The 57,671-nt window shown below is 43.9% G+C and carries 46 protein-coding genes, 1 tRNA gene and 1 pseudogene; 16 read left to right on the top strand and 32 right to left on the bottom strand.

Going from position 1 to position 57,671, the window contains the following annotated elements; all coding sequences use genetic code 11:
* Positions 1–10 precede the first annotated feature (10 nt).
* Positions 11–988, bottom strand: a complete 978-nt coding sequence (locus tag ACH0AB_RS07645; protein ID WP_406877798.1) for a DUF1852 domain-containing protein — start codon at positions 986–988, stop codon at positions 11–13.
* A gap of 511 nt (positions 989–1,499) precedes the next feature.
* On the opposite strand from ACH0AB_RS07645, the gene ACH0AB_RS07640 reads away from it, so the two are divergent.
* Entirely contained in the window at positions 1,500–3,989 is a 2,490-nt protein-coding gene (locus ACH0AB_RS07640; RefSeq protein WP_406877797.1) for a glucose/quinate/shikimate family membrane-bound PQQ-dependent dehydrogenase, read from the top strand.
* Positions 3,990–4,179: 190 nt separating this feature from the next.
* Here the strand turns inward: ACH0AB_RS07640 and ACH0AB_RS07635 are convergent, their stop codons facing one another.
* Entirely contained in the window at positions 4,180–5,730 is a 1,551-nt protein-coding gene (locus ACH0AB_RS07635) for a cryptochrome/photolyase family protein (RefSeq protein ID WP_406877796.1), read from the bottom strand.
* A 287-nt stretch (positions 5,731–6,017) separates the two neighbouring features.
* On the opposite strand from ACH0AB_RS07635, the gene ACH0AB_RS07630 reads away from it, so the two are divergent.
* Positions 6,018–7,136 (top strand): energy transducer TonB, encoded by a 1,119-nt coding sequence (locus tag ACH0AB_RS07630; RefSeq protein ID WP_406877795.1) that lies wholly within the window; start codon positions 6,018–6,020, stop codon positions 7,134–7,136.
* 134 nt (positions 7,137–7,270) lie between these two features.
* On the opposite strand, the gene ACH0AB_RS07625 is transcribed toward ACH0AB_RS07630, so the two are convergent.
* The 6 genes from ACH0AB_RS07625 to ACH0AB_RS07600 form a co-directional block, all read right to left on the bottom strand.
* Positions 7,271–8,785, bottom strand: coding sequence for an outer membrane protein transport protein (locus ACH0AB_RS07625; RefSeq protein ID WP_406877794.1), 1,515 nt, complete (start codon positions 8,783–8,785; stop codon positions 7,271–7,273).
* Between the two features lie 245 nt (positions 8,786–9,030).
* Positions 9,031–9,252: a translation initiation factor IF-1 gene (gene infA, locus ACH0AB_RS07620; protein WP_007116282.1), complete on the bottom strand. Its 222-nt coding sequence runs from the start codon at positions 9,250–9,252 to the stop codon at positions 9,031–9,033.
* A 127-nt stretch (positions 9,253–9,379) separates the two neighbouring features.
* Positions 9,380–10,186 (bottom strand): tRNA pseudouridine(38-40) synthase TruA, encoded by an 807-nt coding sequence (gene truA / locus ACH0AB_RS07615; protein WP_406877793.1) that lies wholly within the window; start codon positions 10,184–10,186, stop codon positions 9,380–9,382.
* Between the two features lie 60 nt (positions 10,187–10,246).
* Complete coding sequence (locus tag ACH0AB_RS07610; protein ID WP_406877792.1) at positions 10,247–11,341, bottom strand: asparaginase; 1,095 nt, start codon at positions 11,339–11,341, stop codon at positions 10,247–10,249.
* Between the two features lie 8 nt (positions 11,342–11,349).
* Positions 11,350–11,976: an rRNA maturation RNase YbeY gene (ybeY, locus tag ACH0AB_RS07605; RefSeq protein ID WP_406877791.1), complete on the bottom strand. Its 627-nt coding sequence runs from the start codon at positions 11,974–11,976 to the stop codon at positions 11,350–11,352.
* Positions 11,977–11,979: 3 nt separating this feature from the next.
* Complete coding sequence (locus ACH0AB_RS07600) at positions 11,980–13,164, bottom strand: PhoH family protein (RefSeq protein WP_406877790.1); 1,185 nt, start codon at positions 13,162–13,164, stop codon at positions 11,980–11,982.
* Positions 13,165–13,510: 346 nt separating this feature from the next.
* Between ACH0AB_RS07600 and ACH0AB_RS07595 the strand changes: the two genes are divergently transcribed.
* Positions 13,511–13,587: transfer RNA gene (locus ACH0AB_RS07595), tRNA-Met, on the top strand.
* Between the two features lie 203 nt (positions 13,588–13,790).
* Here ACH0AB_RS07595 and putP read toward each other — a convergent pair.
* Together putP and trmB are read right to left on the bottom strand one after the other, a co-directional pair.
* A complete protein-coding gene (gene putP / locus ACH0AB_RS07590) occupies positions 13,791–15,278 on the bottom strand; it encodes a sodium/proline symporter PutP (protein ID WP_406877789.1) in 1,488 nt (495 codons plus the stop codon).
* Between the two features lie 209 nt (positions 15,279–15,487).
* Positions 15,488–16,327, bottom strand: coding sequence for a tRNA (guanosine(46)-N7)-methyltransferase TrmB (gene trmB / locus ACH0AB_RS07585; RefSeq protein WP_406877788.1), 840 nt, complete (start codon positions 16,325–16,327; stop codon positions 15,488–15,490).
* 124 nt (positions 16,328–16,451) lie between these two features.
* On the opposite strand from trmB, the gene ACH0AB_RS07580 reads away from it, so the two are divergent.
* Positions 16,452–17,399, top strand: a complete 948-nt coding sequence (locus ACH0AB_RS07580) for a pilin (RefSeq protein ID WP_406877787.1) — start codon at positions 16,452–16,454, stop codon at positions 17,397–17,399.
* A gap of 33 nt (positions 17,400–17,432) precedes the next feature.
* Here the strand turns inward: ACH0AB_RS07580 and ACH0AB_RS07575 are convergent, their stop codons facing one another.
* From ACH0AB_RS07575 to ispH, 4 genes are all read right to left on the bottom strand, one after another.
* A complete protein-coding gene (locus ACH0AB_RS07575; RefSeq protein WP_406877786.1) occupies positions 17,433–18,014 on the bottom strand; it encodes a TetR/AcrR family transcriptional regulator in 582 nt (193 codons plus the stop codon).
* 25 nt (positions 18,015–18,039) lie between these two features.
* On the bottom strand, positions 18,040–18,441 hold the full coding sequence (locus tag ACH0AB_RS07570) for a VOC family protein (RefSeq protein WP_248145284.1): 402 nt from the start codon (positions 18,439–18,441) through the stop codon (positions 18,040–18,042).
* A gap of 132 nt (positions 18,442–18,573) precedes the next feature.
* The gene (gene htpG / locus ACH0AB_RS07565; protein WP_406877785.1) at positions 18,574–20,544 is read right to left on the bottom strand and encodes a molecular chaperone HtpG; all 1,971 of its coding nucleotides are present in this window, start codon (positions 20,542–20,544) and stop codon (positions 18,574–18,576) included.
* 237 nt (positions 20,545–20,781) lie between these two features.
* On the bottom strand, positions 20,782–21,750 hold the full coding sequence (gene ispH, locus ACH0AB_RS07560; protein WP_406877784.1) for a 4-hydroxy-3-methylbut-2-enyl diphosphate reductase: 969 nt from the start codon (positions 21,748–21,750) through the stop codon (positions 20,782–20,784).
* 196 nt (positions 21,751–21,946) lie between these two features.
* On the opposite strand from ispH, the gene gmk reads away from it, so the two are divergent.
* On the top strand, positions 21,947–22,564 hold the full coding sequence (gene gmk / locus ACH0AB_RS07555; RefSeq protein ID WP_060994683.1) for a guanylate kinase: 618 nt from the start codon (positions 21,947–21,949) through the stop codon (positions 22,562–22,564).
* A gap of 39 nt (positions 22,565–22,603) precedes the next feature.
* Here gmk and ACH0AB_RS07550 read toward each other — a convergent pair whose 3' ends face one another.
* On the bottom strand, positions 22,604–23,551 hold the full coding sequence (locus ACH0AB_RS07550) for a LysR family transcriptional regulator (RefSeq protein ID WP_406877783.1): 948 nt from the start codon (positions 23,549–23,551) through the stop codon (positions 22,604–22,606).
* A gap of 173 nt (positions 23,552–23,724) precedes the next feature.
* On the opposite strand from ACH0AB_RS07550, the gene ACH0AB_RS07545 reads away from it, so the two are divergent.
* The 7 genes from ACH0AB_RS07545 to ACH0AB_RS07515 all read left to right on the top strand — a co-directional run bounded on the left by ACH0AB_RS07545 (position 23,725) and on the right by ACH0AB_RS07515 (position 31,095).
* Positions 23,725–24,963, top strand: coding sequence for an acyl-CoA dehydrogenase family protein (locus ACH0AB_RS07545; protein WP_188875331.1), 1,239 nt, complete (start codon positions 23,725–23,727; stop codon positions 24,961–24,963).
* Positions 24,964–25,093: 130 nt separating this feature from the next.
* Positions 25,094–26,161, top strand: coding sequence for a phosphotransferase family protein (locus tag ACH0AB_RS07540; protein WP_406877782.1), 1,068 nt, complete (start codon positions 25,094–25,096; stop codon positions 26,159–26,161).
* 8 nt (positions 26,162–26,169) lie between these two features.
* Positions 26,170–26,934 (top strand): histidine phosphatase family protein, encoded by a 765-nt coding sequence (locus ACH0AB_RS07535; RefSeq protein ID WP_406877781.1) that lies wholly within the window; start codon positions 26,170–26,172, stop codon positions 26,932–26,934.
* A gap of 100 nt (positions 26,935–27,034) precedes the next feature.
* Positions 27,035–27,838, top strand: a complete 804-nt coding sequence (locus ACH0AB_RS07530) for an SDR family oxidoreductase (protein WP_406877807.1) — start codon at positions 27,035–27,037, stop codon at positions 27,836–27,838.
* 457 nt (positions 27,839–28,295) lie between these two features.
* On the top strand, positions 28,296–29,108 hold the full coding sequence (locus tag ACH0AB_RS07525) for an SDR family oxidoreductase (protein ID WP_227715632.1): 813 nt from the start codon (positions 28,296–28,298) through the stop codon (positions 29,106–29,108).
* A gap of 109 nt (positions 29,109–29,217) precedes the next feature.
* Positions 29,218–30,525 (top strand): sensor histidine kinase, encoded by a 1,308-nt coding sequence (locus tag ACH0AB_RS07520; RefSeq protein ID WP_406877780.1) that lies wholly within the window; start codon positions 29,218–29,220, stop codon positions 30,523–30,525.
* A gap of 9 nt (positions 30,526–30,534) precedes the next feature.
* The gene (locus ACH0AB_RS07515; protein WP_406877779.1) at positions 30,535–31,095 is read left to right on the top strand and encodes a response regulator transcription factor; all 561 of its coding nucleotides are present in this window, start codon (positions 30,535–30,537) and stop codon (positions 31,093–31,095) included.
* Positions 31,096–31,305: 210 nt separating this feature from the next.
* On the opposite strand, the gene ACH0AB_RS07510 is transcribed toward ACH0AB_RS07515, so the two are convergent.
* The 8 genes and pseudogenes from ACH0AB_RS07510 to ACH0AB_RS07475 form a co-directional block, all read right to left on the bottom strand.
* Positions 31,306–31,518 carry a cold-shock protein gene (locus tag ACH0AB_RS07510; protein ID WP_007116258.1) on the bottom strand — a complete coding sequence of 71 codons (213 nt, stop codon included), beginning with the start codon at positions 31,516–31,518 and terminating at the stop codon, positions 31,306–31,308.
* A 344-nt stretch (positions 31,519–31,862) separates the two neighbouring features.
* On the bottom strand, positions 31,863–32,594 hold the full coding sequence (locus ACH0AB_RS07505; RefSeq protein WP_406877778.1) for a glycosyltransferase family 2 protein: 732 nt from the start codon (positions 32,592–32,594) through the stop codon (positions 31,863–31,865).
* 14 nt (positions 32,595–32,608) lie between these two features.
* Positions 32,609–33,211: a class I SAM-dependent DNA methyltransferase gene (locus ACH0AB_RS07500; protein WP_406877776.1), complete on the bottom strand. Its 603-nt coding sequence runs from the start codon at positions 33,209–33,211 to the stop codon at positions 32,609–32,611.
* Complete coding sequence (locus tag ACH0AB_RS07495) at positions 33,204–34,025, bottom strand: PIG-L deacetylase family protein (RefSeq protein WP_406877775.1); 822 nt, start codon at positions 34,023–34,025, stop codon at positions 33,204–33,206. Before ACH0AB_RS07495 ends, ACH0AB_RS07500 begins: the two co-directional genes overlap by 8 nt.
* Positions 34,013–35,110 (bottom strand): acyl-CoA dehydrogenase, encoded by a 1,098-nt coding sequence (locus tag ACH0AB_RS07490; RefSeq protein ID WP_406877773.1) that lies wholly within the window; start codon positions 35,108–35,110, stop codon positions 34,013–34,015. Before ACH0AB_RS07490 ends, ACH0AB_RS07495 begins: the two co-directional genes overlap by 13 nt.
* A 54-nt stretch (positions 35,111–35,164) precedes the next feature.
* A complete protein-coding gene (locus ACH0AB_RS07485) occupies positions 35,165–36,580 on the bottom strand; it encodes an alpha,alpha-trehalose-phosphate synthase (UDP-forming) (protein WP_406877771.1) in 1,416 nt (471 codons plus the stop codon).
* A complete protein-coding gene (gene otsB / locus ACH0AB_RS07480; RefSeq protein ID WP_406877770.1) occupies positions 36,568–37,401 on the bottom strand; it encodes a trehalose-phosphatase in 834 nt (277 codons plus the stop codon). The genes ACH0AB_RS07485 and otsB overlap by 13 nt, the downstream gene beginning before the upstream one ends.
* A gap of 88 nt (positions 37,402–37,489) precedes the next feature.
* Positions 37,490–37,773, bottom strand: a pseudogene (locus ACH0AB_RS07475) (transposase); the annotation flags it as partial.
* A gap of 264 nt (positions 37,774–38,037) precedes the next feature.
* Between ACH0AB_RS07475 and clpB the strand changes: the two are divergent.
* The 3 genes from clpB to ACH0AB_RS07460 all read left to right on the top strand — a co-directional run bounded on the left by clpB (position 38,038) and on the right by ACH0AB_RS07460 (position 41,753).
* Positions 38,038–40,635, top strand: coding sequence for an ATP-dependent chaperone ClpB (gene clpB / locus ACH0AB_RS07470; protein ID WP_406877768.1), 2,598 nt, complete (start codon positions 38,038–38,040; stop codon positions 40,633–40,635).
* Positions 40,636–40,741: 106 nt separating this feature from the next.
* Positions 40,742–41,317, top strand: a complete 576-nt coding sequence (gene dcd / locus ACH0AB_RS07465) for a dCTP deaminase (RefSeq protein ID WP_007116249.1) — start codon at positions 40,742–40,744, stop codon at positions 41,315–41,317.
* 193 nt (positions 41,318–41,510) lie between these two features.
* On the top strand, positions 41,511–41,753 hold the full coding sequence (locus ACH0AB_RS07460) for a hypothetical protein (protein ID WP_138019079.1): 243 nt from the start codon (positions 41,511–41,513) through the stop codon (positions 41,751–41,753).
* Between the two features lie 59 nt (positions 41,754–41,812).
* Here ACH0AB_RS07460 and ACH0AB_RS07455 read toward each other — a convergent pair whose 3' ends face one another.
* From ACH0AB_RS07455 to ACH0AB_RS07430, 6 genes are all read right to left on the bottom strand, one after another.
* Positions 41,813–43,597, bottom strand: coding sequence for an acyl-CoA dehydrogenase C-terminal domain-containing protein (locus ACH0AB_RS07455; RefSeq protein ID WP_406877767.1), 1,785 nt, complete (start codon positions 43,595–43,597; stop codon positions 41,813–41,815).
* A gap of 157 nt (positions 43,598–43,754) precedes the next feature.
* A complete protein-coding gene (locus tag ACH0AB_RS07450; protein ID WP_406877766.1) occupies positions 43,755–45,548 on the bottom strand; it encodes an acyl-CoA dehydrogenase C-terminal domain-containing protein in 1,794 nt (597 codons plus the stop codon).
* Between the two features lie 150 nt (positions 45,549–45,698).
* Complete coding sequence (locus tag ACH0AB_RS07445; protein ID WP_406877765.1) at positions 45,699–47,543, bottom strand: putative bifunctional diguanylate cyclase/phosphodiesterase; 1,845 nt, start codon at positions 47,541–47,543, stop codon at positions 45,699–45,701.
* Between the two features lie 2 nt (positions 47,544–47,545).
* Positions 47,546–48,406, bottom strand: a complete 861-nt coding sequence (locus tag ACH0AB_RS07440) for a 16S rRNA (uracil(1498)-N(3))-methyltransferase (protein WP_406877763.1) — start codon at positions 48,404–48,406, stop codon at positions 47,546–47,548.
* 268 nt (positions 48,407–48,674) lie between these two features.
* Positions 48,675–50,066, bottom strand: a complete 1,392-nt coding sequence (gene bioA / locus ACH0AB_RS07435) for an adenosylmethionine--8-amino-7-oxononanoate transaminase (RefSeq protein WP_406877762.1) — start codon at positions 50,064–50,066, stop codon at positions 48,675–48,677.
* 300 nt (positions 50,067–50,366) lie between these two features.
* On the bottom strand, positions 50,367–51,542 hold the full coding sequence (locus ACH0AB_RS07430) for a helix-turn-helix domain-containing protein (protein ID WP_406877760.1): 1,176 nt from the start codon (positions 51,540–51,542) through the stop codon (positions 50,367–50,369).
* Between the two features lie 196 nt (positions 51,543–51,738).
* Here ACH0AB_RS07430 and exaC point away from each other — a divergent pair, with 196 nt between their 5' ends.
* Positions 51,739–53,250 carry an acetaldehyde dehydrogenase ExaC gene (gene exaC / locus ACH0AB_RS07425; RefSeq protein ID WP_282840895.1) on the top strand — a complete coding sequence of 504 codons (1,512 nt, stop codon included), beginning with the start codon at positions 51,739–51,741 and terminating at the stop codon, positions 53,248–53,250.
* Positions 53,251–53,486: 236 nt separating this feature from the next.
* Here the strand turns inward: exaC and lldD are convergent, their stop codons facing one another.
* The 3 genes from lldD to lldP all read right to left on the bottom strand — a co-directional run bounded on the left by lldD (position 53,487) and on the right by lldP (position 57,206).
* Positions 53,487–54,635 carry an FMN-dependent L-lactate dehydrogenase LldD gene (lldD, locus tag ACH0AB_RS07420; RefSeq protein WP_060994706.1) on the bottom strand — a complete coding sequence of 383 codons (1,149 nt, stop codon included), beginning with the start codon at positions 54,633–54,635 and terminating at the stop codon, positions 53,487–53,489.
* 110 nt (positions 54,636–54,745) lie between these two features.
* Positions 54,746–55,519 (bottom strand): FCD domain-containing protein, encoded by a 774-nt coding sequence (locus tag ACH0AB_RS07415; protein WP_406877759.1) that lies wholly within the window; start codon positions 55,517–55,519, stop codon positions 54,746–54,748.
* Between the two features lie 13 nt (positions 55,520–55,532).
* The gene (lldP, locus tag ACH0AB_RS07410) at positions 55,533–57,206 is read right to left on the bottom strand and encodes an L-lactate permease (RefSeq protein ID WP_406877806.1); all 1,674 of its coding nucleotides are present in this window, start codon (positions 57,204–57,206) and stop codon (positions 55,533–55,535) included.
* Positions 57,207–57,671: the final 465 nt, after the last annotated feature.

Raw genomic sequence — 57,671 nt, 5'->3', positions numbered from 1 at the left:
GCTACTTGGGTTAAGCGACTTGGGAATTTAACCATTCTTGTAACAAAGTTTGATAGGGTTTGATAAAGTGGGTTTCTGTGTATTGACCTTGTTGAATCGCTAGCTGGCTACGTTCTTCACGGTCATACTCGATTTTGGTCAGTGAATAATCCTCATGATTTAAACTGGGCTGATAGCTTTGACCTGCCACGCTATTGGCGTTATAAATCTCAGGACGATAAATTTTTTGGAACGTTTCCATCGTGCTAATCGCGCTGATAAGCTCAAGGTTGGTGTAGTCGTTGAGCAAATCACCTTTAAAATAAAATGCAAAAGGTGCCACTGATTTTGGCGGCATAAAATAACGCACCGATAACCCCATTTTGCTAAAGTACTCATCTGTCAGCGAATATGCGTCTTGTACATATTCAGTGCCCAAAATCGGATGACAATTGGCGGTTTGGGTATAAGTCTTGGTGGTCGACACACTGAGACAGATCACCGGGGGTTTGTTAAATTGCTCACGATAGGCAGGCGAGTTCAGCACATACTCAAACAACTTACCATGCAAATCCCCAAACCGCTCGGGCACGCTAAACGATGGCTGGTTTTTGTTATGCGCCAATAGCCATACACTAAAGTCATAATCGCGCACATAGGAAGAAAAACTGTTCCCCACAATGCCATCGATTCGCTGCTGGGTCTGGGTGTCAAAGATAACGGTTTTTAAAATCTCAATAGCCGGAAAGCTGTCTTTCGTACCCGCTATCTCAAGATTGGCAGAGACAATCTCAAGCTCGACCTGATAGCGGTCGCCCGTCACATTGTCCCAATGTGCCAAGTCATTAAATCGACGGTTAATCATTTGCAGGGTATTGCGTAAGTTTTGCTCGCGGTGTTCCCCCCGTGCCAGATTGGCAAAGTTGGTAGTCAGCCTAGTATCTTTGGCAGGTTGGTAGTTTTCATCAAATGCAATGGTTTTGATATGACAATCAATCGGTAAAGTCATGTCTATAATCTCCGTAACAGTCACGCAAAAAATTTTCTTTTAGCACCCTACGATTACTAAAAATCGTCACTGCTAAAAGTACAAAGACAGTTATACGCTAAAATGCAGATGAATAAAAACGAATTAAAATTTAAAAATGATGAATTTTATTCATTTTAGGTTTTTCCTTGAATAAAAAATGGCTAGAGAGTGTCTAACAGTTTTTTATTGGCAGCACTGAGATTTGGTATTAGCGATGTCAAAATTTCCTAACATAGATTCAGCGAAGCTAGTGATGCTGTGTATTTTTTGAGGTTGAAGAAGATTAATTTTGTTAGAAGTTTTGCACATTCAATAAAAGTTGATAGTTAAAAAATAATTTATGCAACAAAGTAATAAATTTTGTACGTATAAAACAAGTAATTCGCCATCAGAAAGGTTAACTTACCAATTACCAACATTAAGCTACAAGTCTGTAGCATTAAAGGGTGAATAGCCCGCTCTATAATCACGGGAAAATAAGGAGGGTGATATGACAATAAGCAATCATCAAAATATACCCTCGTCAGCAATCAATGCGGTAAAACCACCCTATATCACGATGGCGATTTTTGCCATCATAGGCTTTGTATTATTGTTTGGCGGGATTTATCTCATTAGTTTGGGCGGCTCGTGGTACTACTTGGTAGCCGGTATTTGGATATTAGCTACGGCGGTATTACTTAAAAAACGCGCTGCATTGGCGCTCTGGCTGTTTGCTGCCTTATTGGTTGTGACAGCGGTATGGTCGCTATGGGAAGTGGGCAGCGATTTTTGGGCACTCGCACCTAGACTTGATATTTTAACCTTTATGGGGATCTGGTTATGGTTGCCACATATCACCCGCTATGTTAAATCTCATCAGTCAATTAACCCTGCAGATCCATCATCAACGCCTAAACCAACGTTATTTGATCATACTTGGCTCACCCCGGTTCGACATGGCTTAGGCTTAGTCATTCTATCAATTTTTGCGTTGATGGGTTATGCCGCTTTTCATGACCCCCAAGAAATCAACGGAACCATCACCCGTGCGCAGCCTACGCCAAAACCATTGGCAGGCATTGCTCCTGGCGATTGGACCGATTATGGACGTACGCCTGAAGGTACACGCTATTCGCCTTTGACCCAAATCAATGATAGCAATGTCAAAAATCTTAAAGAAGCGTGGACGTTTCGTACTGGCGACTTTAAAACCGCCAATGATTCTGGGGAAACCACCAACCAAGTCACCCCGCTTAAAGTCAACAATACCTTATATTTTTGTACCGCGCATCAGTTTTTGATTGCGCTTGACCCTGCCACAGGTAAACAAAAATGGCGGTTTGATCCGAAACTTAAATCAGATAAAACCTTCCAACATTTGACCTGCCGTGGGGTATCGTATCACGATGACGCCAATGTCAGTAAAAATGCTGCCAGTTTACAAGCGCGCCAAACTAAATCGGCGCTTTGCCCGCGCAAAATTATTTTGCCGGTCAATGATGGTCGCTTAGTCGCCGTCAATGCCGATACGGGTCAACGTTGTAGCGATTTTGGTACCAATGGTGAAGTCAATCTGCAACAAGATATGCCATACCCCTATCCCGGTGGCTATAACCCAACGTCACCACCTGTAGTGACAGGGACGACGATTGTTATCGGTGGGTCTGTGACTGACAACCTCTCTACTAAAGAGCCTTCGGGCGTTATCCGTGGCTATGATGTTAATACCGGTAAATTAATGTGGGTGTTTGACACAGGCGCAGAAGACCCCAACGCCATCCCAGCACCTGGGCAAAAATTTGTACACAACTCGCCAAATGCATGGGCGCCGCTTGCATATGATAGCCAAGCCGATGTCGTATATGTGCCTGTCGGTGTTGGTACGCCAGATATTTGGGGTGGTAATCGTGACCGACTACAAGAGCGTTTTGCCAATTCGGTTGTTGCGCTCAATGGCACCACAGGTAAAGTGCTGTGGAGTTTCCAGACTACGCATCATGACTTGTGGGATATGGACGTACCCTCGCAGCCAACCATTGCAGAATTGACCGACCAAACGGGTAAAACAACGCCTGTGGTCTATGTCACCACCAAAACGGGCAATGTGTTTGTCCTTGACCGGCGTACTGGTAAACCTGTGGTACCGGTGACAGAACGCGCCGTGCCGCAAACGGTCAAACGCGGTAACCAAACCAAAGGTGAAAAATACGCTGCCACTCAGCCATTTTCTGAGTTAAACCTTGCGCCACCGAATCCGCTGCAGGATAAAGATATGTGGGGCGCGACCATGTTTGACCAACTATATTGCCGTGCGTATTTTAAATCACTCAATTATGAGGGTATCTATACGCCACCATCAGAAAACGGTACTTTGGTTTTCCCAGGCAACTTAGGGGTATTTGAATGGGGCGGTATTTCAGTCAATCCTGATCGCCAAGTCGCGGTGATGAATCCTTTAGCGTTACCTTTCGTCAGTACTTTGATTCCACAAGATCCTAACCGTCCACAAAAAGAAAAAGGCGCAGGCACTGAGCAAGGCGTCCAGCCTATGTATGGTGCGCCTTATGGTGTTGAAATCAAACCTTTCTTATCACCTGTCGGATTACCTTGTAAACAACCTGGCTGGGGCTATGTGGCAGGGGTGGACTTGACCACGCATCAAATCGTGTGGAAAAAACGTATCGGTACTATCCGTGATAGCTTGCCAAAACTGATGCAGTTACCGCCATTAAAAATCGGTGTACCCGGACTGGGTGGTTCGATTTCGACAGCGGGAAATGTGATGTTTGTCGCGGCGACCCAAGATAATTATATCCGTGCCTTTAATGTCAGCAACGGCGATAAACTCTGGGAAGCACGTTTGCCGGCTGGTGGACAAGCCACGCCAATGACCTATGAGATTAATGGCAAACAGTATGTGGTCATTATGGCAGGTGGGCATGGCTCGTTTGGCACCAAGATGGGTGACTACATGGTTGCCTATGCGTTACCCGATTAGTAATAAATGTTCTAAAAAAACCACGTTAACACTTTAACGTGGTTTTTTTTATGACCCTAGATTAAGTGGGTAGTATATTTATCATAATTTATATCAGTAATTACACAACACGGTTTTTAGCAAGCGTTTAAATAGTGTGCTTTTAACACCTTGATGTGAGCAATTGATTAATACTAACGCTATCGTTTACTCAACTGGTTTTTTTAAATGCCTCAATCGCCATCGCCCGTGAGATTTTTGTTGGGGTGTCAAGCTTTGGATAGGCGATGTGAGGATTTTGTGTTAGGTAGGTTTGCAGTTTTTGCTCATCGTTGATGATGTTAGCTGGCACTGTTGCAAGCTCGGGCACCCAGTGTTGGATATAGCTGGCGTCAGGGTCATGCGTTGCCGCCTGACTAAATGGATTCATCACCCGAAAATAAGGCTGGGCATCGGTACCAACGGAAGCTGACCATTGCCATCCACCATTATTACTGGCAAAATCACCATCTACCAAATGCTGCATAAAATACGCCTCACCCCAACGCCAATCGATTAATAGGTTTTTGCTCAGATACATCGCCACCACCATACGCAGCCGATTGTGCATAAAACCTGTGCTGTTGAGACAGCGCATCGCTGCATCCACCAGCGGCACGCCGGTCTTACCTTGATACCAGCGTTCAAAGTCGGCTAGGTCATAACGCCAAGCCACAGATTCATCGAGTGGGGTCAAAAACGCCTTGCCTTTAACGATATCGGGACGGTTAACCATAACGTCATAATAAAAATCGCGCCAAGCCAGCTCGCTAATCCAGCGCATGATGTCTTTCTCACTTCCCAGTCCTTGCTGACTGTTCAGCTTTTGTCTGGCTTCGAGATAGCATAATCTGGGCGATAGCATACCGATTGCCAAATAGGGTGATAAACGACTGGTCGCACCCAAGTGATTATTCAAAGCGGGCACGTCTCTGGCGGTATTGTAATCAGCGATATGTTTTTTTAAAAAGTCATCCAGTCGTGATTGGGCAGCCACTTCACCGGTAGGGTATAACAATTGTGCTAACTCACTCACGTGAGTGAGCTGTTTATCAAGCGCAGCGGTGGGGGTAAGATAAGCGCGATAAAATGCACCAATCGTTATATGGTCATTGGTATTAGTGTTGGTATTGGTATTGCGGCTGTCTTTGGCAAGTTGTGTGGTATTTATAGCCATGGCAGCAGGGGTGGGCGATAGGGTTAAGCCGCCAGTTTCAATCATCGCAAGCCAACGCTTGTAAAAAGGGGTAAAGACTTTGTACGGCATACCTTTGTCGGTGACGATACGCTGAGGGGCAACCACTTGACTATCATCAAACCATTGGGTAATTATGCCTAATGACTGAGCCTGCTGGGCGATATACTGGTCGCGGGCAACTTCATTAACTGGGTATTCCAGATTGGCAAATAAATGGCTTATAGAAAGCTGCTGGCAAAGCTCAAGTACATCCGTCGCCTGCAAGGCAAAATCATCCACCACTCTGATGATGATACCAATATTCAACTGAGATAAACTCTGCTCAAGTGCGCGGATTTGCCGCAGTATCAAGTCAATTTGCCACAGCGATTTGCGGTGAGATTGCCATTGCTTGGGTGTCAAATAAACCACGGCGATGACGCCAGCATGGTTTTGCTGTGCATGCTCACAGCAAGCCGCAAAAGCGGTATTGTCAAAGGTGCGCAAATCTTGGCGAAACCACATCAAGTTCATTGTACTGCTCATTATCTTTACCCCAATACAATAGTTTATCGTTAGGGTATTATGTCAACAAAGGCTTGGCTTCCCAAGACATTTTTTTAGGTTTATTGTGCTATCATGACGGTAAAACACCATTCATGCCGTTGCAAAAATGTGCAATCACCTGCATCAAAAGTCGGGTAAACGTTGTGTTGGCTTTGCGATATACGCGCCTTAAATAGCAAACTAACTATTTGATTTATGGCACAATTATATTAAGATGGTAATATCATATCCAATCATTGAAGCGTGCATCAAGCGATTTCCCTGTTATGCTATCTACCCCATCATTCGATAACAAATCGTCAAAACTATATATTAGGGTAGTGGTAGTTGGCATCGTTACCGCGTTGCATGGGCTGCTGCTATATCTATTTTTTCAGTACCAAACGCCATTAAAAATCAAACCGCAAACCACACAGCCGCTCGAAATTAGCTTTATCCAGCGGCAGCCTCACCCCTCGCAGACCTACCATTCACAACCGCCTGTAGTTATCCGTCATGTAGACCCTGCCAAACAACCTTATCCTAGCACTAACACACAAGCGGCTGATATTAAAGAAAAAACGTTCCCAAAACCAAACCCTACACCCGCTAAACCGGTGAATCACCCAGCAAAAGATAATAACCACAAGCCAATCGAACTCAGACCAACGATAGGTAATTCGACTAACCAAAAAAAAGCCAGTCAACCTAAAACTGCGTTATCTAAAACAAGTCAAAGTCAAAGTAGAAGCCAAACTCAACCCCAAAAAAAATCACAAGATATTCCTAGCGAGCCATTAATGAACGCGCGTGAAAATAACGCTCACTATAAACAACAGCAAGCGGCACAAATAGAACGCAACATAAATTTAAATAATAGCCAATCTCTTACTCAGTCCAAATCAGCGACCATCAACCAAAGCCATACCAATGCCGATAATGCTTTAAAACCTATAACTCACGATGAGCGTGCTAAATCATCTGCTAAATCATCTAAAGACTCGATGCGCCCTCAAATACAAAAAACGCCAAATCAGCCCGTTAGCCCAGTTATTTCAGCTATCCCCGATGTCCCAGCTATTAATTCGTCAGCAAAACCAGCAACACCCATCACCTTTGGCAATGCGGATGCAAGTTGGCAGAAAAAACCGAACACGCAGTTACCACCCAATTTATCGCGTATTGTGACACTAAAGCAGCTATCAAGCCTGCAAGTAAAACTTAATGTCAATGCCAAAGGTGACGTGGAAAAATGCAGGATTACGCAAACATCGGGTGATCAAGAGGTGGATAAATTTATTTGCCAACAAGTGCAAAAAGCCAAACTTTATCCAAAAAAAACCAATGGCGTCACGGTACCAAGCATTGGTAATCTCACGATAGCGCTGACCAATCTTGCAAATTAAACCATACGATATGTTGTTGAAGTGGCACCTATGTAATAATCATGAAAGGCTTACTGTGTCAACATTGATTAACTAGACACATAAAAAAAGCCAACCTGATGAACAGATTAGCTTTCATGTTATTGAAAGTTAGCTTATTTCTTTTGGTAAGATAAACGTAGACCGTATACCCAGCCATCATTGTCTTGGAAATCACCAACAATGCTACCATCGGGTAGTTTTGCTTTGGCATCACCAAACATCAAGTATTTAACGCCGCCTGAGATAGCCCATTCAGGCGTCAAATTGTATTTTGCTCCTAAGCCCACATTCCAGTTGCCCTCCACAGGTCCTAGAGAAGTGATGGGATTGCCTGCACCTGAGTCATAACCCACAGCGCCTGAAATAGCTAATTGTGGCGATAGTTTCTTACCTAGACCGACTTCAGCAGTCCAAGCGTCATCGTCATAAGAAACTAAATTTAGACCGCTTGCGCTACCATAGATTTTTGGTTTAATCGCAAAATCGCTCCAAGGTACCCAACGTGCTTTTGCGGTTAAAAGGGTTGTTGGATTGATACCTGTTTGGAAATCTAAGTTAACAGATTTCGGCGTGGTGATAGTAATTTCATTGGTGCCGACACCCGCTGCACCAAGTGCAGGAAGATTTTCCGTCATATTGACGTCATGGTCGATTTCAGAGCGATAGGTTAACGCGGCTTTGAGGGCAATTTCAGGTTTTAAATAAGCAATCCCAGCCATCCAGCCATAAGCCGTATCACGCGTAATATTTGCATCATAGCCAGAGGCGGTTTTATAAGCGTTACCACGTAAATGGACATCACCTTCTAAACGCTGAATCGTAGGACCACCATAGATTTGAATATTTTTCTTTTCACCCAGTTTTACCCCCAACAGTCCTGTGAAATTTTGGCTGCTGATAGAAACGTTGGTTGCACCTGTGACTTTAGATAAGTTTTGTGAAGCCGCTTGTGCGGTAGATAAAGTCTTAACTGCTTGTGTACCAGCCGCAACTTGGGTAGTACCTGCAGCAATCCCTTGTTGAAGTGCAGTAATTTGTGGCGTTAAAACAGGCGCTAAATCAGGGTTAGCAGCCAAAGCGGCTTGAGCTCTCGCTAATTGAGTATTTGCTGCATCTAATCGCGCTTGCCCTGCAGTAACTTGATTTTGGATGGTTGAGATAGCGGTTTGCAGTTCTGTCGCATTGGTAACAGGCAGTGCAATACCTGCATTTTGCAATCCCGCTGCTGCCTGAGCATAGATACCATTCACTATAGAAGTTGGTGCACCAACAAAGTTGTTATCGCCAGAAAAATCAACATCTGCGCCCCAAGGCTGATCAAAAAATGCCCCTACGCTGATGGTATCATTAACATCGGCTTTTGCGCCAAAGTTTAAAAACTGGTAATCATCGGCCATATCAGGGACATTGCGACCAGCGGTAAAGTTTGCGTCAGTTGTCGCAACCTTTGCGTTATCTTTACCCTCGATTTTTGGATCAATGGTAACGTGCTCAACATAGGCAAAAGTACCTTGCTCGGTAAAAGCCCAGCTTGGTTGGGTAGAGCGGTCTAGACCGGCGGCGTTTGCGATAGAGACAGTAGAAAGCGTAGCAACGGCTAGCGCAAGAGAAGAAATTTTAAATGACATGTGAAGCTCCCTGTTTGATTTTAATCATCACGTCTAATAGCTAATTTAACAAAAACTTATCAATAAATTAGAATTGACGTAATACCTTCCTTTGGTTAGGTAAAGAATAATCAAAATTTTAACAATTGACAACCGTAGAATCACATTTTTGTAAGAATTTATTGACCTGAGCAGTCACGAAAAAAAGAGGGTTTTAACTCATTGAGTTAAAACCCTCTTCTTACTAACTATATCTAGCTAAACAACTATCGACCGCGGTAAGTAATACGTCCTTTCGATAAGTCGTAAGGTGTCATTTCAACTTTAACTTTATCGCCTGTTAAGATACGAATATAGTTTTTACGCATTTTTCCAGAAATATGCGCAATAATTTCATGCCCATTTTCTAAACGCACTTTAAATAAAGTGTTAGGTAAAGTATCGACCACTTCGCCTTCAAATTCAATTACATCGTCTTTTTTTGCCATAATACCTATATCTATGAGTCAAATGTATAAATGCAGATTATACGCTGATGCGTGTGTTATCGCAACTTTTAAGCCCTAAATCAATCAATTGAAAAAAACAGCTAAAAGATTTGCACGCATCGCGACCTTATTCAGGCAAATTTAGCCAAATAGGGGATAGCCTTGTTGCAGGTAACAGTGATTGAAATTGGGGTGGATACAGCGCATTGATAAAGTACAGCCCATCGGCAGAGGCAGTTGCTGCCGCAAGTGACCGATTTTTGCTAAGTAGCAGTGCTTCAATCCATGCGACTGGCTTTTCACCGCGCCCAATTTCAAACAACGTACCCATAATATTTCGCACCATGTGATGCAAAAAACCATCGGCTTGGATATCCAGCACTAACAGCTCACCATGCTGAATCAATTTGGCAAAATGGACATGGCGGACAGGCTGATTAGATTGGCAGGAAGCGGCACGAAAACTGGTAAAATCATGAGTGCCTTCCAGATAGGTCGCTGCCTGCTGCATCAGTTCGACATTAAGCGGGGCATATTCATGGGTAATTTGCTGATTGAGTATCGCAGGTCGAAAGGGGTGGTTGAGGGTAATATAGCGGTAGCGTCGAGCAATGGCAGAAAAGCGCGCATGAAACTCAGCAGGCATCACTTGTATCCAGCGCACTGCGATATCATCGGGTAGCAGAGAATTTGCGGCACGCAGCCAATTATAAGGCTGACGCGTGGCACTGGTTTGAAAATGGGCAATCATATTTGACGCATGGACGCCGGCATCGGTACGACCTGCAGCGATGACTTCTATGGGTTCATTAGCTATCTTTGATAACGCTGCTTCAACATGCTGCTGAATACTATCAACTTCTTGTTGTCGTTGCCAGCCGCGATAGCGAGTACCAATAAATTCAATGCTGATCGCATAAGTATTTACAGTCATAAAAAAGCCAATTTTGCCAAAACATACGATAAAAAGCCTAGTATAACAACTAATCAGTTATTAGGCGACGGTGTGGGTATCTTTTAGACAATGCACCCAGCGCTGACGGCGGCGAGCAGGGGTGTCATAACTGCCAATCAACCAAAGCAAACGCGCAAATATCGCAGGTAAGGTCAATCGTCCCGTCATCAAAACCTCACACTGAGCCAGCCATGCCCCCGCCTCATACGCTTGGCTGACGCCGCCATACGCGCATTGGGTCGTCACTGCAACTAGACAGCCTTGTTTTTTCGCCTGTAATAATTGGTTTTTGATAGATTTGGCATACGGCACATTACCTGCACCAAATGCCAAAATAATGATGGCATCAGGTTTTTCAGACAATAAATTATCCAAGCGAGTGGCGAGCAAATGCGTATCTAAGGGTGTCAAATAAAGTGTGGCAATATTGGCATGGGACAAGCTGTCAAAGACTTGCGGCAATTGACTCAACCGATCTTCTAGCCAAAGTTGATGCTGAGCCTGGGTGATTTTTGAGGTATAGCTATTGGCGGGATAACCAGCACGGTGGTGCCCCACAAACGCCATTAAATCATGGCTATGAATTTTTTGCACAGTTTGCGCAGGCCAATCTTCACCAGAAAAACACACCCGCACCCCAGGCTCACCATGACGGGCTAATTTGCAAGCATCAAATAAATTCTGCGTGGCATCGCTCTGCGGGTCGATGCGGTAATCAGTTAACACATTGCTATCAAGCAAAGGTCTCATCGCCCCTGTCACCACAATACTGATATGACTACCAGCAAAACACTCTGCCAAAAAAGCCGCAAGGTAGCTGAGCGTATCCGTGCCTGTTAGCACCACAAATTGGCGAAGCCCTTGCCCAATGGCTTGTACAATCAATTGATAAAAATGCGCGAAATCAGCAGGCGTTAACTGGCTACTGTCTTTAATGACCTCATTATCTAATATCCGCCAATTCACAGGGTCGTGTGCATGGTTTGGGTAGGTGGCAAAATGGGTCTGTAAAATCTGTGATAACACAGGTAAAAAAATATCAGCATCTAAGCTAGCAAGCGGTTTGCCATAACTGCCAAAAGTGCCGCCCGCGTAGATGATGCCAATACTTGATTTGGTGATAGATTTACTCAATTGAAATTTTACTCATAAGGGTTGGCAACGGATAACTTATCAAGGACAGCGATTTCAATCGCTTCCATTTCATCTTGCTCAGCTTGCCCAAGTTCATGGTCAAAACCCAGCAAATGCAGCATCCCATGCACCAGCAAATGGGTCAGATGCTGCTCTACTGTTTTGCCTTGCTCAGCAGCTTGACTAACCACCACCGCATGGCAAATCACTAGTTCACCTAGCGGCAATGCGGGCAGTAATTCTAGCACAGCTTCAGGCAATTCACTGGCATAGGATAAAATATTGGTGGCGTAGTCTTTGCCACGCGCATCCAAATTGATGGCGCGAGCTTCCACAGGCTCCGTGACATAAATTTCTAATTCAACGGTTTTTTGAAAGATAACTTCACCCAGTTGACTAGGTATCTCAGTGGTGTCTTGATGGGTTTGAAAATACTGCAGAACTTGCTGCAAAATAGCGACAATCTTGTCTTGTTGGTACAAGGCTTCAAGTTCGCCAAAATTTGGCAGCGCAATTAAGTCTTCAGCAAAACTAATTATCACTTGACTCATCGGCACTTGACTAAGCGGCGCTTGCGGCAAAGCGCCAGCTAAATCACCTGTTAAATCAATTTGGGTTGGCAAAGCTGATGACATAAGCTACTCCGCGATACCTATATCAATGGGTGCGTTATCAATCGGAGCTTTATCATTCGATGCTTTATCAATCGGAGCGTTGTTATCCGTTACCCCGATAGCCGAACTTGCTGCTTGAGACTGTGCTTGGCTTTGTTCAAGTAGGCGCGATTGCTTTTTGGCTTCTTTAATCGCTTCTTGCGCTTCATCGTATTTATCATAGGCTTGCACAATTTTTTGAACCAATTGATGGCGTACCACATCTTTGCTATCAAACCGCGTCACATGAATTTCTTCAATATCCGCCAAGATTTCTAGCGAATGCCGCAAGCCTGACTTGGTGCCGCGAGGTAAGTCCACCTGTGACATATCGCCCGTGATGACCGCACGTGAGCCAAAACCCAAACGGGTCAAAAACATTTTCATCTGCTCAGGGGTGGTATTTTGTGCTTCATCCAAAATCACAAACGAATTGTTTAAGGTACGACCGCGCATGTAGGCGAGGGGGGCTACTTCAATGACTTGTTTTTCAATCAGTTTTGCCACTTTTTCAAACCCTAGCATTTCATATAAAGCGTCATAAAGTGGGCGTAAATAAGGGTCAATTTTTTGGGTCAAATCGCCTGGTAAAAAGCCCAATTTTTCCCCTGCTTCCACCGCAGGGCGCACCAGCAAAATACGCTCAATCTCATTACGCTCTAGCATATCCACCGCACAAGCCACCGCCAAGTAAGTCTTACCCGTCCCTGCAGGACCTACGCCAAACGAGACATCAGAGAGTAAGATTTTTTTGACATATTGCTGTTGGTTGTAACCGCGGGGAATGATTTTTCCTTTACGGGTTCTCAAACTAATCGGGGTGAATTCAGTGCTATCGGCGCGCTCGCTGCCATTTGCGCTAGCGGCATTATTCTCTAGCGCTAAATCTTGCTCACGGCTAAAACTCGTTTGCACGAGCAGGTGCAAATCTTCTGGCGAGATGACGTCGTTGCTTTGTGCTTCATCGGCAAGCTGTACCAAAATACGCTCAGCACGCGCGACTGAATCAAGCTCACCTGAAATCACAAAATCGGTTTTGCGTTGGTGAATGTGCACTGACAGGCGATGTTCAAGGTACTTAATGTGGTTATTGTATTCGCCCAATAGGGTTTTGAGTTGGTGGGCTTTTAGAGATGATAAATCGACCGTTCTGCTGATGGTATCGCTCAAGAGTGCTTCCTTTTATGGGTTTTTATAGTTGTGATAAATCATAAGGTTGAGAGATTAGGGGAGTATGACAGTAACCAATATAATATTTTGGCACGTTGATACTATTATGGTAAATATATGCAAAAATTCAAGTGACGTTCACGGGTTTTTGTCATTTCAAGTGATTTTGAAGCCAACAGTCAGGCAATGCTCAGTCATAACGGGCAAAAAATTAAATTTTGAGAAAATGAAAAAAAATGTGACAAAATGCTTGACGACATAGGGTTAAATACGCATAATATGCACCCCATGACAGGCAAGAAATAGTTTCAAAATTCTGCCTAAATCCTGCAAATTTGCCAAACATGGCGATGTAGCTCAGCTGGTTAGAGCGCACGACTCATAATCGTGAGGTCAAGAGTTCAAGTCTCTTCATCGCCACCATTTGCAAATAACTTAACGCCCAGGATTTTGAAAAGTCCCGTATTTTGCTAAGCCAAGCATTTTGATGTTTGGCTTTTTTGTTGTTTGTCATTTGGTTGTTTTTCATTTGACAATAAAAAAATAACGAAAAGGAAAAACAAAAAAGGGCGATAGCTGTATCACCCTTTTGTCATTTAAATTACTATTTAAATTGTCATTCAATATTAACGGGCTGCGTTAAAGGCTTTATTGGCATCATCAAAACGTGCCATAACTTTGTTAGATGCGGGCGTTAACAGCGACACCACATAGATGGCAATCATGCCTAAAATGAAGCCTGGTACGATTTCATAAAGACTACTACCGGTTAATGGTTTCCAAGCAATGACCGTCAACGCGCCTACAAGCATACCCGCCAATGCACCTGTGCCAGTCATACGTCGCCAAAATAACGACATCAATACCACAGGACCAAACGCCGCGCCAAATCCTGCCCAAGCATAAGAGACCAATCCCAACACTTTGCTGTCTGGGTTTTGGGCAATGACAATGGCAATCGCTGAGACCAAAAGCACCATGAATCGACCAATCCAAACCAGCTCTTGTTGCGTGGCAGTAGGGCGAATAAACCCTTTATAAAAATCTTCTGTAATCGCGCTTGAGCATACCAATAATTGACAGCTGAGGGTACTCATGACCGCCGCCAAAATAGCAGACAATACCACACCGACAATCCAAGGGTTAAATAACAATTGTGCCAAACCGATAAAGATACGCTCGTTGTTATCTTTTAAGATGGCAGTTTGCTCAGGATGCACCGTCATATAGGCAAGCCCAAAATAACCGACCGCCACCGCGCCTGCTAGGCATAAAATCATCCAAGTCATACCGATACGACGGGCATTATTTAGTGATTTGACCGAATTTGCCGCCATAAAACGCGCCAAAATATGCGGCTGACCGAAATAACCCAAGCCCCACGCAGCCGCACTGATGATACCGACGAATGACGTACCAAACAGCAAGTTACCGTAGTTTTTGTTATTTGCCTGTGCCGCCATACTGACCGCCGCATGAATCTCATCCATACCGCCTAAGTTTAAATAAACCATGATGGGCGCAAATACCAGCGCAAAAATCATCAAACTTGCCTGAATAGTATCCGTCCAGCTTACCGCCAAAAATCCTCCAATAAAGGTATAGATAATGGTGGCAAATGCCCCTAGCCACATAGCCGTGGTATAATCAATTTCAAACAAGCTTTCAAATAGTCGCGCACCTGCGACAATGCCTGAGGCGCAATAAATGGTAAAGAAAAATAAAATAATCGCCGCCGAAGCAATTTTAATCAATTTATTGTTGGCGCCAAAGCGGTGGTGAAAGTATTCAGGCAAAGTTAGCGCATTGTTATTAAACTCAGTATGCACCCGCAGTCGACCCGCCACCAAAAGCCAGTTAAAATACGCCCCAATCACCAAACCAATCGCAATCCAAGATTCACTCAGCCCCGATACATAAATCGCCCCAGGTAACCCCATCAGCAGCCATCCTGACATATCTGACGCACCCGCCGACATCGCGGTCACAAAACTGCCCAGACTACGGCCACCCAAAATATAGTCATCAAAGTTACGCGTGGCAAAATATGCCGCAAACCCGATGCCTAATACCAAAATCAAATACAACGTAAATGTAATATAAACGGGTGTCATCCCATCACTCCTAAGGTCATCCCGATTCAAGGTAATAAAACCACTAAAAATTGATAGCAGTCATAGAGATTTTACGTGGCATCACACGCTAATCGACATCCTGATAGATACCATCTAATAACGAAAAGTCACATTGTAGAAAAATTTTAGGCATAAAAAAAGGATAATCGCTGTGATTATCCTGTTTATGACATAAAATTGTCAACGCGCTAGACTTTGCGATACATAATATCGTAAATAGCGCGACCTTCCTCCATACCGCGTTTTTCAAATTTAGTCAGGGGACGAAAATCGGGACGCGGCAAAAAGTTACCTATACCTTCGCTGTTTTTGCCTTCGACATTTGCAAACGCGGTTAAACCATCCATGACTTCAATCATCCAATGGGCATAATGTTCCCAATCGGTGGCAGCATGAAATATGCCGCCTTTTTTAAGCACCCGTTCCACCACCCTCATGCGATCAGCACTGACAAAACGGCGTTTGTAATGGCGCTTTTTTTGCCAAGGGTCAGGAAAATACAACTGCAGCGTGTCAATATGCGCCGCCGGTAATTGCTGCATCAAAGCAATGGCATCGCCGCTGATGAGTTTGAGGTTATTTAGACCGATTTCCCCTGCCAAAAATGCACAATTACCCAGTCCTGCCTCATGCACTTCAATGCCGACAAAGTTTCGTGTTGGGTCATTTTTTGCCATTTCCACCAAACTTGTGCCCATACCAAAGCCGATTTCAAATGTCAAAGGCGCGGCTGGATTGGTAAACAGGGTTCGCAAATCGCTGATGTCAGTGATGTCCATCGCTTGAATTGCGTCCAAGTTGGGCTGGACAAAAAAATGGGCAAAGTCTGACTGTAACCCAGCTTCTGCCTTTTTGCCCACATGGGTTTTGCGCTTCATAAAAGTTTGAATGGCGCGATAGTGCAGGGATGAATCAGGGTTTTCATCATTCGGTTGTGGGGTAGTGGAGAGATTGGGAGAACGGCGGTGAGTATCGGGTTTAGCCACATCGACTGTCTCAGAAGTTTGGGTGTGTTGGGGTGTCATCATTTGCAAAAATCGTAGTTGGTGTGATAAAGGGTGGTTGTGATAAAATTCGGCTATTATAAGTGAAAACCTCAACAAGTGAAAACCTCAACAAGTGAAAACAACCAATGGATAATCCCTAATCGCCATGTTATTTCTTGAAAAAACATCACCGCCGCCATTTTGGCAGCCCCAGCTAACCGATAAACAGCGTCTAATGTATGACAAAGCCTTTATCGGCAATCGCTCGCAGGCGTATTATCTCAAGCGTTTTGCCCAGTTTGATGAGGCAGGGCGATTGACGGCAAAGTGGCATTGGGCAGGGTTTTTGATGACGTTTCCTTGGCTGTTATACCGTAAGCGATTCTTAGATAGCATTGTCTATTCGGTGGCGGGATGGTCATTTATTCAGCTTAATGTCACTATCATTTTGGTGGCGATAGAGTATTTATTGATACGCAATCTTGATGAAGCGATTCGTATGCCGCTACGTATTGGCATTGGGCTTGCGATTTGGCTGTTTTGGTCGGTAATGGTAGCACGTTGGAGCGATGCTTATTATTATCGGATGGCACGCCGTGAAATCGCCGATGCGATTGAAATGTATCCGCGGGATGAGGAAAAACAGCTGGCTCATATCCGCAGGCATGGCGGTGTAAGTTTGGTGGGTTTGGCGCTGGCGTTTGGCTTTTATGCGTTTTCTTTGTTTGTAATACAAGTGCAGTTTTTGCCGATTTATGCCAAACAAAAAGCCAATGCCACGCTGTTTGAGGTGCTTGATATCGTAGAAAGCGCACAGGGGCGAGTCGATGCCATCTATAAAGCCACCGGTCAATGTCCTGTCAATACACCGCTAAGCACAGATAACCAAAAAGTGGTGCTAAAAGTGCTGACCCAAGCAGAAAGCATTCCAACTGACAGTCATTGTATGATTCAAGCGACAGTACGAGGCGTGCCGTTTCCCAATCGCTGGCTCAATGGTCAGACGCTAACCATGTACCGCATTGGCGATAGTAAAGTCGATGGTAGTTGGGGCTGTATCACCTCACTCAATCGCAAGCAAACGCCAAAACAATGTATGGTGGCAGAGAGATAACGATTTGAAGTTATCTGCAGTAATTTAGACCTATTACTTTTTAAAACCTTTAACGAGTGTAGAAATTATTTCATAAAGCTTTTCAACATCTAACATTAGATTTGATTCAGCAATATTCAGTGCAAGTTCGTCTAAAGCACCAGAAATCATACTTGAGATTAAGGATACTTCAATTTCCACCAAAAAACCTTTTTTAGACAGACTCTGTAAATGTTCCAGTAATAAGTTTGAGGAATTTTCATTATCAATCGTTTTCCATTCACGCCATTCAATGACGTTTGGAGCGTCGATTAACAATATTCGTTTATTTTTTTCGGTGATTGCTGTTTGAATAAAAGCAATACAGCCTACAATTAGTTGCTCCCAAAGGTCGTTAACTAATTGCGACTGTGTGGCAATTGAATCAGCTATTTCAAGCTGTACTTCCGTGACAACCGCTATAAATAAATGTTTTTTATTCTTAAAATGATGATATAGAGCACCTCTTGTTAAACCTGCTTCAGAAGCAATTGATTCTAAAGAAGCATCTGCATACCCAAATCTTGAAAAATGTTCTCTAGCAATATTCACCAATAATTTAATCGTTTGCTGAGAAGCAAGCTCGTTTTTATTCATACAACTTTACACTTTTTTTATACTTTTAAAGATAGTTTTTGGCAAATTCTTCACTAGGTGGAATAATTTGTATCACATCAACAAGAAGCGATTGGGAAGTTTCTATAATGAAATGTTTTTGACCAAAATCTTCAATCGTTAAGTCAAGCAAAAAGCGAATTTCATCACAGGTTTTCAATCTATTATAATAGCCATCCACGTTATCCACTTCAAGGTTTAGAATGATACCAGAAGAAACTTTTCTAAAATCTATAGGTATCGTATCGTGTTGATAGTCTATAAAAGCTAATTCAAAACCAGTATTATTTTTTAAACTAATATACCAGTCGCTGGCAAAAGTTTCATCAAACGAAAAATTTTTGATAAAAAAATCTGCCGATTTTTTAATATCGTCTGTCATAATGACTGAATAAACACTGTTAATCATAACTTATCTCCTGTTAAATTATTGTTTTAATCTAACATACATACTGAATGTATGCAAATTTGATTTAAAAAAAGCCGAGCAAATGCCCGACTTTATTTATAAAGGGCGTAAGCATTACGCCCCTAGCCAACATCACTTCATCAACAACGCATTGACGCGTTTTAAATAAGCGGCTGGGTCGTCTAATTGACCGCCTTCGGCAAGTAATGCCTGGTCAAAAATCACTTGCGCGAGGTCGTCGAACTGCTCTGCGCTTTCCAATTTTTGAATGAGCGGATGGTTTGGGTTGACTTCCAAAATTGGTTTGCTCTCTGGCACAGGCTGACCCATTTGTTTGAGCATTTGCATCATCTGTGGCGATAGTTCACCATCAGCGGTAACGAGCAGAGCAGGGCTATCAACAAGGCGGTTGGATACTCGTACATCTTTAGCACGGCTACCTAACACGCCTTTGAGTTTTTCTACCACAGGCTTGAAGGTTTCTTCCGCTTTTTTGGCTTCTTCCTTTTCGGCTTCATCGGTCAAATCGCCCAAGTCTACCGCGCCTTTGGCGATGTTTTGTAGCGGTGTGCCATCGTACTCAAACATAAAGTTCATTGCCCATTCATCAACCGGGTTGGTCATCAAGATGACTTCAATGCCTTTTTTCTTGAACACTTCAAGTTGCGGACTAGTTTTGGCGGCGGCGAGGTTCTCAGCTGTTAGATAATAAATCGCCTTTTGACCGTCTTTCATACGACCTTTATAGTCGTCAAAGCTGGTGACCACATTGTCATCAGTGGTAGTGGCATAGCGCAATAATTTGGCAATTTTATCCATATTGCTTTGGTCTTCACCCAAGCCTTCTTTCAAGACGTTGCCAAATTCAGCATAAAACTGTTTATATTTTTCTTGCTTTTCGGCTTCATCGCTATTGGCTAGGCTAGCTAGCACAGTCAGTATACGGCGGGCGTTACCATCGCGGATAGATTTGACATCGCGAGACTCTTGCAGGATTTCACGGCTGACATTGAGCGGTAAATCAGCGGTATCAATCACCCCTTTGACAAAACGCAAATACATCGGCAATAACTGCTCGGCATCATCCATGATAAATACACGTTTGACGTACAGTTTTAGACCGTGTTTTTGCTCACGTTGGTACAGGTCAAACGGTGCTTTCTTAGGGATATATAGCAGCTGGGTATATTGGAGACGTCCTTCGACACGGTTGTGCGTCCAAGTTAGCGGTTCATCATAGTCATAGGTAAGATTTTTATAAAATTCTTTATACTCTTCGTCTTCAATTTCTGAAGGTGAGCGCGTCCATAAGGCATTGGCCTGGTTGATGGTTTCCCATTCATCGGTGGTTATCATTTGACCTTGGGGCATCTCACCTTTGGCAGTTTCGCCCCCTGCTTCTGAATTAGCAGTTTTTTGCGCGTCAGTGAGTTCTTCTTCTTGCCAAACTTCTTTGCGCATTTGGATGGGCAAGCTGATATGGTCAGAGTATTTATTGACTAAAGATTTGATTTTTTGGCGGTCAAGGTATTCGCTGTGTTCATCGGTAACATGTAAAATCACTGTCGTGCCACGGGTAGGCTTTTCGATGGTTTCGGTGGTGAATTCACCGGTACCGTCTGAAACCCAGCGTACGCCTTGGCTGGCAGGCTCACCTGCTTTACGCGATTCCACCGTGATGGTGTCCGCTACGATAAAACCTGAATAAAAACCCACCCCAAATTGACCAATCAAATTGCCGTCTTGTTTTTGTGCATCGGATAATTTTTCTAAGAAAGCTTTGGTACCTGATTTGGCAATAGTACCCAAATGTTCTACGGCATCGGCTTCATTCATACCGATACCATTGTCAATAAAACTGATGGTTTTGGCATCTTTATCAATATCAATGCGAATGCGTAGTTCACTGTCACCTTCATACAGCGCGTCATTTTGATTGCCTTCAAAGCGCAACTTGTCACAGGCATCAGAGGCATTTGACACCAGCTCACGCACAAAGATATCCGCATTGGAGTAAAGCGAGTGGGTGACTAGATGTAATAGTTGCGCGACTTCAGCTTCAAAGCTATGTTTTTTTGGCTCAGTTTTGTTTGAATCTGCCATAGTAAGTAACTCCTAAAAATAAGAATAAAAATAATTAACCCAATTTATGATGGTTCGTTGTCATAGTTAGGGTGAATGCAAAACTATTTCAAGCATAAGCATCACAATTTTTTAATTTTTAAATAATAAAAAAATGATGCAAGCAGGGTTTAAATCACCAATAATTAAATGACCAATAAAAAGCCGAGCATACTTATACCCGGCTTTACTTGCCATCTATCCGATACTATATCTCTGTTAAATCTTGGATTGACTAGGATTAGGCAGTTGGGGTGAGCGTAACGCTTTGGGCAAGCTAAAGGTGACGTTTTCCAAAATACCGGATAATTCCTCAGGTTTCTCGCCACCCCAGGATTGTAAGGTATCTAATACTTCTTGAATCAATACTTCAGGCGCGGATGCACCCGCAGTCACGCCTACCGTATCCACGCCTGCAAACCAGTCTTTTTGCATTTCGCCGGCATTATCAATCAAATGCGCTTTGGCGCCCAAACGCTCCGCGAGTTCACGCAAGCGATTGGAGTTGGATGAGTTGGGTGAGCCCACCACTAACACCACTTGACAACGCGCCGCAAGCTCCTTGACCGCATCTTGACGGTTTTGGGTGGCATAACAAATGTCATCTTTACGCGGTGCATGGATTTTGGGGAATTTATTTTTTAGCGCATCAATCACTTCTGCGGTGTCATCCATTGATAGGGTGGTTTGGGTGACAAATGCCAAATCAGTATCGGCCGGTAGGTCAAGATTGGCAACATCCACCACATCTTCAATTAAGTGAATACGTCCACCGTATTGTGGATCGAAGCGCCCCATCGTGCCTTCTACCTCTGGATGACCGGCATGACCAATCAACACCGCATCTACGCCTGTTTTGGCAAATTTATTGACTTCGATATGGACTTTGGTAACCAGTGGGCAAGTGGCATCAAACACCGTCAAATCACGGCGTTCGGCTTCATCTTCCACGGCTTTGGAGACGCCATGCGCTGAAAAAATCACAATCGCCCCATCCGGCACTTCATCCAACTCTTCGACAAACACCGCACCGCGATTGGCAAGGTCTTCCACCACAAATTTGTTGTGTACCACTTCATGGCGCACATAAATAGGCGGTTCAAAGCGCTCAAGGCAGACATTAACGATTTCGATGGCTCTATCGACCCCAGCACAAAAACCACGGGGATTGGCGAGTAAAATTTTCATAACGCAGTTCTTCAGTCATTGATGATTCATGTGGCTAGTTTACCATGAGTTCATACACGCAAAATATGTTAAACGTAAAAAATCAGCGAATCGGTATTGAAGGGCTAAATTACGCAGAAATTGTTAGCAAAAATTGCTAAAATAGCCGATTCAAAAATGGCTACTACTTATTTAATCAAACCCCTAAGGATATGTCATGACCAAAGGCTCATTATTTATCATCACCGCAGCAAGCGGTACTGGCAAAACATCGCTGGTCAAACAGCTGATTGCAACGACCAATGACTTGGCGGTGAGTATCTCGCATTCGACTCGCAAGCCACGTCCTGGTGAGATTGATGGGCAGCATTATCATTTTGTCAGCCGCGAGATATTTGCTGATATGATTAAGCAAGGTGAGTTTTTGGAGCATGCCGAAGTGTTTGAAAACTACTATGGCACCGCCCAGTCCACAGTAGAATTTATGCTGACCAATGGCTTGGATGTCATCTTAGAAATCGACTGGCAGGGTGCGCTGCAAGTGCAAAAATTGCGTCCCGATGCCACGACCATTTTTATCCTACCGCCGGACCGCCAATCGCTGCGCCAACGGCTTTCCAATCGCGGACAAGACAGTCAAGAGGTCATTGAAAAACGTCTTGCCGGTTCGGTTAATGAAATGTCGCAATACGTGAATTTTGATTATGTGGTGATTAATGACAATTTCGACGTGGCATTAGCGGAGTTAAAATCAATCATCATCGCCAATCGTTTGACTCTCGCTAAACAGCAAGAGCGGCACGCTGGCCGTATTGAGCAGCTACTGTCTGAATAAATCATCAATAGCCTATAAATAATCAATAAGCGCAACGAGCTAATGAAACGCACTAAAAATCTGCTGTCTTAGCCAGCCATATAGGGGGTCAACCTGTTGTTGTTGGTGCCAATAGCCGTGTAACTCGATATGAGTCAACGCAATCGGCAAATCCAAAATCTGCCAGCCTTGGGCGGGTGGCAAAAATGTGGTGGCTAACTGGCGCGGCAAGGTAAGCAATAGTTTGTCTTGTTTTAGCAATTGAAAAGCAGTGGCATAATGTTGGCAACGGATTTTACTCTGCCGCTGCCAACCTGCTTTGGACAGTAAACTATCTTCAATCGACAGACCTAGCCGCCGTGATGACACAGTTATATGTTGACTGGCAAAATACTGGGCTTGGGTAATAGTCGGTTCATTCGCCAATTCAGCGGCAAAATTTGGCGCATACAGTACCAGCACAAACTCATCTCGTAACAAGGGTTGATGCACAATCTCACTATCCACCACCCGCGCCACATCAATGGCAAAATCCAGCTGTCCAACTTTTAGTTCATGCGCAAGCGCTGAGCGATTGAGCCGGCTACTGGTGATTTGGCAATTGGGCAGGACTTGATGAATTTGGCTGACCAATTTGTTAAACACAATCAATTCAATTTCATCGTGCATGGCAATCGTCAACTTAGTAAAGCTCTGCTGCGCCATCTCGCCAAGTTTGCTGTCGCTCAATAAATGGTTAGTTTGAAATATTTGTTCGAGATTTTCAAAGCTTTGTTTGACTGTGGGATAAAGCCGTTTGGCATACAGCGTGGGGTGCAGCTCACCTTTTTCCCGATAAAAAAGTTCGTCCCCGAGCGCCTGACGAAGACGACCTAACGCATGGCTAATGGCAGATTGGCTCAAATGCAAAGCTTCTGCAGTATGAGTAAGATTTTTGAGCTCAAAAATATAAATAAATAGCCTAAGTAAATTTAAATCAAGCTGCTTTAACGGGTTTTTATGCAACATTTGGATAATACCTTACAAGTAGAGGGCGGTTGTTTGCTCAATAATTTGGCTAAGACATCTCAGTCGTATGAATTTTATTCATAGTATTTTACTAATTAAAATCATTTTATTCATGATAATAAATCCGTTAAGCTGATTCAATAATTGTTTTAGCCGAAAAAGGACAATGCCTAATGGAATTCCAACTTAGCGATAAAGCAAAAGACTACATCGCCCGTACCAAAGCATTTATTCAAACCGAAATCGAACCGATTGAAGCAGAATTTTGGCAAGCGGCGCATAAGCTTAATCCCACAGGCGATTGGACGACTTGGCAATGGCCTGCCAAACTTGAAGAATTAAAAACCAAAGCCCGTGCGCAAAATTTATGGAATATGTTTTTGCCAGACGAGCAACTCGGTCAAGGATTAAGTGTTCAAGAATATGCCCATATTGCTGAGTTGTCTGGCAGAAGTCTTATTGCCCCACATGTGTTTAACTGTAATGCGCCAGATAGTGGCAATATGGAATTGATTTGGCGCTACGGTAACGACGCCCAAAAACAGCAATGGTTAACGCCGTTATTGGCAGGCGAGATTCGCTCCGTGTTTGGCATGACAGAGCCTGCAGTAGCCAGTAGTGATGCCACCAATATGCAAGCCACAGCGATTGTCGAAGGCGATGAAATTGTGCTCAACGGTCGCAAATGGTGGTCATCAGGTTTGGGCGATCCAAACGCTAAACTTATTATTTTTATGGCACACACCCCAGATGAGAACAAAGATCGCCACCATCAGCACACCATGGTGTTGGTGCCAATTGATACCCAAGGCGTCAAGATTGAACGCATGCTCAAAGTGTTTAATGATTATGATGCACCGCATGGACATGGCGAAATGCTTTTTGACAACGTGCGTGTACCGCTTAGCAATGTCATCGGCGGGGCAGGCGAGGGATTTGCGATTGCCCAAGGGCGCTTAGGACCGGGTCGGATTCACCACTGTATGCGCTGTATTGGTGCTGCAGAAAAATCGCTAGAGCTTGCCATCGATCGCGGGCTAAGCCGTAGCGCATTTGGTAAACCGCTGCTTGATTTAGGGGGCAACCGTGAACGTATCGCTGACGCCCGTGTCAAAATTGACCAAGCGCGTCTGCTAACCCTGTATGCTGCCTATAAAATGGATAAACTCGGCACCAAAGCGGCGTTAACCGAAATCTCAGCGATTAAAGTGGTCGCCCCAACGGTACTACAAGAAGTCGTCGATATGGCGATTCAGCTGCATGGGGGTATGGGTGTGAGCCAAGATACGCTGTTGCCGATGTTCTTTAACCAAGCCCGTAGCCTACGCCTTGCCGATGGACCTGACGAAGTGCATAAAGGCATGATTGCCAAACTGGAAGTGAAAAAACGCCAACAAGCGACGACCAAATAACTACCAGATAACTAGCAAATAACTAATAGCTAGCTAACAAAAAAGACGTAATGTCAGGTTACGTCGTTTTGCTATTTGACCTAGTTAAAAATACAAGTTAAAAAACAAGATAAAAAACAAGGATGAAATTATGCTTGATACTGCGAACCCAGTACGCAAAGGCGAAGAGATTGACAGCAATGCGGTCACCGAGTATTTAATCAGCCAAGGCATCGCTTTGCAAGGTCAGCCAGAAGTCACCCAATTTTCAGGGGGTGCATCCAACTGGACATACCGCCTAAAATATGCCAACCGTGATTTGATTTTACGCCGGCCGCCCAAAGGTACCAAAGCCAAATCCGCCCATGATATGGTGCGTGAGTACAAAGTGCAAAAAGCACTGCAATCACAATACCCACGAGTCCCCAATATGGTCGCCCTGTGTACCGATGACCGCGTGATTGGTTGTGATTTTTATGTCATGGATCGCATTGAAGGCATTATTCCCCGCGCCAATTTGCCCAAAGCGTTGACGTTAAGCGAACAGCAAGTCAGCGAGCTGTGCCGGCAGGTGGTCGATGCGTTGATAGATTTACATAAGGTCGATTACACCCAAAACCCTGATTTGGTAGCACTTGGCAAAGGCGAAGGCTACTGCGAGCGTCAAGTCATGGGCTGGGATAAGCGCTATGAGCAAGCCCGCACGCCTGATGTGCCTGATTTCGCCGATGTGCGCCAGTGGTTAAAAGCCAATACCCCAACAGATGTCAAAACTAGCGTGATTCATAATGACTGGCGTTTTGACAATGTGATTTTAGACCCAAACAATCCAACCAACATCATTGGTGTGCTCGACTGGGAAATGGCAACGATAGGCGATCCCTTGATGGATTTGGGCTGTGCGTTAGCTTACTGGATTCAAGCCGATGACAATGCGGTGATGAAAGCTACGCGCCGTCAGCCGACCAATCTGCCAGGCATGATGACCCGTGGCGAAGTGGTCGAATATTACCTGCAAAAAACAGGCTTGAAAGTGGATAACTGGCGCTTTTATGAAGTGTTTGGGGCGTTTCGTTTGGCAGCGATTGCACAGCAGATTTATTACCGCTATTATCATGGGCAGACCGACAACCCGGCGTTTAAAGATTTTGGCGTGATAGTCAACGCCTTGCACGACCGCTGTATCGAACTTATCGAAAAAAATAACAATAAATCATAGGGGTTTTCATGAAGCTCATCAGCCTTGTCCGTCATGGGCAAGCGTCATTTGGCGCAGACAATTACGACCAACTGTCCCCAAAAGGTATCGCTCAGACCCAGTGGCTTGGTGATAGTTTTCGCCAGTCCGGTCGGCAAGTGCACGCGCTGATGTCAGGCAGTATGGCGCGGCAAAAGGACAGTCTCAAGCATTTTTTAAGCCATTATTATGTCACCCGTGAAGGCATTGAACTAACCGAAATCACTCACCATGTGCAAAACATAGCAAATCCCAGTTTGACCATGCCGCTATTGTTGGGTGAAGATAGCAATTTTAATGAATTTAATCATGAGCAAATTCTTTATAAAGCTGGATTGCCATTTGCGGATAAAGCTAGTTTTATGGCGTATTTGTCCAGTCAAACACACCCTGAAATTAGCTTTACTGATATTTTTACCCAAGCCATGAGCCGTTGGCAAAGCGGTCAGTACGACAGCGATTATGATGAAAGTTGGCAACACTTTTTGCAGCGCACTTGGAACGGTTTTGAGCGTTTGATGGCGCAAACTGGCGAGCATGAACATGCAATGGTATTTACCTCAGGTGGCGTGATTGCCAGTATCATGCAGCAAGTGATGAAACTATCAGATGTCCAAGCTTTTGATTTGAACTGGCATATCGCCAACGCCAGTGTTCACCAATTTCGCGTGAGTGACCAAGGTGTTTTTTTACAGACCTTTAATGAGTTTAGCTATTTGTATCAACAAGGTGAGCAGATGGTGACTTGGCGCTAAAATTTAGCTTAGCAGTTTAACGTTTAAAAAAATTTAACAAATAATTAAGGATGAAATAATGCAAACACTACCGGAATTACTGCAGCAAGTTCAAACCACAATGACACCCCCGAACACTGACTTATCTGGTTTTATAGATAACCAAGTGGGCAAGGGTAAAACCATTTTGATTACTGGCGCAAGCTCGGGGCTGGGGGCAGGCATGGCGACCCATTTTGCTCGCATGGGCTATAATTTGGCAATTTGTGCACGCCGTACCGAACGCCTAGAACAACTCAAAGCCAACCTTTTAGCAGATAATCCAACGATTAAAGTCAGTGTCAAGGCGCTCGATGTGACTGATTATAATCAGGTTTTTAAAGTGTTTCATGAATTTGCCCAAGAGTTTGGCAGGCTTGATCGTATCATCATCAATGCAGGGGTCGGTGAGGGTCGCCGGATTGGTAAGGGTAATTTTGAGATTAATCGCAAAACTGCCGAAATCAATTTTATCTCAGGTCTTGCCCAGTGTGAAGCGGCGATGGAAATTTTTCGCGCCCAAAATAGCGGTCATTTAGTGGTTATCTCAAGCATGTCGGCGTTCCGTGGTCTGCCAAAACACATGTCCGTGTACGCGGCAAGTAAATCAGCGATTGCACAGCTTGCTGAAGGGATTCGCGCCGATATGCTGCTATCTGAGTTACCGATTAAAGTGTCAACGATATATCCAGGGTATATACGCACTGAGATTAACGAAGGCGCTAAACCGTTACCCTTTGAAGTGAGTGAAGAAATCGGCACCAAAGCATTGGCAATCGCGATTGAAGGCGAGCCTGATGAAGCGTGTGTCCCTGAACAACCGTGGGCACTGATGAGTGATTGGATGAGAAACGCTCCACTGACCTGGGTCAATGGTTTGGCATAACCCAAAAATTTCTAAAACAACCCAAATGAGACTTTGCGCTGATTTGGGTTTTTTATTGTCTTCACATTGGGTGTCTTGATATAGGGCGTCCTAATATAGAGCATCTTAATATAGTACATTGCCAGGCTTTACATTTGCTTTTGGCGACAGATTTGACATCACCGAGTAGAAGGCTGTTATAAAAATAATGAGTTTAGAAGGCTAATCAGTATGAAGGGCTAAAGGGTGTCAGTCATCATTAACCATGCACCTATACTGTACCTATAGTTTTTCATGTGAGGCATTTAACGCCTATAATGATATTTGCAGTAGGCTAAACAAGGGTCGTAATGATAAAATCAGCGACTCTTTGATGATTTTTTATTTATTGTTACGATAACTGAGTGGTACAGGCAACTAAACGATGAAAAAACTTGAAAACGCGCTACAAAAAATTGATAAATACGGTCAGTTTGTGATGAAAAAACTGGTCAATCGCCGCTCATTGACTGAGCTACAAGGTATCGGTCAAGGCAAAACCGTATTGATTACCGGTGCTAGCTCAGGGATTGGCGCGATGATGGCACGCCGATTTGCTTATCTAGGCTATGATTTGGCAATTTGCGCCAGACGAGAAGAGCGATTAAATGCGTTAAAGCAAGACATTGAAAGCAAGTACCCTGTCAAAGTCTATGTCAAAACTTTGGATGTCACCGATTATAAGCAGATTTTTACGGTATTTGATAGCTTTGTGAGTGACTGCAAAACCCGAGGGAAAACCATTGATAAAATTATCGTCAATGCAGGGGTGGGCGATAGCCGCGTCATTGGTCATGGACGCTTTGAGACCAATCGCCATACCGCTGAAGTCAATTTTATCGCAGCGATTGCCCAGTGTGAGGCGGCGATGAAGATTTTTCGCCAGCAAAACAGCGGTCAGTTGGTGGTCATCTCAAGTATGTCAGCGGTGCGCGGTTTGCCCCGTCATCTTACCACCTATGCCGCTGCCAAGGCGGGACTGGCAAATTTAGCCGAAGGCATTCGCGCTGATATGATGCAGGAAAAACGTCCGATTACTGTCACCACGATTTACCCTGGTTATATCCGTACCGAGCTCAATATCGGTGCCAAATATTTGCCGTTTGAAAGTACAGAAGAAGAAGGTGTCGAAGCAATTGTTGAAGCAATTGAAGCCAAAGTGGATGAAGCCTTTGTCCCGGCATGGCCTTGGCTGCCGATTGGGATTGGTATGAAAATATTGCCGCTCAGGGTGATGACCAAATTTTTGTAAGCGCATGTTTAAAAAAATTTTAAACTCTCAGCATGATCAACAACGCCTTGGCAGCCATTGCCTTGCTTCATGCTAAAATCTTGTTTTATGGTTCGTCAAAAGTTTGCCAATGCATCAAGCCATCAAGAACGTTTCAAAAGCCCCGACTATTGCTCGCTATACCTGGTTAGCTATTATGGTCGCGGCGATGATTTGTGCCGACCAATGGGGCGTTGCCAAACAGCAAATCACTCATCTGCTCACGATTACCGTTATGTATGGGGTAAGCGTTGAGCTGACTAAACGCCTATTGGTTATTCGACACTTTAACCCACAACAATCTTGGCTCATGTTGGCGGGGTTTATCGGGGATTTGCTGGCGTGGTCAGCCTTTATTTATTATTCAGGTGGCGCCGCCAATCCGTTGATTACCTTATTTTTGACAGTGATTGCAGTGGCGTCTATGGTGATGCGCACCGTGCACATCATCGGCTTGTCGGTGCTGTCAGTTGGGCTATATACGCTGTTATGGTATTGTTATGTGCCGCTGACCCTTAGCCACCATGATCATGCGGTGGGTCAAAAACTCCATTTACTGGGTATGTTTGGGGTTTTTATTTTTGCGGCAATCATGTTAACCGCCTTAACGGTTTATTTTAAACAAGCGATGAGCCGCAGTTATCAGGCGCTTGAGCAAGCGCAGCAAGCCATTCACCAACAACGTCGGTTGCTTGCCATCAGTAGTCTTGCTGCCAATATTGCCCATGAGATGAGTACACCGATTGCGTCGATGCAATTACTGAGCGATGACATTGCCCAGCAATTAGATGAAGACGATGAATTATTGGATGACATAAAACTGTTACAATCACAAATCGACGTCTGCCGCCAATCGCTGCACAAGCTCAAATCCCATATCCAATCCAATGCACTGCCGCCAGCGCAATCTGAGCCATTGGTATGGGTAACGTCATCAAATTTACAAACACTACTCCCCAAAGTCGTCAATGAATGGCAATTTATCAACCCCCATGTTGAAGTAGCACTCAATGTACCTCCACAACCGATCGCTGTCCCCTTGAGTGAAGAACAGCTGTATTCTATTGTGATGAATATGCTCAATAATGCCATGCAGGCACAAGCCACAAGGCTTGGTATTAGCGTACAGCTTGCTCAAAACGTGGTGATGATTATTGAGGACAACGGGCAGGGTATCGACAGTAGCATGATACAGCGTATCCAACACCAAACTGCCATCGAATCTGATCATGGCTTAGGGCTTGGCTTGACGATTGCCAAAACGGTTATAGAATATGTTGGCGGACATCTTGAGCTGACCAATAAGCAAAATTCACCCATGCAAAAAAGGTTAGATGATTCAGGTACGTGCGTGAAGATAACCTTACCAGTAATTCATGCGCCCGCCAGTTTGTTGTAGGAGACTAGGTTGCAACATCCACCCGTGTTAGCAGAGACATGGCTTATCATTGATGATGATGAGGTGTTTTGCCGTATCTTAAAAAAGTCGTTGGAAAAACAGGGCAATCAGGTATTGACTGCCAGCAATGCCGATAGCGCGCTACAACTGGCGAAGGAGCAGTTACCCAAGTTTATTATACTGGATCTCAACATCGGTGATGACAACGGCATTCATCTGATTAAGCCATTACTCGCTATTACCCCCACCGCCAAAATTTTAATGCTTACCGGCTATGCCAGCATTGCGACCGCCGTCAGTGCGGTCAAAATGGGCGCGTATCATTATTTGCCTAAGCCTTGTAGCCTGGATGAAATCTATAAAGTATTGGACATCGTAGTAGCCCCTACAAAGTCAATCGGTAGTGCAACAGATGAACGTTTATCACTTGAACATCACGAATGGGAATACATCCACCAAGTATTAGATGAATGCCAAGGCAATATCAGTGAAGCCGCGAGGGTACTAAAAATGCACCGGCGCACTTTACAACGAAAACTTCAAAAAAAACGTAAAGTGGATGCGCAATAACCTTTTTTAACCGTACACAGCAGCCCACAAATTATCGGCCGAGTCAGCCAAAGAGTTGGGTGAGCAAAAGACACAAAAAAAGCGCTTATAATAAATAAGCGCTTTTTTGATATCTATTTTCTGCTATCTATGCAAATGGCTAATCAATCAATGAAGCGTTATTCACGCCACGCGTTATCAAACCATTTACGATAGTAGGCTTAGCTAACCTTAGATAGCAACGATATTGCTAGCTTGGTCGCCTTTTTGACCTTGGGTCACAACGAAAGATACGCGTTGACCTTCGCTCAATGTTTTGAAACCTGAGCTTGCGATTTGGCTATAATGTGCGAAAACGTCTTTGCCGCCATTGTCTTGTTCGATAAAGCCAAAGCCTTTTGATTCGTTAAACCATTTTACGGTGCCGTTTACAGTATTTGACATAGGATTGTCCTTGATTAGATAGATTTTAAAAGTGGTCATCTGACCCTAAAGCTGGAACTAAGCCACAACACGATTCTATTCAGTATGAAAGAATTGCGGCAGTTTTGATACACGATTCACTTAAAATCTAGGACACAAGCGTAATGGAAACGAACTTAGAATAGACTTAATGTAATGCGATTGAAACTTCTGACTGCTTTCTAGCTGTTGTCCAGTATATAGTAATACCGGCAGATAGCAAGGAATATCACAATAGTTTTGTAAGTGAACTGTGTTAAACCTAACTTTATACCTTTATTTAAGCCAAAGGCTGATTCTCATTTAAGCCGAGGGTTGGTTTTCATTTAAGCCGAAGGTTGGTTTTCTAAGCCCCTTAAAAAATGGGCAAACCCTTCATCCGCACGAGCATCAAGGCGACTGCTAGTCACCACACGTACCAAATTACTCCAAATAATGGGTAAGTTGGCTTGCTCAAATTTTTTGACTAAACCCACATCTTCATGGCAAGTTAATTCATCAAAACCACCCACCGCCAGATAATCTTGACTGGCAAAGCTCAAATTTGCCCCATGAATATGGCGATGATTCATACAATCTTGATAATGGGCGAGATATTGCTGTTTGGTACTCTCTGACAACGCATCCCAACAATCGATGCTCACTACGCCACATATCATGGCTGTGGGCCTAGTGGTGGGCGTAGTTGTGGGCTCAGCTTTTAGATGTTTGATTTGTGCCATTAACCAATCAGATTCCACCTTACTATCGGCATCGGTGCAAGCAATCCAATCCGCCCCTTGCTCAATCAAGTAGCGCACGCCCAAATCCCTGACTTTACCCACGCAGCGAAACTCACAGCACAGCCAGTCTACGTGGGCGTTTTGTACTTTTGATAAGGTATCATCATCACAGCTATCTAGCACGACCACCGTTTGTACCGCTATGTCGCTTGATAGCTGAGCAATCGCCTGTTTAATCGCATCCAAACACGCGCTGATGCTATCGGCTTCATTATGAGCAGGGATGACTATGCCAATTTTTTTGGGTCGCCGCTGTGGGGCTGGATTATTTGCCATGATGCTTTTCTCAGTTATTCCACTAGATTTTCTTGCTTAGCAAGGCTTTGGTGATTGGCTTGCCAAATGGTCAACAAAAAATCTTGGTCAATCACATGGCTTTGCTGACGGTAGTGCAGCTGTTGTTGCAAACTGTCGTGGACTGTTTCGCCTGTCAGTTGAAACCCGTCAATCGGATAGCGCCAATGACAGGCTAAAATCACACCATTGTCGGTTAATGCGGTGTTGAGCCAAGCGATGACTTCGGTCAGGGCGTCAGGCGCCAAGTAGTATAAAATCTCACTGACCACAATCAAATCAAATCGCTCACTCGGCAAATCCTGCGGTATCAAACCTTGCATAACTTGCACATGTGCCTTTTTTTGCAGACGCTCACTGGCAAGTTTGACTGCCTCAACCTGCCCATCCAAACACCTCAAATAATCGCAGCGCTGGGCTAACTGCTCACTAAATACGCCATTGCTACAGCCCAGTTCAATCGCCTTGGCAAAATGCGGGTAGGGCAACAATGACAAGCAAATCGCGCGTTTTCGCACTTCATACCAGCGTTTTTCATATTGCCAAGGGTCGCTACTATCGGCATAAATTTGGGCAAAATACGCTGACACATCAGTCATGAAGATATACCTCAAATGGTTGGCTAAGCCTGGTTAACGTGGTATCTGACAAAATAGGCGCTGTTCCTATTGTTGGGTCAGCATAGATTTGACTGCTAAAACAGCGCATGGCATAACTTTTTCGCTGCGCCTGCAATTCGCTTAAATCAAATCGCCATGCCTTGTGCCAAGGAATACGGCTATCGCCAGGTTTTGCCCAATGCCATGCCCAAATCAGCACTTGATAGCAGGCTAAATTTAACTGACTTTTAAATGCATTGGCAAAACGCTGTACCACTTGCCCAGTACCTTCATGGTCGGGATGACCATCGTATGCAAATGGGGTGATTAAAATATCAGCGGGCTGAATCAGCGATGTTAATGTGTCAAAAAAATCCGCTTGTCGCCCAAAAACTTCACCATCAGGAAAATTCAAGCTCGTCATCGACACATTGGGCAAATCCAAACTGCTATCGAGCGTTTCAAGTGCAAGCTGGCTTTCAATTGCTCGGATTTTTGCCAGTTTATCGGTCGGATACAGCGCTGAGTTGGGGTGGCTTTTTTCGCCTTGGGTGACGCTAACAATCAATATTTGATTGCCTTGAGCCACCAACGCTTGCAGCAGCCCACCACAGCCCAAAATCTCATCATCTGGGTGCGGCGCAAAAATACACACGCGCCGATGGGCGGGAAAATGGGTCGATATATCGAGTCTGGTGAGACTGTCTAACCCTTGCCACGCTTGCCAGTCTTGTGCAGAGGTGCCGTCGCCTGCAATTAAACGGTCACCCACAATTGGATGCAGTGGGGCGTGCTTAGAATCTACAGTTGCCATAATCCCCCTTGTGAATCGCCTAGCTGTTCTGCAGTCAATTTGCCAATCGCTTCACTGTCAAATGCGCCATGGGTTTGACGGATAAATACCGATAAATCTGCCGAAAGCCGTGCGAAATGGGCGTTTTTGCAATAAGGCGTTGCGCCCAAGGCTTTACCCACTTTTTCAAGCACTAGCATGGCGGTAGTCTCCACTTGCGCTCTTAAGATACGGATGGCGAGTGCATGACTTTGGCTAGGCTCACTATCGATTAATTGCGCAACTTGATAAAAGTACGCTTGGGTGACACTGAGTGCTTGCGACACTTCGCCAAGATAAAGTGCTTTAAAGGCTTGGGGTTTTTGCTGATAACTGTCCAATAAAAACTGTGCCAACTGGGCTGCTGCGCCATACCAACAAGCCGCTACTCCTGCTGCACCCTGCCAAAATCCTGGGCGGTCGAGATAAGGACTGCTACCTTTGGCAATCGCATTTGATATGATTTGGGTGGCGTTAGCGCCTTTTAGATGGAGCGTGGCTGTCGCCGTGTAGGGCATACCTACCGCATACCAACCGCTGTCATCAATGGTGATTTGCGGTTGCTTCATGGTTAACATCAGCAATTGGGCGTTATTTTGGGCATCTCGGAAACTAACCAAACCATGATCGACAAAGGTCGCACCCGAACACCACAGTTTTTGTCCCGTACATGTTTTGCCATCAAAACGCAGTGGCTCATTACCGCCTTCTGCTGCCCATACGGCCCATAGGCCTTCAGCAATATCGTCCACGCCCAATTCTGCCAAAATCGCCAATGCATCAAGATGCGACTCAAAAAATTTGACCAAGTTCAAATCACAAGCGGCAACCTGTGCCAATACTTGCCAGCGCTGTAAAGTATGACCGTCAGCAGGCAAAGCAATTTGAGCGGACAAAAGCACCAACTGTGACAAAGTTTGCTTTAATTGTGTCACATAAGCGGCATCGCTTAGTTTAGGTGAGGTATCAACCGCTCTGCGAAAGTCTTGCAAAATAGCGGTAATTAATTTACCCAAGTCTGATTGGTGATAGTCGGTAGGTAAAGCATGATCCAACACTGGTGTCATTGTGAATTTCTCATTGGCTGTTTTGTTGTCTATTTTATTATCTGTTTTATTGGGTTATAGAATTTTATCCATGTGGGTTAAATCTGCCAAAAAATGCGCTCGCCACGTGTCAATATCGGTCTCATAAATGCCCTGTAGTAGCGATTGATGACGTTGTTCCCGTTGTTGTTTGGTCATGGTCAATGCTTGGTATAAGCCCTCTATCATGCTGTCGTTGTTCGTAGGGTCTACCAAGATAGCTTGCTGAAGTTGGTGCGCTGCCCCCGCATTTTTAGACAAAATCAAAATCCCTGCATTTTGTTCATCCTGTGCAGCAATATATTCTTTTGCCACCAAATTCATGCCGTCTTTTAGCGAGTTAACCCAACAAATTTGGCATTGCCTAAATAACGGCATTAAATTGTCATGACTGACAGGGTCTTCTTGATAGATAATCGGTTGCCAACTGGCAGTAGCAAATTGGCTATTAATTTGCTCAACTAGGGTGTGTACTTGTTGTCGTAACTGTTGATAGGTCTGAATATCAAGACGGGACGGGCAAGCAATTTGATACAGCTGAATTCGTTCAAGATATTGCGGATAACGCCGCAAAAAGGCGGCAAAAGCTTGTAAGCGTTCGGGAATGCCTTTGGTGTAATCCAGTCGTTCCACTGCTAAAATCGTGGTGATGGTTGAAGTGAGATTTTTTAACACAGTTTGGTCTGAGAGCGGTTGTCTGGCAAGTTTATGAATATAGACAGGATTGATACCAATCGGATAGGCTTGTATTAAGGTGGTATGATTGCCATGGGTAATGAGTGTACACCCATTTGTTTGAGTAATCTGGATGGCGTGGGGGAGTAGCTGCTCAATCACCGCGACACAATTTTGAGCGTCTTGTTGGGTTTGTAATCCAACCACATCATAATCGAGTAATTGATTGATTAACGTTTGACCATAGGTCAAAAAATCCCACACCCATAACTGGGGAAATGGAATATGCAAAAAAAAGCCAATGCGCTGTTTCATGCCTAAGTCGCGGCAATGCCTTGCTATCGCAAAAAAATGATAATCTTGTATCCAAATCATATCGTCAGGCTGTGCGATTTGCTGCAGCTGTTTGGCAAACATACGATTGACAGCTTGATAAACGCTAAAATCTTCACTACTTGATACAATCAAATCCGTGCGGTCATGCATCCCCGCCCAAAGTCGATTATTGGCGTAACCGCAGTAATATTTTTCATATTGTATGGGTGAAAAAGCCGTCGTGACATAGGTGACTTTATCATGCTGCTCAGTCGCAAATTGATTGACGGTATCGGGCATATCGCTGATATTTGTCACTACTTGACCGTTCCAACCGACCCAAATACCGCCATCTTTGGCAAGGGCTTCTTGAAGCGCTACTGCCAACCCTCCTGCCACGGCTTTAGGTGACTGTTTATTAGGTAAATTAACCCGATTCGATAACACAATCAACTTTGACATAGGGTCAATAATCCTTGAAGTAACGCGGTAACCGCTGAGATGTCGCTCACATAATAATGGGCATGGGTAGGTTCATAACCGACTTTGACACCAATTCCTTTGATATCACTACCTTTCTTATTTGGTGTATCACCATAACTTTGTACGGCAATAAATCCTGCTTCATCGGTCACATCATCACCGATAAATATCGGACGGCAATGAGGGTGATAGTTTTTTAACACATGGTTAATGGCACTGCCTTTATCGACACCTTGCGGCAATAGCTCATACACACATTTGCCCGCTTTAAGTTGCCACTCCTTAAAATCATGCCCAATAGCTTGCATGATGGTTAAAGCGCTATCGGCAAGTTCGGGATGCTCACGAAAATGCAGTGCCACACCAAAAGGTTTTTGCTCAATTCGCCAGTGTGGACGATCACCAGTGGCGTTAATGACGCTTTGGTTAATTTGTTCTAGCTGCGCTAAATCGATGTCCACCAAAGAATAGCTATCGATTAGAGTATCGCATTGCAAACCGTGACTACCAATCACCGGTAGTTTCAACGGCGCTGTCAAACGTCTAGCATCAGCAACTGACCGCCCTGTTACCAGCCAAACGGGTAGATAGTTTTGTAACTCCGCTAAAATTGCTAGATTCTCATTGCTGATAAAACTTTGCTGGGGATCGGGGTGAAATTCACTAAGCGTCCCATCAATATCTAATAATAGCAACAAATCAGAAACCCCTTGCACAACTTTGGCTACATTATCGACCAAAAGTTGTGAGGGGCTATTGACTGAATGATAGGTAATGGTATGAAAGTGACTAATGCTCATTTAATCATTCTAAATAAATCAAAACTATCCCTATTAATCAAAGCTATCCATGACGAGGTAAAATTACGGCGTCAAAATCACTTTTCGACATGTAACTTCCGTCAATGAATACCCATTCTGTATCAGCTTCTTTTCGTAAGCTAAAAAAAAATTCTGCCACAATCCATTCTCTGACCATCGATTAAAACGGTTGTAGGCGGTTTTCCATGAGATTAATTCTTCAGGGATGTCTCGCCATGGTGCACCTGTTCTTAGCTTCCATAATATTGCTTCCATTACAGTACGGGTATTCTTGGTGATGTAACACCCGTGCTGTTTCATGGTATGCTGTAGTTGTTCCCATAATTCATCTGTTAATACGATTCGTGCCATTTTTTCCTATTCTAAATGCTATAGATTTAGGCATATTTTGGCACTTTTTATCTCGTTTTTGAATTGGGGACACAGCCTAGCTAACATGATAAATTTTGCAAGCTATTGACCCAAGTTATAATTGAAAATACAGCCATCATCAATCATCAAAAAAAACATTGACAATTAAAAAAATTTAAAGGTGGATATTGAAACGATTTATCAAAACACCATATCAATTTTAATTCAAAGCTAATTAGTTAAAAGCTAAAAGGAAAAATAATAATGCAATTTGATAAATTTACTAATGCCTTACAAAACGCGGTTCAGCAGGCACAAACGCTCGCTGTCACTCGTGATCATACCGCGATTGAGCCGATTCATTTATTGTCAGTGCTACTCAATGAACCGAGCAATGCCAATGTGTATGAACAGGCAGGCGCAAACTTAAATCAGTTAAAAACAGACGTGCAACAATCGCTCAACAACCAGGCGGTGATTGGTACACCTACAGGTGACGTCAATCTCAGCCCAAATACGGCTAAGATTTTAAATCTAGCAGAGCGCCACGCGCAAAAAGCGGGCGATCAGTTCTTATCTACCGATTGGGTGCTGGTTGCCCTAGCAGAGACGGGCGACACCGCAAAACTGCTCACAAAAGCAGGGGTCAATGAGCCAAAACTAAGACAAGTCATTAATTTTATTCGTGGGGGTGATAAAGTGGATACACAAAATAGCGAAGACCAACGTGATGCCTTAAATAAATATACCATCGATTTAACCGCACGCGCCGAATCGGGCAAACTTGACCCCGTGATTGGGCGCGATGACGAAATCCGCCGCACCATTCAAGTGTTGTCACGCCGTACCAAAAACAACCCGGTGCTCATTGGTGAGCCGGGGGTAGGTAAAACTGCCATTGTCGAAGGATTGGCGCAAAAAATCGTCAATGGTGACGTGCCAGAAGGCTTGCGCAATAAACGCGTATTATCGCTTGACCTGGGCGCACTGATTGCGGGCGCAAAATTCCGTGGTGAGTTTGAAGAACGCCTAAAAGCGGTACTTAACGACCTAGCAAAAAGCGAAGGACAAGTCATTTTATTCATTGATGAAATTCATACCTTGGTCGGTGCCGGTAAAGCCGATGGCGCGATGGATGCGGGTAATATGCTCAAACCTGCGTTAGCGCGTGGTGAGCTGCACTGCGTGGGCGCGACTACCCTTGATGAATACCGCCAATATATCGAAAAAGATGCCGCCCTTGAGCGTCGTTTTCAAAAAGTATTGGTTGATGAGCCTACCGTGGAAGATACCATTGCCATTCTGCGCGGTCTAAAAGAGCGTTATGAACTGCATCATGGGGTCGATATCCAAGACAGTGCGATTATTGCCGCCGCGCAGATGAGCCATCGCTACATCACCGACCGCAAATTGCCCGACAAAGCCATTGATTTGTTGGATGAAGCAGCTAGCCGTCTAAAAATGGAACTTGATAGTAAACCAGAAGCCTTGGGCAAATTAGAAAGCCGTTTGATTCAGCTTAAAATGCAACGTGAAACCTTAAAACATGAAGATGACGAAGGCGCAAAATCCCAGCTAAAACTGCTGGACACCCAAATCAGCGAGCTTGAAAAAGAATACGCAGATTTAAACGAAATTTGGCAAGCAGAAAAAGCTCTTGTTAAAGGTAGCCAACAGCTCAAAGACGAGCTTGATAAGGCGCGTATCGCCTATGAAAAAGCCCAGCGTGAAGGTGACTACGAGACCATGTCAAAACTGCAATACGAAACCATTCCACAACTGGAAAAACGTATTAAAGACTCTGACTTGGCTGAGCAAAAAGAGCAAGCAGGGCAAGCGCCAAGCGTCAAACTGCTACGTAACAAAGTCACCGAGAACGAAATCGCTGAAGTCGTTGCCGCTGCAACAGGCATCCCTGTTGCAAAAATGATGCAAGGCGAACGTGAAAAAATGCTGCATATGGAAGAAAAACTGCATGAGCGCGTAGTCGGTCAAGATGAAGCAGTACAAGCAGTCGCCAATGCGGTGCGCCGTAGTCGTGCAGGGCTGTCTGACCCCAATCGTCCTAGCGGTTCGTTCTTGTTCCTAGGTCCGACAGGGGTGGGTAAAACTGAATTGACCAAAGCGTTGGCAAGTTTCTTGTTTGATGATGAAAATGCCATGATTCGTATTGATATGTCTGAATTTATGGAAAAACACAGTGTCAGCCGTCTTGTCGGCGCACCCCCAGGCTACGTGGGTTATGAAGAAGGTGGGGTATTGACCGAAGCGGTACGCCGCCGACCTTACAGTGTGGTATTGTTTGATGAAGTAGAAAAAGCGCATCCCGATGTGTTTAATATCCTACTGCAAGTGCTTGACGATGGTCGCTTGACCGACAGCCAAGGTCGCGTTGTGGACTTTAAAAACACTGTCATTATCATGACTTCAAACCTTGGTTCGCATAAAATCCAAGAGATGGCAGGCGATAGCTACGAAGAAATCAAAGCGGCAGTGATGAATTCAGTCAATCAGCATTTCCGCCCAGAGTTTGTCAACCGTATTGATGAAATCGTGGTGTTCCATCCATTAGGGCAAGAACAAATGGCAGGTATTGCAGATATTCAACTCTCACGTTTACGCAAACGTCTTCAAGAGCGTGACATGAATATTGTATTGTCAGATGAAGCCATGAGTCAATTGGTCGCTGTGGGTTATGACCCTGTGTATGGTGCAAGACCGCTAAAACGCGCCATCCAGCAGGAAATCGAAAATCCGCTATCAGTCAAATTGTTATCGGGCGAGTTTGTGGCGGGTGATACCATCAAAGTGGATGTCGATGCCCAAGATAAATTGACCTTTGATAAATTGCGTATGAGTTAATTTTCTCACCAAAAAAAACGGCTCTCACTCGAAAGCCGTTTTTTTTCGCCTATGTGTAGCAAATTACAGTATAATTCTGCCTAAATTTAAAATTTGAGGAAACAAAATGTCGATCAAATCCGACCGCTGGATACGCCAAATGGCACAAGAGCATGGCATGATTGAGCCATTTGAAGCAGGTCAAGTACGTGTGGGCGAGCAGGGACAAAAATTGGTCAGCTACGGCACCTCAAGTTATGGTTATGATGTCCGCTGCGCGCGCGAATTTAAAGTATTTACCAATGTCCATTCTGCCATCGTTGACCCAAAAAACTTTGATGAGCGTAGCTTTATTGATATCGTGGGCGATGAGTGTATCATCCCGCCCAACTCATTTGCCTTGGCTCGTACTGTCGAGTATTTTCGTATTCCCCGCGATGTATTGACCATTTGTTTGGGAAAATCTACCTATGCGCGCTGCGGTATTATTGTCAATGTCACGCCGCTTGAGCCAGAATGGGAAGGGCACGTCACTCTTGAATTTAGTAATACCACTAACTTGCCCGCGCGTATCTATGCCGGTGAGGGCGTGGCGCAAATGCTATTTTTCCAAAGTGATGCCGATGATGTGTGCGAAACTTCCTACAAAGACCGTGGTGGTAAGTACCAAGGTCAAATGGGCGTGACTTTACCCAAAGCTTAAACGATAAGCAGTAAGCAGTCATATAGACCCACTTCGGTGGGTTTTATATTTTATGGCGACAAACTGTTAAACGCTCAAATTTTACACGAGCTTACAACTGCTTTAAGCTTTCTGGTTTTGAATATGTCATACTAACGATGCGCTATCGCTACCGTTTTAACATAATAATACCGCACATAATAAGGATAACATCATGATTGAACTAAGTAATAACTATGTCGCGCTAAATTTGGCAAAATTTATCTATGAAGAAGAAGCCAAACTCACGCCAAATAAACACCAGCAAGAAAGTGATATCAAAGAATATATTTTTGAATTATATGAAGAGTGCGTTGCTGTCGTTGAAGAAAACGACTCAGCGGATTATGAATATGAAGACTTCGATTTTGATGAAGATGAATCGTTAGCAGATGATGATGACGATACGCTTCGCTAACATGTTAACCCATAAAAAAATCGGCTACTAGTGCCGATTTTTTTATGTTTAAGTAGGGATTAAGCAATGGTTGCCGCAAAATAATCGCGGTCAAACGCTGTGATGGGTTGGCTTGTTGCTTTTACCATCGCAATATGCGCATCTAAGCGTGGCAACATACGACCGACATAGTAGTCTGCTAATTTTGCTTTATTGGCATAGAAATCGCCTTCTTTGCCATTTGCCGCTTCAACCATCAAGCCAAACATATAAGCAAAGCTGACATAACCAAAGGCTTGTAAATAATCAACCGCACAGCCATTGATTTCGTCTTTGTTGACCGCTGCCGCCGCTACCACCGCTTTGGTTAAGTCTTCAAGTTTATCCGCTGATGTTAAAATCGCTTGTTTGATGGCATGGTTGGCGTTCATGTTATTGGCAAAGTCACGCATTTCTTGCACATACGTTGTCACAAACGCACCGCCGTTTTTCACCACTTTACGACCTAATAAGTCAAGTGATTGGATACCATTGGTCCCTTCATAAATTTGCGAGATACGGGTGTCACGTACGATTTGTTCCATACCCCATTCACGGATATAGCCATGACCACCAAAGCATTGCTGTGCATCAATTGACGCTTCAAGACCACGGTCGGTTAAGAATGCTTTAGCAACTGGCGTTAATAAGGCAACACGGTCATCAGCAGCTTTTCTTGCTTCAGCATCATCGGTATATTTGTTGGTATCAAGTTCTTTGGCGACATACATCGCAAAGCAGCGTGAGGCCTCACTGATGGTTTTAGCATTTAACAGCATACGGCGAACGTCGGCATGAAATACGATTGGGTCAGCGGCTTTGTTTGGTTCTTGGATACCGCTATCGGCGCGGCCTTGGATGCGGTCAAGGGTATAAGCTGTGGCGTTTTGATACGCTAACTCAGCGCCACCGATACCTTGTAACCCCATGGTCAAACGCTCATAGTTCATCATGATAAACATGGACGCAAGACCGGTATTTTCCGCGCCTACCATAAAGCCTTTGGCACCATCAAAGTTCATGACGCAAGTGGCTGACGCTTTGATACCCATTTTGTGCTCGATAGAGCCGCAGCTTACCGCGTTACGCTCGCCCAATGAGCCATCGGCATTCACATGGAATTTGGGTACGATAAACAATGAAATCCCTCTTGAGCCTGCTGGGGCATCTGGGGTTTTTGCCAATACCAAATGGATGATGTTGTCCGCTAAGTCATGCTCACCTGCGGTGATAAAAATTTTGGTACCTGTGATACTGTAACTACCGTCTTGGTTTGGCACGGCTTTGGTTTTGATGATACCCAAATCCGTACCTGCGTGCGGTTCGGTCAAACACATCGTACCTGTCCACTCACCTGAGTAGATTTTTTCTAAGTAGGTTTGTTTTTGTTCTTCAGAGCCTGCGTTATAGATACACATACACGCGCCACCCGATAGGTTTGGATAGAGCGCGAATGATTGGTTGGCGGTAAATACCATCTCTTCAGCGAGCATAGTCACCATTTTTGGCATGCCTTGACCGCCATGATTTGGATCGCCGCCCAAACCAATCCAGCCGCCTTGTGCGTATTCGTCAAATGCTGCTTTAAAACCAGCTGGGGTTTTTACTTTGCCTTCACCTAGATATTGTGCCCCTTCTTCATCGCCCGAGCGGTTGATGGGCAGTAACGTGTTTTTAGCAAATTTTGACATTTCTTCTAAAATCATATTGACCGTGTCGCTGTCAACATGGGCTAACTGTTCATTTTTTTGCCAAAAATCGGCTGCATTGAATACATCATTTAAGATGAATTTCATGTCTTGAATTGGCGCATTATAAATAGGCATATTATTTCCTTTTATGGGTTAGCTCGTAATTCGAAATGAGACAAATCCTTAGACAGCTTTTGCTACCTAAGGATTGAATAAAAAATTAAACTATCAATGATTCTATCATAATTTTATTACTACACTAGATAGCTTAACTAGATAGCTTAGTAAAAAATTAGAATTGGAATTCGTCAACGTCCATGCTCATGTATGGCTCAAGACCTGTATCAATACGTTTGACGTAAGTTAAGGTGCGAGGCAATAGTTTTGCAAAGTAGAATTGAGCGGTTTTGATTTTGGCTTGATAGAATTTGGTCTCAGTGGTGTCACCTTGGAGCGCTTGTTGAGCGACTAACGCCATACGCGCCCATAGGTAAGCAAGGGTGATATAGCCACTATAGTACATGTAGTCAACAGCCGCTGCACCCACTGCATCAGGATTTTCAGTGGCTTGCATACCAATGCGAGCGGTCAAATCGCCCCATTCTTTATTCAGACGTGCTAGTGGACGAATGAATTCACCCATCGCATCGTTGTCTTTGTTTTCTTCACAGAATTGATAAATCACTTTGCTAAAGTTAGCTAGCATTTTACCTTGTGAACCCAATACTTTACGACCTAACAAGTCGAGTGACTGGATTTCAGTGGTACCTTCATATAAACAAGCAATACGCGTATCACGTACGTTTTGTTCCATGCCCCATTCACGGATAAAGCCGTGACCACCATATACTTGCACACCGTGATTGGCTGCTTCATAACCTGTTTCAGTTAAGAAGGCTTTGGCAATTGGGGTTAAAAAAGACAACATTTGGTCAGCGTAAGCTTGTGATTCGCCTTCACCTTTAGTTACCACATCAGAGAATTGTGATAGATAGTAGACGAGGGCACGGCCACCTTCTGCAAACGCTTTACAAGTTAATACCATGTTGCGCACTGCTGGATGGACGATGATTGGGTCAGCCACTTGTTCTGGCGCTTTTGCACCGCTTAATGCGCGCATCGCAAGACGTTCTTTAGCGTAGCTTAAGCCACCTTGGAAAGCCAATTCCGCCGCAGTGAGACCTTGAATCGCGGTACCAATACGGGCGGTATTCATAAAGGTAAACATACAGTTTAGACCTTTGTTTTCAGGTCCAATCAAGTAGCCTTTGGCCTTATCAAAGTTTAATACCGCAGTTGCAGAGGCTTTGATACCCATTTTGTGTTCAATCGAACCACAGGTAACGGGGTTACGCTCACCGATAGAGCCATCTTCGTTGACATTGAATTTTGGTACGATGAATAATGAGATACCTTTGGTACCTGCTGGCGCACCCGGTAAACGCGCTAGTACGATATGGACAATGTTGTCTGCCATGTCGTGTTCGCCCGCTGAGATAAAGATTTTTTGACCGGTGATAGCGTATGAACCGTCTTCATTGGGTTCAGCTTTGCTGCGGATAATACCTAGGTCAGAACCTGCATGCGCTTCGGTCAGACACATGGTACCTGTCCACTCACCGCTGACGAGTTTTAACAAATATTTTTGTTTTTGTTCATCGGTACCGTGGTGTTCTAGCGTACGGATAGCCCCTTCAGATAGACCTGGGTACATTGAGAAAGACCAGTTAGCGGTACCTACCATTTCATTGACCGCTGAACCCAATGACAATGGCATGCCTTGACCGCCAAATTCTTCATCGGCACATAAAGAAGGAAAGCCTAATTCACAGTATTGTTTATAGGCTTCTTTAAAGCCTTTTGGGGTATACACATTACCGTTTTCAAAACGACAGCCTTCTTCATCGCCTGAACGGTTAAGGGGTGATAATTCTGCTTCTGAGAAGCTTGCACCTGCTTCTATGAAACTATCAATCGTTTCTTTATCCGTATGGGCATAGCTAGGAATGGTCTTGTAGTGATCTTCAAATTTTAATAATTCATGCATGACAAATTTCATATCACGAAGCGGTGCTTTATATTGCATACGATATCCTTGATTAGTGTTTTAAAAAGACAAAAAAACCTACCCCATTATTAAGGTTTTATCTCTCTAAGATAGGAAAATTTGACAAAGGTGACAAGGTACTATCATGACTATAGGGTCATAAAAAAATCTAATTGGTCAAATTAGAACTTATAGCAAATAGTTTGGTTTATAGTTGGCTTTGAGCCATTTAGTGGTATCTTGACCAGACATGGGTACACCAAAACCAAAGCCTTGAATCAAATCACAACCCAGGCTAAGCAAATATTCAATTTCTTCACGGTTAGAGACGCCCTCAGCCAAGGCTTTCATGGATAACGAATGCGCCATATCAATCACTGAGTTGACAATCACTTGTTTTTTTGGGTCTTGTAAAATATCCGTGATAAATAAGCGGTCAATTTTGAGCATATTAATCGGATATTTAATCAAATATTGCATCGCAGCAAAGCCTGTACCAAAGTCATCAATCGATATACTAAAACCATACTGGCGCAGTTTTGATAGCATCACCTGCGCTTTTAATTCATCATGAATTTTGCAGACTTCCGTGATTTCAAAACTGATTAATTGGGCAAGCCAACTATATTGCTGTATCGTCCCTTCAATAAACTCAATAAATTTGTCATTAATCAATTGACGACTATCAATATTGATACAGATGAGGCAGTTATAGCCCATCTCACGCCATGTCAAAATCTGCTCAATACAAGCTAAAACAATTTTTTCAAATAGCGCCTGCGATGACTTATCGAGCACCTCCGCCAAAAAATCGTTGGGATAGAGAAGTCCAAGGGTGGGATGCTCCCAGCGCACCAGCGCTTCAAACATCGGCATGTCAGGCTGTGCAAACTCTAACTTAGGCTGAAAGTAGGGCAAAATTTGCTGTTTTAATAATGCATTTTTAAAGGCACTGAGCAAATGAATGTCTTTAAAATTGCCTTTTTGCTGGTTGTCATCATACCAAACACAATCTTCATCACTGATGAGCCGCGCATGTTTTAACGCCGTGTCTGCTTGTAATAGCAATGTCTGAGCATCTTGGGTATGGGTTGGGAAAACCGAGGCGCCAATCGACAACCTTAAATAAATTGATTGGTTGTCAATGCTAAAAGGTAGGTCAAATAACTGTTTGAGCGCTGCCACGTAATAATGCGCGGCATCAAGGTGTTGTACCGAAATCATCGCCGCAAAACTATCACCCCCAAACCGCGAAAAAGTGACTAAACTGGCACCCGAAATTTTTAAGGATTTTACCCGTTTGACAAAACCTTGAATCAGCGTATTGGTATTTTCAATGCCAAGGCTGATGTTAAAAGACTGCAATTTATCAATATTGATGCGTAGCAATACCCCCATACACTCGCGCTGATTATCGGCTGTCTGGTAGTAGTCAATACAGCTTTTTAATTTTTCATAAAAGCTATCGTAATTGGGCAGGCCCGTTAATTCATCATAATTGTAGAGATGTAAGGTGTGGCTAAGCTGCGCATCTTTTTTGGTTAAATTGGTGAGTAACCCTACATACACCACCCGATTATCATCGACTTCACACACGGAGATATCTAGCCAAACCGCCACTTCAGGTGAATTGTGATAAGAAAGCACTAAATTGGTCGAAATTGATTGTCGATTATCCAGTTTGGTAATGATGGCGGCAATCGCTTGCTGTAAGTGTGGGGCGTAGGTCTTATACGGATAAAAATAAAACGGGCTACCTAGCACCTGATCGCGTGGCAAGGCGGTAATGTTTAAAAATTGCTGATTGACACAGATAAAACGTAGCTGTTCATCAAGCATAAAAATGCCATCATGGATTTTTGAAAAAACCGAGGCAAACACCGCATTTTGATGTTCAAGCGAAATTTGTTGATCAAAAAAATGGCTATCGACAATAAACCCATACTGACTTAACTCATCATGACAAAACTTGTTAGCACCCGTAAAGCAATCACGATGGTCTATCGGCATGACTGGATCATTATTCGATGACATGATTATTCCTGTGCAAGGGTCAAAGTTTGATGTAGCGTCAACAATGAAGACAATGCGACGACAGGGGCTGTCTCAGTTCGTAGCACACGCTCGCCAATTTGCCAAGGCATAAAATCTCGCTCGATAGCTTGCGTTATTTCTTGCTCTGAAAACCCACCTTCTGCCCCAATGAGTAACCAAAATTGGGCTAAAGTACACTGTCTAAACTGGTTTGTTATATGAGGTAGTGGGTTGGTATAGGGCGTGATGGGTTCAATATCGTTATGCTCAATGTCGTTACCTTCAATTTGATTACAAGGTGGCACTACGCCACTGTCATCAGGAGGAACGGCTAAAATTAATTTGGTCACGTTGGTAGAAGTGGGCACGCCTGCTGGCTCATCAATCCAGTCGCTAACAGCTTTTGGTGCCAGTAAGTTTGGCACGATATTAAGCCCACATTGCTCACAAGCCGATACCGCAATCTGCTGCCAATGGGCGAGCTTTTTATCGGCTTGGTCTGCTTTTAGACGTACTTCGCCATGTTGGCTTGTGAGCAGTTGAATCGATGACACCCCAAGCTCTGTGGCTTTTTGAATCGCATAATCCATGCGCTCGCCACGGCTCATAACCAAGGCAATGTTGACAGTAAATGGCAAAGCTCGATTGATTGGATTAAAATCGTTGATGGTAACGAGCGCTTGTTTTTTAGTGACATCCTTTAAAGTGACGGTATATTCACCACCTTGACCATCAAAAAATAACGCTTGCTCGCCCATACTTGCTCTTAACACTTTACACCAATGATGAAAAATATCTTCGGTCAAAGGCACAGTGCTGCCAACTTGTAGCAAATTTGGTTGGTTATAAAAAAATCTACGCATAAATCATCTAAGTGAGTTTCACTATTCAGTTAAGTTAAGTGGGTTAAGATGCCTACAAAAGTTAAATATTTTTTTGACGATAATCTCATTGATTATACGTTAAATACGAGCAATGTAGGCATAAGCTGTGAATTTTAATACAATTTTTTATAATACTGTAAGAATTGAACGTTTGTAATAAATCTTAGCTTTTGAGGACTGATGATAACAACAAACATTTATTTATAATTAGTTAGTTCGTAAATTTTATGAGACGTTAGTAAAGGTGTTAAGGCAAATCAATCGCTTGAGACGAGCCTTGGGGGATTTGGGGGAGATTGTCACAAAGCTTTTGCAAACAATGATTTAATATGCCAAAGATGTGCCCAATCTCCGCTGGGGTCGTGCAATAAGGTGGAATAAGATAAACATGATTGCCAATCGGACGAATCATCACGCCTCGATCAAGGCATAACTGGGTAAAGGCTTTGCCCAAATTTTGAGAAAAATCCAAGGTAAAAGCTGCAATCATGCCGGTTTGACGTACAAACTTTATGGGCAAATTGGCATCAGCTAATTGCTGTAAGCCATCAGCCATCGCTTGGATAAGGGATTGGTTGTGTAGCAAGACATTATCGCGTTCAAACAGTTCAAGCGACGCCAAAGCCGCGCTACAAGCCAATGGGTTGCCAGTAAAACTATGAGAATGTAAAAACCCTTTTTCCACTTTGTCATCATAAAATGCTTGGTAGACATCATCGGTTGTCATGACGCAAGACATTGGCAGATAGCCTGCCGTTAGACCTTTTGATAGACAGATAAAGTCAGGGCAATAATTTTCTTGTTTATCCGCATCTGCCAACGCCAGCATTTGCTCTACCGCAAACATAGTACCTGTACGACCAAAACCCACGGCAATCTCATCATATATCACATGGATGTGATAATGGTGCGCAAGTTTGGCAACGCCAAGTAAATAATTAGCAGAATACATCGCCATGCCAGCCGCCCCTTGTACCAAAGGTTCAAGGATAATGGCACAGATATCGCGAGATTTTTCTGCCAAGATGCATTCTAGTGCATCCAAGCTTTTTTGCTCATAAAGCTGCGCTGCGATAGCGTCAGAGCTGAAAATATGCGCGGGGGAAGGAATACGAATTTGACTGACAATCAAATCTTTGTATTGTTCACTAAACAGCGGGATGTCTGTCACCGCAAGACTGCCAACGGTTTCACCGTGATAACCGTGTTCCAATGAGATAAATTTGGTTTTTTGCGTTTGCCCTGATTGCTGCCAGTACTGCAAACTCATCTTAAGCGCGACTTCCACCGCCCCTGAGCCACTGTCGGCAAAAAAAGCTTTGGTGAATGATGTGGGCGTGATGGCAACCAATTTTTCTGCAAGCGTCAAAATCGGCGGATGAGTGACACTAGCGATTAAAGTATGCTCAAGCGTATCGAGCTGCTGTTTTATTTTTTCGTTGATAAAGGGATGGCAATGTCCATGCAAATTAACCCACCATGAGCTAATCATATCGTAATAGGCGTTACCGTCCTGATCATATAATTGATTGCCTTGAGCTTTGACGAGGTGGAGTGGGGGATTGTTTTCAAGGGCTTGCATCTGTGTGCAAGGAAGCCATAACGCGTTATTCATAAGGGTCTCAAAATTTTTTGTCACATTGTAGCACTTTTCACCCAAGAAAAAACGCTTGAAATCGCAAGCCTTCTAATGCTATGAGTGATAATGATAATAATAGGAACGTTAATTGTCACAGAATTTACGTACTATAAATTTTCGATAAAAAATACAAAAGCATTACCACCCAAAAGTGCATAAAGGCATGCTATCTTTTATCTTGACAGGTCGATGGTATTGCAGCAATGCTTGCACGGACAGCGCCTAGACAGGATAGTAAAGCGGGAAATAACGAAAAGTGCATGATTAGGGGAAAATTGAGGGTTAAAGAAAAATTGATAGTTACCGATTTGACAGTACCTCTAAATGTTGGTGAATCGAGAGGTTATCTGGCATTAACTCAATCAACCTTTCTATAGCGTCGCTAGCATCGGGGCAATTTGACAAATGCATGAGTAATAAGTCAACCTGATCTGAATGATAAATGGCTTGGCTCAAGCGAGCTTCTAAACAGGTGCGCCAAGTGCATAAAAAAGGGCTTTCAGTTTTGCTAAAAAATATGCCGGTATATAATTTGATGGCCGCTTCTAAATAACCTGCATTTAATGATTGTTCAACCCGTAAAAAATCACCATCAATGGGCATTAATAGGCGGTACGGACGAGAACCCAATAAACCAGTAAGTGTATCACGTAACTGCGACATTTCAGTCTTTAGCGTACCTTGTGACACTTTACGCTCACCATAGATCGCTTGGTGTAAGGCATCTAAACTCATGCCTTGGGGACAAAGTGCTAACACTGTCAATATCTCGACTTGCCGAGGGGTCAGTCGCAAGGTTTTGCCATTGAATATGACGCTGGGTTCATTAAATCCTTGAATATACAGATAGTGTCTTTGGCACTCATTCAAAGCGGATTGTAAAATACTGGCACAGCGTTCAGCAGCAAATATGCCAAAATTATTGTGATTTTGCCAAGTGGTCGATAAATCCAGTACGCCAATGACCTGTTTGGTATGCGGTTCAATGATAGGCGTGGCGTAACAGACCCATTCATGAACCGAAGGCATATAATGTTCATTAGAAAAAACACAAGTTGATTGCTGCGTTTTTAGCGATAATGCAAGGGCATTTGTGCCAACTTGGCTTTCCCCCCAGCATCCGCCTTCGATGAAGTTAACCGCTTCTGCCGCTTTTTGCATAGACTTACTGGCAGTCGTCCAAATAATCGTACTACCGATATCAGCCACAGCCATCACCATGGAGGATTGCAAGGTGATATGTTGTAATTGATTTTGACAATAGCCTAAGGCTTTTTTTAGATAATACGATTGCTCGCTTTTGGTGGCGTTAATGGGTGCTTGTTGGCGCTCAGTTGGAATGTTAGCATTGTCTGAGCGGTGCCATGACTGGACAATACTTTGTTGGATAAGATCTGCATTATTATCGGTAAAGGTAATGTTAAAACGCTTCTTATCAATCCGATGCCTTTGCTCTAACAGTCTATTTTTATTCATATTTTAAAATATCCTAATTCACTAACCAATCCTTGGTTTTTAAAATAAGCTATCCTCAATAGTATAATGTGCCTAGCGTATTGTAAAGAATAATTAAACACCTACCTTTTACCTACCGTTTCTGTAATAATATGAATGTGTAACCACCAACTGCACGAAGCAGTTTATCTACCAACTGACAAAAGGAAATGTCATTATGCGTTATGCTGACCCTAATACTGACGGTGCTAAAATCAATTTTAAAGAAAAGTATGACAACTTTATTGGCGGCCAATGGGTTGCGCCGGTTAAAGGTGAGTACTTTGATAACATCTCACCCGTCAACGGCAAGCCCTTCGCCAAAGTCGCCAAATCAAGTCCAGAAGACATTGAACTTGCACTTGATGCCGCCCATAATGCTAAAACTAAGTGGAATGCGGCTTCACCCACAGAGCGCTCTAATCTATTATTAAAAATCGCAGATCGCCTTGAGCAAAATATTGAGTTATTGGCAGTAGCTGAAACGTGGGAAAACGGTAAAGCTGTCCGTGAAACCTTGGCTGCGGATATACCACTTGCCATTGACCATTTTCGCTACTTTGCCGGTGCAATTCGCGCGCAAGAAGGCGGTGTTTCACCCATTGATGATGACACGGTCGCTTATCACTTTCATGAGCCTTTAGGTGTGGTTGGACAAATCATTCCTTGGAACTTTCCAATTTTAATGGCTACCTGGAAAATCGCGCCTGCACTAGCCGCGGGTAACTGCATTGTCTTAAAACCCGCCGAGCAGACGCCTGTGAGCTTATTGGTGCTTGTTGAATTGATTCAAGATTTGCTACCAGCAGGTATTTTAAATATCGTGAATGGGTATGGCGAAGAGGTGGGTAGTCATTTAGCTAGAAGCCCACGAATCTCAAAAATTGCCTTTACTGGCTCAACCCCTGTCGGTCAGCTTATTATGAAGTATGCGACAGAGAATATTATTCCAGTTACTTTAGAGTTAGGCGGTAAATCACCCAATATTTTCTTTGCCGATGTCATGGATAAAGAAGATGATTACCTAGAAAAAGCGCTTGAAGGTTTTACGATGTTTGCGCTCAATCAAGGTGAAATATGTACCTGTCCTTCGAGAGCCTTAGTGCATGAAAGTATCGCCGATGCCTTTTTGGCGAAAGCCGTAGAACGGGTAAAACGTATCAAAACAGGTCATCCATTGGATACGGAAACCATGATTGGTGCGCAAGCCTCTCAGGAACAACAAGACAAAATCTTAGGCTGTATTGCTACAGGTAAACAAGAAGGCGCCGAGCTTTTAACCGGTGGTAATGCAAGACATGAGGTGGGTGAAGGTTATTATATCGAGCCGACGATTTTTAAAGGCAACAATGATATGAAAATCTTCCAAGAAGAGATTTTTGGCCCAGTACTGTCTGTGACAACCTTTAAAGACTTTGATGATGCCATGCGTATTGCCAATGATACTATGTTTGGTTTAGGTGCTGGCGTGTGGGCACGTAGTGGCAATACTGCTTACCGTGCAGGGCGTGCTATTCAAGCTGGGCGAGTATGGACAAACTGTTACCACATTTATCCAGCCCATGCCGCATTTGGTGGTTACAAGAAATCAGGCATCGGGCGTGAAAACCACAAAATGATGCTAGAGCATTACCAAAATACCAAAAATTTACTGGTCAGCTATTCTGAAAAACCGATGGGCTTCTTCTAGAATTTGATAGGTCATAAACAACAAAAACCGCTCTCATAGAGCGGTTTTTTTATCGAAAATAAAAAATATCAATATTAAATTCATTTACCATCGCTCAATCAACCACTGATCATAAGCGGTTATTGCGCCATGAAGTTGATAAATTTATTGCACTTAGTTCAATCATCAAATCTTAGCATTTACCAAAATCAAAAATATCATGGAGACGCTAAGGTTGACTAGTCACTGTCAGTCTATCAAGTCACAGTACTAAAATCTACTAAACAGTCTCGATTGATATCTTGAATTCGGTTTGCACTGGTCAATGTCATTGCCACGCGCATTTCTTTGTCTATCAAGTTGAGTAAATTGGTTACCCCAGCCTCACCATCGGCGGCTAACGCATAGATAAACGCACGTCCTAACATACATAAATCTGCCCCCAATGCCAACATTCTCACCACATCTAAGCCATTACGGATACCCGAATCGACCAAGATTTTGATATCACCTTTAACAGCATCGGCAATTTTGGGTAGGGCAGTGGCAGTTGACATCACCCCATCAAGCTGACGTCCACCATGATTGGAAACCACAATACCATCAGCGCCAAAACGTACCGCATCTTTGGCGTCTTGTGGGTCAAGAATACCTTTGATGACCATAGCGCCATCCCAAAAATCACGAATCCATTCTAAGTCTTTCCAAGAAATCGAGGGATCAAAGTTATTACCAAGCCAACCGATATAATCTTCTAATCCGATTGCTTTACCAAGATATTTAGAAACATTACCCAAGTCATGGGGTCTTCCTAGCAATCCCACGTTCATTGCCCAGTGCGGATGGGTGCATGCTTGTAGATAGCGGCGCATGGCGGCATTGGGTCCACTCATACCAGAGTGCGCATCGCGATATCTCGCCCCAGGTACAGGCATATCGACGGTAAACACCAGCGTTGAGCAGCCTGCCGCTTTGGCACGCTCCAGCACATTTTGCATAAACTTACGGTCACGCAACACATACAGCTGAAACCACATAGGGCGATTGATTTTTGGGGTGACTTCTTCGATAGGGCAGACTGATACCGTTGACATGGTAAATGGAATGCCTTTTTTGTCGGCAGCCATGGCTGCTTGGACTTCACCACGGCGAGCGTACATCCCTGTCAAACCCACCGGCGAGAGCGCCACAGGTAAAGACAGCTGTTCACCAAAAATCTCAGTAGATAAATCAAGCTGCGTCATGTCTTTTAATACCCGCTGACGTAAGGCAATACTCGATAAATCTTCAACATTACGTTTTAGGGTGTATTCTGCATACGCGCCACCATCAATGTAGTGGAATAAAAAGGGGGGTAAACGGCGGCGAGCCGCTTCTCGGTAATCATTGGCAGAAGAAATAATCATAATATCCCTATCTTAACTATGTTATTAATGGTAGAAATAGCCACGTGCATTCAAAACTGTTTACACTAAAGTACGTTTATAAAATGCGCCTGCATTAACAGGCATCTGTATTAAAAAACATCAGTGGCCAATCGGGAAACTCGCTGTCTGCGAGCTGTTGCCTCATCGATTTTGGCAACCTGTTTTATCACAAACTCAATATGCTCGCCCACGGCTTTGCGAGCTAACTCACTATCACGCGCGATAATTGCATTCATCATCGCCATATGCTGCGTGTGTAGGGTTTCAAAGCCATAATGCTCGGTGTAAATTTTTCGCCGAGCTAATACCACGTTATGTCTCATTAGGTGAAAAACATTTTTCATCATCTGCAACAATACCGCATTTTGGGAGGCTTCGGCAATCGCTAAATGAAAATTGGCATCGGCAATAGCAGCTTGTTCGGTATCGCCATGCGCCTGACTGTTTGCTAACTGCTCGTAGTAAAAGCGGATTTTTTCAATGTCTTGTTTTGTAGCTCTTTGGGCAGCGTACCAGGCTGTACCGCCTTCTAGTACAATTCTTGCTTCTTGCACATCAAGTCGATACAGGGGATCGGCATCTAATAACGGGGTTAGTGTCTGTAATATCAGACTATCAGACAGCGCCACAAGAGGTTGGCTCTGTTTAATTTTTTGCACATCTTTGACAAACGTTCCCGACCCAATACGACTTTCGGTAATACCGACACTATTCATCTGCTGTATCGCTTCACGCAGTGCGGTACGAGATACACTTAGTCGCTCACACAAATGGCGCTCGGCAGGCAATCTATCGCCATTTTTTAGCCCTTCCCGGTCTATTAGCGAAATTAATTGTTCAATAACCTGCGTTGCAACCTTCATACTTTACCCATCATTATCCGTGTGGAATCATCCAAGGCACAACATACGCTTGTAGCGTAATGAGCGCGCCCATCATAATAGTAAAGATAATACTATGTTTGACGGTAAATCTGAACAAATCCGACTCTTTACCCACCAAACCTGTGGCGGCACAGGCAATGGCAATGGATTGCGGAGAAATCATTTTACCAGTCACCCCACCTGAGGTATTGGCTGCCACTAACAACACCTCAGGCACACCAATTTGCTGAGCGGTGGTGGCTTGAAGAGCGGCAAATAACGCATTGGCTGAAGTGTCTGAGCCTGTCAAAAATACCCCTAACCAACCCAAAAATGGTGAAAAGAAGGTAAAAGCTTTGCCCGTGTGCGCCAATGCTAACGCTAATGTAGCAGACAACCCAGAATAATTGGCGATAAACGCAAACGCCAACACCATACCAATAGAATAAATCGGGGTGCGTAGTTCTTTAACGGTCTCGCCAAACGTCGATAACGCTTCTTTGGGACGCATTTTTAGCATCACGATGGAGATAATCGCCGCAAGCACGATGGCAGTACCTGTTGCCGAGAACCAATCAAATTTATAAATTGCGGCATAGTCGGTAATTTTGGTGACAACTGGGGGCAATTTTTGTACTGCATTGTGCAAATACGGCACATTGATACTCATCACCATATCGACCAACGCGCCATCAGGATGACCATCTTTGCCTTTGACAAACAAATCTTTAAACGGCTTAATACTCCACAACGACACCATCGCGGTCAAAATGGCAAACGGCATCCAAGCTTTGATGATTTGAGCGGGCGAGTAATGGGTGGTTGGCAACGGTGCTGATACGCTTGTGGTATCACCCATCTGATTTTTGCCCTCGACTTGATTTTCAAAACGGAACACATGCTTGGGCTGCCACACTTTAAATAGCAACGTCAAACTAATTAACGAGGCAATAGCAGCGGTAATATCAGGCAACTCAGGTCCAATATAATTTGAGGTCAAAAACTGCGCAATGGCAAATGACCCACCACCGACCACAATCGCTGGAAAGGTTTCACGAACCCCGCGCCACCCGTCCATAATCGCCATAATCCAGACTAATACAATCGGCACAATAAAAGGCAACTGACGTCCGACCATTTGGCTGATGGCATGGGTTTCTACCCCAGACACTTGTCCTGCCACAATGATTGGAATTCCCATCGCACCAAAGGCAACAGGGGCCGTATTGACGATGAGGCAAAGTCCAGCCGCATATAAAGGCTTAAACCCTAATCCTACCAATAACGCCGCCGTGATAGCCACGGGTGCACCAAAGCCTGCTGCGCCTTCCAAAAAAGTACCAAAGGCAAACCCGACCAATAACATCTGTAAGCGTTGGTCTTCGGTCAGCGATAAAATACTGGAGCGGATAATATCAAATTGCCCTGTTTTTACCGTGACTTTGTATAAAAATACCGCACCGATAATAATCCAGGCGATGGGCCAAAGTCCGTAGAAGAATCCATAAATCGCGGATGATAGCGCTAATGTCACCGGCATTTGGTATAAGAATAGGGCAACAAGCAACGCCAAAACAACGGTAATAGTGCCTGCAACACTACCTTTTAAACGAAATACCGCCAAGGCTAGAAAAAAGAAGATAATTGGGATAAGGGCAATGGCACTTGAAAGCCAAATATTACCCATGGGATCATAAATTTGTTGCCAATGTTGCATCATTTCCTCCATGAAATAATTGGTATTACCAAAATAGTCTGAGTATCAATAATTGGTTAAATAATAAAGAAAATTACGCTTTAATTCAATTAAATTTCAAAAAAACAGTGATATTTATACGGTTTTTTGTAAATTGGTAATACCAATTTTGATAGTAATATGACTTGTTGTGTGAACGGATACAAAAAAGCTTGGTATTGAAGTCAGCAGAGTTTCAAATTTTTGCTATCGGGCTGCGTGATGAAAGCTACCCAGTGTTTTGCTGTATGGTTGACAGCATAAGCCGTGAGGGACATAGCGCAAGTAGCGTCCTTTATTTTTTCAAAAGCCATCAAGTAAAGTAACTTTTTGCCTAAGGTAACCCCAGTTCGACATAAGCTATACCCTAAGGCTTTGAATTAGCAAGCAATCTTAGCGACGAAAGGTTCAATCAGC

The organism is Moraxella sp. 179-F 1C4 NHS (genome assembly GCF_045370505.1).
GTDB classification, from domain to species: Bacteria; Pseudomonadota; Gammaproteobacteria; order Pseudomonadales; family Moraxellaceae; genus Faucicola; species Faucicola tetraodonis.
The sequence above is the reverse complement of the archived record's forward strand: the minus strand, read 5'-3'. Positions and strand labels throughout refer to the sequence as shown.

Bases quoted from the DNA above. Each gene is read 5' to 3' on its own strand.
- ACH0AB_RS07640 (WP_406877797.1), top strand. From the start codon at position 1,500: ATGACAATAAGCAATCATCAAAATATACCCTCGTCAGCAATCAATGCG.
- htpG (WP_406877785.1), bottom strand. From the start codon at position 20,544: ATGGCAGATTCAAACAAAACTGAGCCAAAAAAACATAGCTTTGAAGCT.
- trmB (WP_406877788.1), bottom strand. From the start codon at position 16,327: ATGATGACACCCCAACACACCCAAACTTCTGAGACAGTCGATGTGGCT.
- ACH0AB_RS07575 (WP_406877786.1), bottom strand. From the start codon at position 18,014: ATGAATAAAAACGAGCTTGCTTCTCAGCAAACGATTAAATTATTGGTG.
- ACH0AB_RS07500 (WP_406877776.1), bottom strand. From the start codon at position 33,211: ATGACTGATGTGTCAGCGTATTTTGCCCAAATTTATGCCGATAGTAGC.
- lldP (WP_406877806.1), bottom strand. From the start codon at position 57,206: ATGGGTAATATTTGGCTTTCAAGTGCCATTGCCCTTATCCCAATTATC.
- dcd (WP_007116249.1), top strand. From the start codon at position 40,742: ATGTCGATCAAATCCGACCGCTGGATACGCCAAATGGCACAAGAGCAT.
- ispH (WP_406877784.1), bottom strand. From the start codon at position 21,750: ATGAAAATTTTACTCGCCAATCCCCGTGGTTTTTGTGCTGGGGTCGAT.
- ACH0AB_RS07550 (WP_406877783.1), bottom strand. From the start codon at position 23,551: ATGTTGCATAAAAACCCGTTAAAGCAGCTTGATTTAAATTTACTTAGG.
- ACH0AB_RS07525 (WP_227715632.1), top strand. From the start codon at position 28,296: ATGAAAAAACTGGTCAATCGCCGCTCATTGACTGAGCTACAAGGTATC.
- gmk (WP_060994683.1), top strand. From the start codon at position 21,947: ATGACCAAAGGCTCATTATTTATCATCACCGCAGCAAGCGGTACTGGC.
- ACH0AB_RS07510 (WP_007116258.1), bottom strand. From the start codon at position 31,518: ATGTCAAATACTGTAAACGGCACCGTAAAATGGTTTAACGAATCAAAA.
- putP (WP_406877789.1), bottom strand. From the start codon at position 15,278: ATGACACCCGTTTATATTACATTTACGTTGTATTTGATTTTGGTATTA.
- ACH0AB_RS07450 (WP_406877766.1), bottom strand. From the start codon at position 45,548: ATGCAATATAAAGCACCGCTTCGTGATATGAAATTTGTCATGCATGAA.
- ACH0AB_RS07415 (WP_406877759.1), bottom strand. From the start codon at position 55,519: ATGAAGGTTGCAACGCAGGTTATTGAACAATTAATTTCGCTAATAGAC.
- ACH0AB_RS07440 (WP_406877763.1), bottom strand. From the start codon at position 48,406: ATGCGTAGATTTTTTTATAACCAACCAAATTTGCTACAAGTTGGCAGC.
- ACH0AB_RS07635 (WP_406877796.1), bottom strand. From the start codon at position 5,730: ATGAGCAGTACAATGAACTTGATGTGGTTTCGCCAAGATTTGCGCACC.
- ACH0AB_RS07570 (WP_248145284.1), bottom strand. From the start codon at position 18,441: ATGATTAACAGTGTTTATTCAGTCATTATGACAGACGATATTAAAAAA.
- ACH0AB_RS07530 (WP_406877807.1), top strand. From the start codon at position 27,035: ATGACACCCCCGAACACTGACTTATCTGGTTTTATAGATAACCAAGTG.
- ACH0AB_RS07430 (WP_406877760.1), bottom strand. From the start codon at position 51,542: ATGAATAAAAATAGACTGTTAGAGCAAAGGCATCGGATTGATAAGAAG.
- ACH0AB_RS07520 (WP_406877780.1), top strand. From the start codon at position 29,218: ATGCATCAAGCCATCAAGAACGTTTCAAAAGCCCCGACTATTGCTCGC.
- clpB (WP_406877768.1), top strand. From the start codon at position 38,038: ATGCAATTTGATAAATTTACTAATGCCTTACAAAACGCGGTTCAGCAG.
- ACH0AB_RS07490 (WP_406877773.1), bottom strand. From the start codon at position 35,110: ATGACACCAGTGTTGGATCATGCTTTACCTACCGACTATCACCAATCA.
- ACH0AB_RS07445 (WP_406877765.1), bottom strand. From the start codon at position 47,543: ATGTCATCGAATAATGATCCAGTCATGCCGATAGACCATCGTGATTGC.
- infA (WP_007116282.1), bottom strand. From the start codon at position 9,252: ATGGCAAAAAAAGACGATGTAATTGAATTTGAAGGCGAAGTGGTCGAT.
- ACH0AB_RS07460 (WP_138019079.1), top strand. From the start codon at position 41,511: ATGATTGAACTAAGTAATAACTATGTCGCGCTAAATTTGGCAAAATTT.
- ACH0AB_RS07535 (WP_406877781.1), top strand. From the start codon at position 26,170: ATGAAGCTCATCAGCCTTGTCCGTCATGGGCAAGCGTCATTTGGCGCA.
- ACH0AB_RS07625 (WP_406877794.1), bottom strand. From the start codon at position 8,785: ATGTCATTTAAAATTTCTTCTCTTGCGCTAGCCGTTGCTACGCTTTCT.
- ACH0AB_RS07495 (WP_406877775.1), bottom strand. From the start codon at position 34,025: ATGGCAACTGTAGATTCTAAGCACGCCCCACTGCATCCAATTGTGGGT.
- ybeY (WP_406877791.1), bottom strand. From the start codon at position 11,976: ATGTCATCAGCTTTGCCAACCCAAATTGATTTAACAGGTGATTTAGCT.
- ACH0AB_RS07505 (WP_406877778.1), bottom strand. From the start codon at position 32,594: ATGGCAAATAATCCAGCCCCACAGCGGCGACCCAAAAAAATTGGCATA.
- ACH0AB_RS07540 (WP_406877782.1), top strand. From the start codon at position 25,094: ATGCTTGATACTGCGAACCCAGTACGCAAAGGCGAAGAGATTGACAGC.
- ACH0AB_RS07580 (WP_406877787.1), top strand. From the start codon at position 16,452: ATGTTATTTCTTGAAAAAACATCACCGCCGCCATTTTGGCAGCCCCAG.
- ACH0AB_RS07630 (WP_406877795.1), top strand. From the start codon at position 6,018: ATGCTATCTACCCCATCATTCGATAACAAATCGTCAAAACTATATATT.
- ACH0AB_RS07645 (WP_406877798.1), bottom strand. From the start codon at position 988: ATGACTTTACCGATTGATTGTCATATCAAAACCATTGCATTTGATGAA.
- truA (WP_406877793.1), bottom strand. From the start codon at position 10,186: ATGACTGTAAATACTTATGCGATCAGCATTGAATTTATTGGTACTCGC.
- otsB (WP_406877770.1), bottom strand. From the start codon at position 37,401: ATGAGCATTAGTCACTTTCATACCATTACCTATCATTCAGTCAATAGC.
- lldD (WP_060994706.1), bottom strand. From the start codon at position 54,635: ATGATTATTTCTTCTGCCAATGATTACCGAGAAGCGGCTCGCCGCCGT.
- exaC (WP_282840895.1), top strand. From the start codon at position 51,739: ATGCGTTATGCTGACCCTAATACTGACGGTGCTAAAATCAATTTTAAA.
- ACH0AB_RS07455 (WP_406877767.1), bottom strand. From the start codon at position 43,597: ATGCCTATTTATAATGCGCCAATTCAAGACATGAAATTCATCTTAAAT.
- ACH0AB_RS07485 (WP_406877771.1), bottom strand. From the start codon at position 36,580: ATGTCAAAGTTGATTGTGTTATCGAATCGGGTTAATTTACCTAATAAA.
- ACH0AB_RS07545 (WP_188875331.1), top strand. From the start codon at position 23,725: ATGGAATTCCAACTTAGCGATAAAGCAAAAGACTACATCGCCCGTACC.